Raw genomic sequence first — 46711 nt, forward strand, 5'->3', positions numbered from 1 at the left:
GATCCTGACATCACTCGTGTACATGAAGTACTTGTTCTTGTCGCTATAACTGTATATGTTCCTGCTGCTGTTTGATTCCCAAAACTAATGGCATTGTTTGTTCCATTTACTAAAGAACCTACATTTGATCCGTTTCTTCTTAATTGGTATCTTACTCCTATCTGTGAATCTGATAAAGTAACAGTAACTCCTGTTCCGCCTGAACAATAAGCGCCTCCTCCTGATACTGTGTATGCTGTTGGCAAGGCATTGACTGTGACTGTTACTGTTGATGTATCTATTTCTGATGAACATACACCAGTACCACTGACTGTATATGTGTATACATTTCCTGAATTAGAAAATGTACCTCCTGAATCCTCACCCGTTAAAGCTCCCAATAATTGAGCAATAGTTGGAGTCTCTCCAGCACATAATGTTAATGTGCCGTCTGTTCCAGCATTTGGTAAATCTGAAGAGTTTATTGCAACAGTTCTTGAACCTGACATGTTAGATGTACATGAGATATCTTTACTTGTTGCAACTACTGTATATGTTCCAGCCAACGTTTGATTTCCAAAACTAATCGCGTTATCTGTTCCTTCTAATGCTGATCCGATGTTTGAACCATTTCTTCTCAATTGGTAAATAACTCCTGTTTGTGAATCTGACAAACCAACAGTAACTCCTGATCCACCTGAACAATAAGTTCCACCTCCTGTTACTGAATATACAGCTGGATTTGGCACTACTCTTATTGATGTTTCACCTAACATTATAGTTGTACAAGATGCACCTACAACCGTTGCTTCAACTGTATAAGTGCCTACTACTGTTTGATTTCCAAAACTAATTGCACTTCCTGTTCCTGTGATTGGAGAGCCAACATTAGATCCATTTCTTTGCAACTGATAACGAACACCTGTTTGTGTTTCTAACAAACCTACTACAACTCCTGAATCTCCGGTACAATAAGCGCCTCCTCCTGTAACTTTAAAAGCTTCGGGATTTTTAGCAAAGGTTACTGTTACTGTGGATGTATCTGTTTTTTTTCCACACGATACATAATAAGTAAATATAATATTACCATCACGATCTTTACCTGTTTTATCCCATTTACCACCAGTGTCTTCACCAGTTATTGCATCAAATAAAAGACTTTCTGTTAGCTCTTCTTCTTGGCACAATATTAAAGTACCATCAGTTCCTGCGTTGGGATTATTTGTATAATTTACTATTACCTCTGATGAATCTGTATAAGATAAGTTCCCACAACTAACTTTTACAGTATAAACATATATAATATTACCTTTTTTATCTTTATAAGAACTCCATTCTCCTCCTAAATCTTCTCCTGTAATTGCGTTATATAACTGATTTTCAGTCACCTCTTCTAATCCTCTACATAAAGTTATAACTCCATCTGTACCTGCATTGGCTCCTGTTGTATAAACCACTGTAACTATAGCAGTATCTGAATACCCAGAACAAGCTCCTGAACCAGTTACTGTATAAGTATAAACATTTCCTACATTTGTCCATATTCCTCCTGTATCCTCACCTGTTAAAGTACCAAATAACAGAGCATTGCTTACTGTATCTCCAGAACATAGCGTTAATGTTCCTCCTGTACCTGCATTAGGAGTATTGGTATAATTAACAGTTACTGTTGCTGAGTCTGACCCTCCAGAACACGCACCTGAACCAGCTACTGTATAAGTATAAACATTTCCTACATTTGTCCAAGATCCTCCTGAATCTTCACCTGATAAAGCTCCTAATAACTGCGCTTCTGAAGGAATTTCTCCCTGACAAAGTGCTAAGGTCCCGTTGGTTCCTGCATTTGGTAAAGGATCTGTATTGTAAACTGTTGTTACTGTAACTGTTGATGTATCTGTAGCAGCTGAACATAAACTCGTTACAGTATAAGTGTAAATATTTCCTGAATTTGTAAATGTTCCTCCTGAATCCTCTCCTGTTAACGCTCCTAATAATTGAGCGTTTGTTGGTGTTTGACCTGCACAAACAGTTAAAGCTCCATTGGTTCCTGCATTTGGTAAAGGAGCATAACTTACGGTTACTGTTGATGTATCTGAACAAGGACCACTACCAACTGTATATGTATAAATATTTCCTGAATTTGTAAATGTTCCTCCTGAATCTTCTCCTGTTAAAGCACCTCTTAATTGAGCTGTTGTAGGTGTTTGACCTATACAAAGCAGTAAAGTTCCATTTGTACCTGCATTTGATGCAGGTGAGTAATTTACAGTAACTGTTGAAGTATCTAAACAAGAACTACCTCCCACTGTATAGGTGTATACGTTTCCTGAATTTGTAAATGTCCCTCCAGAATCCTCTCCTGTTAATGCATCTAATAATTGTGTTATTGTAGGTGTGGCACCTGCACAAAGCGACAATGTACCATTATTACCAGCTTCAGGTGCTGTAGAATAACTTACGGTTACTGTAGAGGTATCTGATTGTCCTGAACATGCTCCAGAACCATTTACAGTATAAGTATATATATCACCGACGTTTGTAAATGTTCCTCCTGAATCTTCTCCTGTTAATGCATTTAGCAACTCTGTAGTTGTAGGTGTTGTACCAGGACAAATAGTTAGGTTACCATCTATTCCTGCATTTGCTCCCTGACCAACACTAACTGATATATTTTCAGTTCCAGCTCCAAATGTTCCATCACAATAAGTATACGAACTACCATTCCATATCTTATATCTTACAGTTAAACTTACATTTTGAGAACCACTTGTATTAAAAACTACAGACGCTTGAGGATTCCCATCTAACTGCAAAGTTTGAGGCGTTGCATTTGTGCCAAAATCCCAATTATATTCAGCAACCCATCCATTCGTTCCATTATTTTGTGAAGCTCCAAATGTAACTGAAGTACCAACACAAATAGGACTGGGTATTGTTTGAATCCAAGCATAAGGGGAAATTGTTGTAGAATTTAAATTTGTTTGACCTCCACAACCCCCTTCATAACACCCTGTAAGAGTATTATATAAACGTGCTCTAATTTTACTTATTGAACCTGCTGGAAATGTATAAGTGCCAGAGGTCCCTGTTGACAAAACAGTACCTGGACTAATACAATTACTTCCAGTTGTACCACCAAACCCAGGATATGAGCCTCCATTGATCCAATGGATTTCTTCATTTGGACCTAAAACTACTGGGTTAGTTGTACCCCATTCATAAGCTGTAGCAGTAATATTACCGCCTTCACAAACAGGGGTAACTGATGTAACTTGCTGATAAATTAACCTTGGAGTATCATGAACTGTTACAATTACTGGTGGATCTGAAGGACAGTTAGTAAATTGACTTCCATATATGTAATAAGTACCAGGAGAGGAAGGGCTATAACTAGCTTCTGTACAACCACCACAACTTCCTGAACTAGTAGCAGAAAGCTGAGTACCACCACTATTTGCTGGACCATCCCAAAAGGTAATATAACTAGCGTTACCTGTTCCGTTTGTATTCGCAACGTTAATTGATTCTCCTAAACAAAAATTTAAATCTCCATTATTAACATCATTATTTAGAACTGGTGTAGTATCTCCTCTGTTCGTTAATAAATATCCTTGAAAATACTTATGAGTTATCCCATTTGGAGGGTCTGAAGAGGGATTTACACAGTTAGTTGAATTATTATAGTAAAAAGCAAATATCATAGATCCTGATCCTGGAGCAGGAACTGGTACATTTAACGTGCTACCCGTCCCTAAAAATGTAGGAGGTAAAACTGGCCATGCACTAATATTACCTGGTGTATCATCTCTAAACCAAGCCACTGTGTGACCAGAGGGTATAGCAAATGCTGTTAAATTTAAAGTTGTAGAAGTAGGTGCTTTACAAAAAGTAAAACTTGTGGTTCTTGGAAAAGGACCTCCACCAAAAATCAATCCATCAGGTGTTAATGACCATGAATGATTTACAATTGCACCAGATTGTAAAACCTGAGGCGAACATACAACTTGTGCAGAACTATAATAAAACATAAGTGAAGCTAAAACACTTAGTAAGATTTTATTGTTTGCTTTTGCAAAATTAAAATAACTTTTACCCATAATTTAATATAGTTTCTTTTCTTTTTAAAAAATTTGACCTAATTTTTTATATAATAACTTTTTATAATATCAAGGTAGGGGTAACAAGATATCAAGCAAATATTTTAACTAAATAGTTTCCTTCATCTTATGGAAACTTTATTTGATTTCAACACTTCTATTAGGGGGAGACAGATGTGCTTTTATTTAACTTCTTTTTTAAGGGGATAAAGAAGTATTTTAACTAATAATAAATATTTTTATAATTTAAAATAGAAAAAATAAACCTTAAAAAATGACAAGCAAAATTAAAGTTTTTAACTATCATTTTTAGTTTTAAAACACAACAAAATGTTGTGTATGGTTTTTTATTATTCTTTAAATCGTTTATTCTTTCAAAGTTCAAAGATAAATAATTTATTTAAGTTATTAACAATTTTATTAAAATTATTAACTTTTTAATTGTTATAAAACCTAAATCATTAGGTTTTATAGTATTTTAAGAAGCAAGTTATCATTATAAGATGTTAACAATTACCCTAAAAACTAACATATTACAACTATAAATAACTTAAAAAGTGTCTTATTTAACTCAATAATAGAAGTTGAGATAAAATAGCTGAAATCATTTGTAAACCAGCTTAGATTTAGCAATAATTATGTGAAATTAATTGGTAAAAAACTATTAAATTTTACTTTGGATAGATTACTTGATGCAAAGGGATATCAAAATTGTTGACATCTTCAATTTTATGGATGGGCTTAAAATAATTAATCCCTATAAATTTTGCTTCTTTTTTACAGTTGGCTAAAAATCGATCATAAAAACCTTTTCCATAACCAATTCTGTAGTTTAATTCATCAGAAATTAACAACGGAACAAAAATAATATCCAATTCCTTTTCATCAACTTGTTGTGCATTTATAGGTTCTAGAACTTTATATTTATTTTCTTTTAAAACTGTATTTTCTTCTAAATAATAATGAGAAAGTGTATGGTTTTTTAAATCGGACTTGCTAACAACTAAATTAATGTGTTTACTCCTAAAATAATTAATGATAGGTTGTGTATCGATTTCTTTAAACTTGGTTAGTGAGAGAAAAATATGTACATTTTCAACATTGGTAATATCTAAATTATAAATTTGTTGATAGATACTTTTCTGAAAATCAATAATTTGACTTTCAGTTAAATCTGCTCGTTTTTGTTTGTATATTTTTCTAAGTTGTTGCTTTTTCATTTTTTAAATCAAAGAATTTTATCAACTGTTATTACTCTAAAATTATTAGAATTTATGGTTACTCTAATTTTATGTTTGGTATTTGAAATATAAAAATTCTTTCCTTTTTTTTGATAGTTTTCTAGTGTTGTTTCTTCTAGTATCTTTTTGATAAAACTTCGCTTTCATCATTAGAAAAATTGGTTTTTAACTTCTTATTGATTCTTTCATACACCAACATCGTGTAGCAATGATTCTTTAAAATTCCTTCTTTATTAACCATCATAATTTACTTAATTCTTTTTTTATTTTTTTAGGTAAACCATTTATCACTAAATTATATGAATGCGTTATCAACTCTAAAACTAAGGTATCTGACACATCAGAAATATTTATTTTAACGGTATTCCAATGTTTTTTACTCATGTGATACCCAGGATAAATCCCTTCATATATTGCACGTAATTGCTCAGATTTTACTGGATCACATTTTAAATTGATAAAAGAATCTCCTCTTTCCCATTTTTCTAAAGGTGTTAATGCAAACATTTTATTCATCACTTTAAAAACCAACGTACTATTATCAAAAGGAAAATGTTCAGTAACTCCTTTTTTAGCCATACAAAAATCTCTTAATTGTTCTATATGCATTTGTTTTTGATTGTTGGGTTTTTGGTTCTTAAAAAAGATAAAAAGTAAAAAGTCTATTCAATTTTTAAATACTCTAATTAGAAATTAAAAAAGTATCTTTAGCTAATCAAATTTACAATTATAATTGAAATGGAAAACGATTTTCTTAAAAACACCAATGTAATTAAATACTCCAATAAAACTTATGCAAAAAATGGTTATTCTACCATTTCTGAAATTAAATTATCACAAGGAACAGATGTTATAGAATGGTTAAATACCTATGGAATTCATTATGAAAATGAGTACAAAAAAGTTGTTAGTCAGAATAATTTAGATGATTTTTTAATTAAATTACTGAGTGATGTAGATCACCCTAATAAAGTAATTATATTAGAAAACATCTTGTTTTTAACAACGCGTGTTTTAATTACAGACAATCTTAAACTAGAATCTGAACAAATGATTTTTATAGTTTCTCAAGATTTTTTATGGTCTATACAAGAAAAAAATGGCGATTATTTTAATTGGATTCGTGAGCGTTTAGAGGATAATAAAGGAATTGTTAGAAAAAAGAACGCCGATTATTTACTGTTTTTATTATTAGAATCTATTGTTGACAACTACCAAGATACCTATTTAGAAAATGTTGAATTAAGTTCAGACAAACTAAGCTCTGAAAACATTAAACCTACTCCAGAATTTACCTCGCTGGTTGAAAAAAGGAAACAAGAATTATTCAATTTTAAAAAAGCCACACTTAGTTTAAGAGATACTGTTATAAAATTAGAAAAAGTACAGATTGAAGGTTTTAACACAATCTATTTTAGTGAATTAAAAGAACAAACCAACAACTTGGTTTCTAACATAGATTTTGAATTACAAGAACTAGAAAGTAAAATCAATCTAATTTTCAGTATACAAGGTCATCGTTTAAATGAAGTGATGAAAACCTTAACTATTTTGTCTGTAATTTTTATTCCTTTGACTTTTTTAGCCGGAATTTATGGAATGAACTTTGAAAATATTCCTGAGTTAAAGTCTGAATATGGATATTTTATTTTACTTGGAGTTATGTTTTTTGTTACACTTATTTCTGTTTGGTATTTTAAGCGTAAAAGATGGTTTTAGAGACGAATTTTGAAGAATAAGTTAATAGTATTCTAATTTTTCTTGACACAGATTTCACAGATTTTCACGAATAAATATCAAAGATGATTTTTATTTGATTAGAATTGAAAAAAATCTGTGAAAATCCGTGAAATCTGTGTCTAAAAATTACTTAATAATCTTATATAAAACAGGCTTACTTGGTGTAGCATCGTTTTCAAAAGGGGCAATCATTAAGTTTAATAAATACTCCCCATCTTCTACATCATTTGGCACATAAATAAATTCTGTAATTGTGGCGTTCATTCTTACTTTTCCTGCTGTATTCCAAAAAGCATTATGAGCCAAAAGTGCTCCACCATCTTTTTCTTTATCAATAGAAGGCAAATCGATTAACAAGTGTTTTATTCCTTTTTCTCTCAAATAAATTGCAGCTTCTTCTAATAAATAAGGGGGATTTGTATTAAAATATTTTGTTGATTTTTTATCTGATAAATTAGGAATCGTTCTAATTACAATAGCATCTCTTTTTTTGTTTCCTAAGGCTGTTTGTAATTGTTTTTTTGAAATTACAAAATCTTCTCCTTCACTTTCTGGAGCAACAGTGACAACCTCAGCTAAAAAAATAAAATATTTTAAATGTTGATTCACAGAATGTACCTCCTTGGTAATATGCCCCACACATTCTGTATGTGTAATATGAGAATGTGGATTAAAATGAATATTGTTAAAATTAACTACAGCACCATTTGCAACACTAACTTCATAATCATCATATTTTTTTGGGGCTATTGTTGGATCTTCAATTCCCCAAGCATTAATCTTATCTTTAGACATATCAATAGGAATTGAAATATCTATAGGATTAGAAATATTTACTTCTATTTTTCTAGAGTTGTATTCTATTGTTGCTTTCATTTATGCTGAACTTGTTTCAGTATTTATAATTTTCAGTGTCAAATATAAGTTTTTTTAAATCAAGGTTTATCAATTTTACTAGAATCGAAGTTCTATATTTTTATAGAATTTAAAAATTGATTTTCATTCGTTTAACATAAACAAATCAGAAGCTATTCCGTCTGATAAAAAAGTACCTTTTTGAGTTGTTTTTAAAATATTATTTTCGATAATTAATAATTTTTGAGTAATATATTTTTTAGATTCTTCTTCTAAATGATTTATATATTGCATACCAAAATCGTTTCTAACTTTATCTAAAGATACTCCCCAAATAGTTCTTAACCCTGTCATTATATATTCATTATAAGTATCTGTTTTTGTTAAAATTTCCCTTTCTATTGGGAGTGTTTTTTCTAGAATTGCTTTTATATATTTACTATTATTTCTAACATTCCAACTTCTTTGGACTCCATTAAAAGAATGTGCAGAAGGTCCAATACCTAAATACGATTTACCCAACCAATACCCTGTATTATTTTGACTAAAAAAACCCTCTTTACCAAAGTTCGATAACTCATAATGTACAAAATTAGCTTTGGTTAATTTTTTAACTAAAATATAGAATTGCTCTTGTGCCTTTTTATCATCTACATTTTTAATTTCGCCTTTTTTTATGAGTGATGCTAAAGCTGTTTTTGGCTCAACTGTTAAAGCATAACTAGAAATATGATTAATTCCAAAACCTAATGCAGTTTGTATATTAGTTCTCCATTCATCATTTGTACAATCTGGAATTCCGTAAATTAAATCGACAGAAATATTATTGAAATGTTGTGTTGCAATTTGTAAGCATTTTTTTGCTTCGGATGAATTATGAGCACGATTCATTAACTTTAAATCTTTCTCAAAAAAAGACTGAATACCTATACTTAGCCTATTTATAGGTGTTTTAGAGAGTTCTATTATTTTTTCTTCGGATAAATCATCAGGATTTGCCTCTAAAGTAATTTCTGGTTTTTTTACAACTGTATGGTTTTTATAAACCGTGTTTATTAACAAATTTATTTCTTCAGTATTTAAAACAGAAGGTGTTCCACCGCCAAAATAAATAGTTTCTATAATTGTATTTTGCAATTCATCTTTTCTAATTTCTATTTCTTTTACAAGGCAAGAAATCATGTCTTCTTTTTTCTTCAACGAAGTTGAAAAATGAAAATCGCAATAAAAACATGCTTGTTTGCAGAATGGGATGTGAATGTAGATTCCTGACATTTTTCAATTATCATTTATCAAAGAACAATTATCAATTTGATAACCGATAATTGTTCTTTGATAATTATTTATTAATTCTTGTAGTTTTCAGTATTGAAAATAAGATTCTGCCAATTTCATCTGCTTTCTCAAACAAATTTTTAAAATTTTCTAAATCTAAATCTCCACTATCTTTTAATAAATGTAACCAATATTTTGTTTCTAAACATTCTTTATAGGCAATTGACATTTTTGCAGAAAAATCTGCTTTTGAAATTGCTCCATTAGCTTCAACAATATTTGCTCCAACAGAAGTACCACTTCTTAAAATTTGTTTCGATAAAACATACTCTTTATTTTCCTTAATTAACTTTTTACTCAAATTTACAATCAACAAAGCTAAATCGTACGATTTATTCTGTAAAGGATTATTTTTTAACTTCATAGCCTTTGATAATTGTTTATTGATAAATGATAATTAAAAAAAATTATTTTATTTTTTTAGGGTTCTGTTTCACAAAACTTGCCCAACCAGTATAATTCTTCCCTCCTACAACTCTACCTGAATTATAAAAATGACAAACTGCAGCAGCCAAACCATCTGTTGCATCTAAGTTTTTTGGTAACGTTTTTAAGTTTAAAAGAGATTTTAACATCAACGCAACTTGTTCTTTGCTAGCACTTCCACTGCCTGTAACTGCCATTTTTATTTTCTTTGGCAAGTATTCTGTAATCGGAATTTCTCGAGATAAACCTGCTGCCATAGCAACTCCTTGTGCTCTACCCAACTTTAACATCGATTGTACATTTTTACCAAAAAACGGAGCTTCAATAGCAATTTCATCAGGATTATATGTATCAATTAATTCAATAGTTCGTTCAAAAATGAGTTTTAACTTTAAGTAATGGTCGTCGTATTTTTTTAGCATTAATTCATTCATTTGAATAAATTCCATTTTTTTTCCAACAACTTTTATCAACCCAAAACCCATAATTGTGGTTCCTGGATCAATGCCTAAAATAATTTTTTCTATTGCCACAATCTCAGATTGTTTTTATGTACATCATCAAACAAACTGATGATTATTTATTACTTTGCGAAGCATGTATAATTCGCTTTCTTACAAATCTAAACAATTCTTTTGGTTGATAATAAAACTATTGATTGTAATTGGTTGTGGATACTTTATTTACATCAAACTTATTGAAAATGAAGAATTAAAATTTTCTGTTTTTTATCAAAATTTGATTATAAATGATGTTTTTTCTACCAAAAACATACTATTTATACTCATTTTTACACTTTTAAACTGGGTTTTAGAAATACACAAATGGAAAGTTCTTGCTAGTTTTACAAAAAAAAATTCTTTAGTTTCTGCAACAATTCAAAGTTTGGCCTCTTTAACTGTTTCTTTAATTACGCCTAACAGAATTGGAGAATATGGTGCAAAAGCTCTCTATTTTGAAAAAAAAGACAGAAAACAAATTGTAGGATTAAACTTGATTGGTAATTTTTACCAGATGTTTATGACAGTTTTTTTTGGAATAATTGGTTTTAGTTATTTTGTTTTTAATCATAAAATTGAACTCAATTTTTACCAATTTATTAAAGGTTTATTTTTAGGAATATTGATTGTGCTCATCTTCTTTTTAATCGCTAAATTCTACAACTTTAAAGGCTCTTATTTAGAAAGAATGATATTTTTTTTAAAGAAAATTCCATTAAATTTAAAACTAAAAGTAGGTGCTTTATCATTTTTAAGATTTGTAGTTTTCTCACATCAACTTTATTTTTTGTTGGTTATTTTTAAGGTTGATGTTTCTTATATTGATGCAATATCAGCAATTTGCTCTGTGTATTTAATTGCTTCTGTAATTCCGATGCTTTCTTTGTTTGACTTTGTCTTAAAAGGTTCTGTTGCTGTTTGGGTATTTTCGTTTTTTACTATTCATACGCTCACTATTTTATCTATTACCAGTTTAATGTGGATTTTTAATTTTGTTTTTCCCACAATTATTGGCAGTTATTTTGTACTTACTTTTAAACCTAATTTAGCAAAATGATTTGGTTTCTAGTTTTCATATTTGTGTTGTATGCAATATTGATTATCTCTTTAACTATTGGATTTAAAAGAGTTGCTGAATTTAAAGGAAATAACAACCAAAATAAAACTTCATTCTCAGTTATTATTCCGTTTAGAAATGAAGCTGAAAATTTACCCAATTTACTAGCATCAATTTTTAAATTGAATTACCCTAAAGAATTGGTAGAATTTATTTTGGTTGATGATGCTTCTACCGATAATTCTGTTACTGTTATTGATAATTTTGTCTTTTCGAACCAAAAAAAAGGAGAAACCTTACAAGAGCAACAAATTTTCGATACAATCTCGCAAAAAAACGAAATCACTCAAACTGACATTCGTATTCTTAAGAATAAAAGAACTTCTAATTCTCCAAAAAAAGACGCAATTACAACTGCAATTACTGTTTCTAAAAACAATTGGATTGTGACTACAGATGCAGATTGTTTATTGCCCAAAAACTGGCTAAAAACCTTCAATAATTTTATTCAAGAAAACAACCCAAAAATGATTGTTGCTCCTGTAAATTATAAAGTAGAAGATACTTTTTTAGAACAGTTTCAATTATTAGATTTTATGAGTTTGCAAGGAACTACAATTGGTGGTTTTGGAATCAAATTCCCCTTTTTATGTAATGGTGCAAATTTTGGGTACAAAAAAGAGGAATTCTTACAACTAAATGGTTTTGAAGGCAACAATAATATTGCAAGTGGAGATGATATTTTTCTGTTTGAAAAATTTATAAAAGCTGATAAAAAAAGTGTCCGTTATTTAAAATCTAAAGAAGCTATTGTTACTACATTTCCTGTAAAAAGTTGGTTAAGCTTGATACATCAAAGAACAAGATGGGCTGCTAAAACAAGTAGTTTCAGCTCTTTAAAAGTAAAGTTTATTGGATTGCTGATTTTACTAACAAACGTACTAGTTGTTTATTATTTATGGATTGCATCTATAGAAATAATGTTTGTTCCTTTTGTTGTAAAACTGATGGTTGATGTATTGCTATTCTTACCAACTAGCGAATTTTTTAATCACAAAAAAGTGTTTTTAAAATGGTATGTTTTGGCGAGTTTAGTCTATCCTTTTTTTAGTGTTTTTATTATTTTTAAATCGTTCTTTTTTAAGTATGATTGGAAAGGAAGACGTTTTAAAAAGTAACAGCTATTTAATTTTCTAATATCTTACTAATAGTAACCTAAAATTTTATCAATTATATTCTATTCTAATTATCATAACGAATGTTTGTCTGAGTCTGTCAAAGACTTTTTAATTAACTGAATATTAACTTCGACAAGCTTAGTGTGACATCTAGAATTTTAATTATTTTTACGCCATTATAAAATTAAATTGGTAATTTCTCTGTTTAACAAAATGCTATCAGTCAGCAAAAAGTTGTAGCCCTGATTGAAATGGCATCCTTTTTTTTGTTTTTCACAAAAAAAAGATATAATGGAAAGCAGGAAATAGCTCCAAAAAAACTTATCTAAAATAATGCACTCATAAGTTCTTCTGCCTTAAACCAAAGAATAAGGGCAAGTGCTAAAAGTAAAACTAAAAAGATACCTTTTGTGGGTTTAGATTCTTTTTTTCTTGCGTATTTTCTTTTAAATTTCATCTAAATAAAGTTCCTATTTTTAATAAAAGTGATTCACTGAAAACAACTGCAACTGCTTACTGTAAACTTATTTTTCTAGCACGTAACATTTCTCTTTTCCCTGGAGGTCCTGGCAAACGTTCTACAGTAAAACCAACTTCTTGCATGGCTCTTCTAACACTTCCTTTTGCTGAGTAAGTTACTAAAATTCCGTTTTCTTTTAAGGAGTCAAACATTTTTTGGAAGATTTCTACAGTCCATAATTGAGGTTGAACTCTAGCACCAAATGCATCAAAATAAATTAAATCGAAAGTATTTTTATCTTTAATATCTTCTATAAATTGTTTTCTTTTTGTGAGTGAAAAAGTTTCTGAAATTTGATGTTTTTTCTCCCAAGAATTGGTGTGCATTTTGTTAAAAACATCTTGTTTATCATCTGCCTGTAAAACAGCAATAAAATTCATTTTTGCTACTTCTTCTGGTGTTACAGGATAAGCTTCTACACCAAAATAATCAATCTCTTTTTTAGCCTCTAAATAGGTTATAAAACAGTTTAAACCTGTACCAAAACCAATTTCTAAAACAGCTACTTTATCTGCTTCAATTTGTCTTAATCCACTTTCTATAAAAACATGATAAGATTCTTTAATAGAGCCGTTTTTAGAGTGATATTGCTCATTTAATTCTGGCAAATTGATGGTTGTAGAACCATCTGAAGTTATTAGAATTTCTCTTTTCAAAATCTTAGATTAATTAACGGGTTAAAGGTAAGTTTTACTTCTTTGTAAAAAGTAGTATAAACAAACAAAATAAATGTATTAAATTTTATGAATTATTTTATAAAATTCAATTTAATTGTGTAATATACAAAAGTACATATTTTAAAGAGCAAAAGCAACGATTTGTTATCTTGTCAGATGATTTTTTTGTGTACATTTGTTTTTAAATTCAATTAATAAGAATGAAATCTAATATAGAAATTCAACGTATAGAAAAATCGAAGATCGATTCTGTAGATTTTAATAATTTACCTTTTGGAAGTGTTTATTCTGACCATATGTTAGAATGTGATTTTGTAAATGGCGAATGGCAAACACCTGTTATTAAGCCTTATGCACCTATTTCTTTAGATCCTGCTGCAAAGATTTTCCATTATGGACAATCTATTTTTGAAGGTATGAAAGCCTACAAAGATGCAGATGGAAATGCGATGTTATTTAGACCTTTAGACAATTGTAAACGTTTAAATAAGTCTGCAGAACGTTTAGTGATTCCACAAATTCCGGAAGAAATTTTTATGGAGGGTTTAAAAACATTATTAGAAGTAGATAGTAATTGGATTCCTACAAATGATGGAAGTTCTTTATACATAAGACCTTTTATGTTTGCTTCTGGCTTAGGTTTTCATGCTTCTCCTGCAGATGCTTACAAACTTATCATTTGTACAGCTCCTTCAGGCCCTTATTTTGCAGGAAAAATAAAAGTTTTAATTGAAGAAAAATATGCTCGTGCTGCAAATGGTGGTGTTGGTTTTGCAAAAGCTGGTGGTAATTATGCTGCTCAGTTTTACCCAACTCAATTAGCCATAGAAAAAGGATATAATCAAGTTATTTGGACAGATGATAATACGCACGAATATATTGAAGAAGCTGGTGCAATGAATGTTTTTATTAGAATTAATGACACCTTAATTACAAGTCCTACTAGTGATAGAATTTTAGATGGTGTTACACGTAAAAGTGTGATACAAATAGCCAAGGATTTAAATATTGACGTAGAAGTTAGAAAAATTAGCGTTTCTGAAGTAATTGCTGCTGCACAGAGTGGTAGTTTAAAAGAAATGTTTGGTGCAGGTACTGCTGCAGTAATTTCGCCAATAGATGCTTTTGGATATCAAGATACAGATTATGATTTACCAAAATTAGAAACTCCTTTTGCTGACACTATAAAGAAAGCAATTACAGATATACAAACTAACAAAGTTGCTGACCCTTATGGTTGGAGAGTAATGTTATAATACATATAGCGTAAGTTTAAAACAAAAAAAGCATCAATAAATTGATGCTTTTTTTTATGGGTTCTGATTTATAATATTTTTATGTTATTGATTTTGAATATAATAGAAGTAATCTTTTTTTGTATAATTAAATTAAACAGCAAAACCAAACCTTTCTAATAAGAAACACTAAAATTAGTATTATTCACAATAAAAGTAGGACTCAAACTAAATGAAGGTTCTGCAAGAAAAAAGAACGTACCTGAAATTATTTTTTTATCAATGTCATGGGTCGTAATTTCAACTCTTCCCTTATTATCTTTCACAAAATAAGTAACGTCATTTACTATGTATTCTGCTTTAGGATTGGTATTTCTTCTAAAAACAAGATTTCCTGTGGTGATATCAGCAGGAAGATACAGTATAATAGTATTTTCATTCAACGCGTCACTTGCTGTTATTTGTAATGTATTTTTGTTATCAACTTTCCCAAAAACAGTAACACCCGTAAATGCAACATTGTCTATTGCTGCTGTAAATAAATTGCTAGAAGGTGGCAATTCTGTTTTAATAATTTCTGTAAAACTACCTGTAAACGTTTTTGAGTTTCCATCTAAATCATCTCCTGTAAAAGTAAAAGTACCAGAAATACTATTGCTTTCAGCATCTATATTTGTAAACTCTATACTTCCTTTGCTAGAAGTTGCAGAATTTGTAGTCCATGTATTAATAGGAGACAAACTATTATTTACATAAGTTGCTACGTTGTCTGTTCCTTGAAAATCAAAAATACCTAGTTTATAATTAGATACTTTAAAAGTAAATACTTCGTTTGTTCCTGCTTGAATCGCTGTTATTACAATAGCTGTCCCATCAATTGAATAACTTACATTTTTAGTAGACAAATCTTCACCATCAATAGTTGCCTTAAAACCACTTATTAATCGAGGAGTATTGGTAGGATCATAGCCAAAAAGACCTGTTTCCTCACAAGATGAAAAGATAAATGAGGTAACTACAAAAAATATAAAATAAATACTGTTTTTCATTATACAATATGGTTATTGATACAAAAGTAACAAAAAAGACTTTACTGCTACTTAATCGTATTCGTTAATATTTCTTTTAAATATGATATTCAACAGGTTTTTAAACTATTTGATACTTTAATTTTACATCAGATTTTATACTAATTATTAAGTGAAACATCATGCAACAAACTAGAAAAGACATTGTTCAGTTTATTAACTTGCGTTTAGCATCTTTAGGACAACCTACTTTTAAAGATAACGTAGAAAGTGAAGAAAAATTTTTAGATCCAAAATTTGAAGAATTAGCTAGCGGACTGATAAAGAGTTTACAGCAAAAAACTAGATTATTGGCAAATCATCTTTGTCCTGCAGATGAAAGAATACAAAAATTTATAGACGATTATTTAAAAGAGATCTCTATTGATAAGTCGATTACATTACCAAACAATACTTTAATTTTATCAAAAGCAGGACAAGCTAGAGAAGTAAGTTTACCTCCAAATGGAAATTCTTTTCAAAGTGATTTGGTAACCTCTAGCAGAGTAAAACAAGGTATTTTAAACAATCCTTTGCACGATAAAAGAACCACAAAAGGAACTTTTCATATTGTTGAAGGAAATTTACCTGTGCCATTAGATAAATTTGAAGTTCCAAAAATTGTATTTGCCCATTTTTTAAACGCTGCTTTTAATCCTTCGGATGATTTAAAAATATTACCATTTACTTCTAATCAAGAAGAAAAGGCAAAAGTGATGGTTTCTATGTTGTTAAGACCCACTGTTTGTCCAGAAGTTAAAGGAGTAATTTCTGAAAAATCATTAGAAGTTCGTTTTTTTGTTCCAGGAAACTTAGTGAGTAACTTAGATTTTGTAGAATCTATTTTTGGGAACGCTGGAGATCCTAATTTGGCTCAGAATGATGCTGCTTTAGACCCAGAACATTGGACTGGGCATACAGGATGTATTGTTTTGGCTCCGCAACTTTTAAAGTTGAAAAAGAAAGAAGTAGGTTTACCTCATTTTGATGAAGCCACAGAACGTCAGAAAAAAGACGGAATGTGTTGGAAAAATGAAAACGAATTGTATAATGATGGAGGTGCATTTAAAATTACTTGTAGAGATGATAGAGGTGTTGTAGTTACTTTAATTGCAGATAATTATTATGGCTATTCTAAAAAAGAAATAAAAACTCAAATTAGTTACTCTGCCAACCTTTTTGGTTTGGTAGAAGAAGAACATGCTGGAGGTGCCATTGCATTTGCAAGACGTGTTATGGGAGATACTTTAGATGGTAAAGATTACTCTGAATTTCATAATTTTGAACATACTTTTGAAGGTGTAAAACAACTTTTAGGCGATAGAATAGATATACAGCCAGAAAATTATGCAATCGATAAAAAATACCCAAATATTGTTTACATTCCAGAGTTTGCTTATGTAAATACCAACACAAATAGCATTACTTGGATGCATAATAATATGGAGCAAAAATTAACCTTATCTCCTTACAAAACCTATGTACATCCTACAGGAAATAAATTTAAATTAGAAAAACACAAAGCTGTAAATTTATGGCGAATTGTAGATACGTTTGCAGAAGGTGTTTTCTGCCATAAACCTTGTACAGTTTCTGGTGGTGGAAAATCTGAGATTTCTAAATCCATGCAAAATGCAATTACGTATAGCAATTTCAACATTCAAAACATAGATGAAGATTTTAAAAAAGCAGACGAAATTATAGAGTATGTATATTCTAATCGTTGGAAAGTAAAAGACCCAAACAGACCCATTTCTAGATCTTTTTTAAGTGAAAAAAGAACCTTGAGCTCTGCAGTAAGATTGTTAACACCTTCAGATCAAAATTCAGATAAATATAATGAAATGTTAAACAATATTCCTGTTCATATTCGCTCTTTAGTTCTATTTGTAAAACGTTTGTACAGACAAGCTCATGGAGGTTTAAACTGGAAAGAATACATGTCTGTAGAAATCATCAACGGACAAAAAGGAACAGGTCTTTTACATAACAACACACCAGTTGTAGGTAGTTATGTTAGAATTGGTTTCAACCAAAAAGGAAATTGGATGTTAAACAAATTACGTTCAGATTTTTCTCCGAGTGAAAAAATTCAAACAGAAGATGACATTACAGCATCTATTACCATACCCAGAAATCAATTAAAACATTTAAACCCAGAATTCAAAAATAAAAGTTTAAAAATTCTTACCAATTGTGAAGCTCATTTGTTTCAAAGACCAGATGAAGCTGTTGTAAGAGGTTATGATAAAGGTGCAGAATTAGATTTGGTAACTCAAGGTAGATTTTTAACAAATTACGAGTTGCTAAAAAAAGAAGATGCCATTGCTTTGTATGAAGATACTATCAATTTTGATAAATACACACAACCTGTGCAAGATTTTATAGAAAGTATTGTTAAAAGCGATAAAGATGAAGAATATTTTGTTGTGCCTTCTCATACAAGAATTGTAGATGGAGAACCCACAAAAAACCCCCGTTATTTAGAGCCAAACAAATTTGTAAACGAAACTGAGGCTTCTTATTTAGCTGATATTGGTATTCGTTTGGTAAGAAAAATGTCTTTGAAAGATCCATTAAATCATGTTGTAAATGCTGTTTTACCTGGTAGAAGAAATAACCCTGTAGATAAGGAAGCAGGTATTAGACCATTGGCAGTTTATAGCCCAATTCATTACCAAGAAACTCCAGAATTATTTATGGACTTTATTTGTAGTTTAACAGGTAAATCTCCATCAACTACTGGTGCAGGTTCTGAAGGTGCATTAACAAAAGCACCTTTTAATATGCTAACTCCTACAACCGATTTAAACAATGCATTGTTATCCCATATTTTAACGGAATCTAATGGATTTAGTACTGCTGCAGGTTATGTTGGTGCAGAAAATAAAATAGATCATGATGTTAGTTTGCTTATTCCAGAAATTTGGGCAAGATTAGAGCCAAAAGATAGAGATCCAAATTATTTGATTAAAAAAGGAGCTTTAGAAAAAATAGAAGATTTTGAATATGAAGGCGAAACTATTTTAGCAAGTAGATTGGGCTACAGAATTACAAAAAAATTCTCTTACCAATGTATGAGCAGAATTTTTGATGAACCTACAGCTGTGTTTAGCGAACGAATGTTAAAACCAGAATTACAAGGTTTAGAAGATTTTGTAGACGGAATAAAAAATATTACAGAAGCACAACAAAAAGTAGCATTAAACTATTTTACTGATGGAAGTATTGAGGCTGCAACACCTCCTTTAAAAATTCTTTTACACATAATGGCTTATGGTACTTATGAAGGAAAACAAATTAGCGACCCAGCATTAAGAAAATTCTTTGATAGAGAAGCTGTTATAAATAGCAATTGGTATAAAGAAAGACTAGAATTAAAACAGCAAAAAGACATTGCTTTTTACAAAAAACAAATCCAATATTTAGCATCTTTTATTTCTGACACTAAAAATAATACTTTGGTTTTAGAAATGAATATAGCTAACAGATTAGATAAAGTAAAAGAACAGTACAAAACTGTAAAATCTAACGATTATTTAGAAAGTTTAAAAGGAACTATTGGTTTAGACCCTTTGTGTAGAAAATAATACTATTTGAATTAAGAAGCTGATTTTAGCAATATATGAGGGCATCTCTTACAGTTGATGCCCTTTTTTTTGTACTTATTACAGCATTTACTTTTAGGCGTTAAACAACTAGAAGAACAAACAGTATCACAGACTGAAGGCTGTGATAATTGAATTGTAGGAGTTTGCTGCGTATAAAAAACAATCATTCTAATAAATTATACTGCAAATATAAACCTTATTTAGAATAAATTAAAATAAATATTTATTTTTTTACACCTAGTTTTACTAAAATAGTTTCTAACAAACACCATTTCGTAAATGCAGACTGAATAAGGTTTACACCAATAAACACTGTAAACCACATCCAATTTTGATTTACATAAACAGTAAGAATAACACTTAATAATACCATTACACCTACTATTACTCTAAAATACTTGTTTAACATTTTTTCTTTATTTTTTAAATTATTATATAAATCTTTCTATTGGAAGCACAATTGCTCTTATAAGATTATTCGTTTCAATATTATTGTTAAAATCTTCTATAATTTGAAACAATGCATCAATATGCTCTTCATCCGTAAATGAAAAAAAGAGACTAGACTCATTGCTTCCTTTTTCTCCAGAAAACCAATTAGAAGCTTTTAACAATTCTGGTTTGTTTTTATATCCATCAATTTCAAAACTACTAAAATTTTCAATATTTGCTTTCTTAAAGATGTTTAAAACATCTTTAAGAAACTGTTCTACTGCTGTAACGATTATTAGTTTCATATTTAAGTTTTATTTATAATTTTTCTTTTCTATCATATAATACACCAAAGGCACAACCAAAAGAGTTAAAACTGTAGAAACAATTGTACCTCCCATAAATGATATTGCCAATCCTTGAAAAATTGGATCAAACAGAATAACAAATGCTCCAATAACAACTGTTCCTGCAGTTAATAAAATGGGCGTTGTTCTTACTGCTCCAGCTTCAATACACGCTTGTTTTAAAGGTATTCCTTCACCTGTTCTTAAGTTGATAAAATCAATCAATAAAACCGAATTTCTTACCATAATTCCTGCCAAAGCAATCATCCCTATAAAAGAAGTTGCTGTAAAAAACGCACCCATCAACCAATGCCCTAAAATAATCCCTATTAAAGATAAGGGTACTGCAACCATCATTACAATTGGTGCTTTAAAATTTTGAAACCAACCTACAATTAAAATATAAATCAGAATTAATGCACCTAAAAACGCGATTCCTAAATCTCTAAAAACCTCTAAAGTAATTTGCCATTCTCCATCCCATTTTACGGTATAATCGTCTTCAAAATCTGGCTGCCCTAAATACATTTCGTTTAATTTATATCCTTCAGGAAGTACAATTGAATTCAGTTTTTCTTCCATTCCTAAAATTGCATACGCAGGACTTTCTAATTCTCCAGCCATATCTGCCAATACATAAACCCCACGTTTTTGGTTTTTTCTGAAGATACTTTTAGCAGCAATGGTTTCTTTAATTTCAACCAAATCTGCAATAGGCATCATAGTTCCTTGTTTCGATGTTACTTTTAGTTGAGAAATATCAGAAATCGTAGACTTTTCGCTTTCCTCTAAACTCAAAACCAAACCAACTTGGTTTACTGCATTTTCATCATATAAAGTGGTTATTGGTCTGTTAGACAAAGCCATATTCATTGTGTAGGCAATTTGCTGTGGAGCAACTCCATACAACATTGCTTTTTCTTTATTTATTTCAAACTGATATTCTGTTTGATCTGCTTCCACCATAAAATCAACATCAACAACATCAGCTGTATTATTTAGAATATTTTGAACATCGTTTGCAATTCTTATTTGCTCTTTATAATCAGGTCCATAAACTTCTGCAACTATGGTAGATAAAACTGGAGGTCCTGGAGGAACTTCTACCAACTTTACATTTGCATTGTATTTTTTAGCAATTTTCTGTATTTCTGGTCTCAATAATTTTGCAATTCCGTGACTTTGAATTTTACGTTCTCCTTTATCAACCAAATTCACTTGAATATCTGCCATATTAGAGCCTCCACGTAAATCGTAATGACGCACCAAACCGTTAAATGTAATAGGTGCAGAAGTACCTACATAATTTTGATAATTCACAACTTCTGGTCTTGTAGCTAAATATTGTGCAATTTCTTGTGTTACAACTCCTGTTCTTTCTAAAGTGGTGCCTTCTGGCATATCAATTACAACTTGAAACTCGTTTTTATTATCAAAAGGTAACATTTTTACAGCGACAGAATTGGTAAAAAACAACAACATTGTTGCCATTAAAACAATAAATGTTCCGCCTAAAAACAACCACCTTTTTGTTCCATTTTCTAATAATGGTCTTTCTAATTTATTATAAACTCTATAAATAAACGTTTCTTCTAAAGGTTTTTCAACTTTTTCTTCTTTGGATACTGAGCTTGTCGAAGTATTTTTATCTTTTTCTTTTAAGAAAATATAGCCTAAATATGGTGTAATTGTTAAGGCAACAAATAATGATAAAATCATTGCAATTGATGCTCCAATTGGCATTGGTGCCATATAAGGCCCCATCAATCCAGATACAAATGCCATTGGTAAAACAGACGCAATTACTGTAAATGTTGCTAAAATGGTTGGGTTTCCAACTTCGTTTATGGCATACAAAGCAGCTTGTTTAAAAGGCAAGCGTTTCATCTTAAAATGTCGGTGCATATTTTCTGCAATAATTATAGAATCATCTACCACAATACCTGTTACAAAAACCAACGCAAAAAGTGTAATTCTGTTAAGTGTATAATCTAACATGTAATAACTCAACAACGTTAATGCAAACGTAATTGGAACAGATAAAAATACGACTAAACCACCTCTCCAACCCATTGCCAACATAACAACCAATGTTACAGCAATGATAGAACCAATAAGGTGTAGTAATAATTCTGACACTTTATGAGAAGCTGTTTCACCATAATTTCTGGTCACTTCTACATGCACATCATCAGGAATTAAAGTGGTTCTTAAATGATTTACTTTGTCTAAAATAACTTCTGCAATTTTCATGGCATCTGCTCCTTTTCTTTTGGCTACAGAAATTGTTACTGCAGGATATTCAGATTTGTAATCTGCAGACTTTTCACTTGCTTTTCCAAAACCTAAAGACACATAATTATGTGGAATTTCTGGTCCATCAACAATAGTGGCTATTTGTTTTAAATAAATGGGTTGATTTTGTTGCACACCAACTACTAAATTTTCTACATCTGTAACAGACGCTAAAAACTTCCCTGTTTTTACTAAAAACTCGGTGTCATTTTTATCAAAACTACCAGAACTTAATTGCGTGTTATTGGCTTTTATCATTTCAGAAACCGACAAGAAATCCAATCCACTAGAAGCTAATTTAGCTTTATCTAAAACCACTCTTAACTGACGGTTTCTTCCTCCTATTTTATGCGTAATCGAAACATCATTTACTTTCTTAATTTCAGTTTCTAATTCTTGTGCCATTTGGCTTAATTGGTAATCATTGTAGTTTTCGCTCCACAAGGTTAAACCCAACATGGGTACATCATCAATTGCACGTGTTTTAACTAACGGAAACGTAACGCCTGCAGGCATTTGATCCATGTGTTTGTTAATTTCGTTATATAATTTTACAAACGAACGCTCAATATCTTCGCCCACATAAAACTGCACAATTACCATTGCTTTTTCGCTCATTGCAGTAGCATATACATACTCTACACCTTTAATATTCGAAATTAATTTCTCTAAAGGTTTTACCACTCTATTTTCTACTTCTGTAGGACTTGCACCAGGATAACCTACAAAAATATCTGCCATTGGCACATCAATTTGTGGTTCTTCTTCTCTAGGAATTAAAAACGACGCATACACACCAACAACCATAAAAACGATCATTAGCAATATGGTTAATTTAGATCCAATAAAGACTTTTGCAATTTTTCCAGCTAAACCTTCTTTCATTTTATATATATTTTTTGGGCGTTTTAACAGGCTATCCGTTTCAATCTTTTTTTGCCATATATGGCAGCAAAAAAAGGATTTCCACTACTATCCTTAACGCGAACATTCTTATTCTTAACTAAATTTGTTATTTATAATACAACTATCACTGCCAATTGAGACTGTAAACTGACCACTGAAAACTGCCTACTGAACATTAACTTTTGCTCCATTAAACAACTTCCCTTCTGCAGAAACGATGTAAGCTTCATCAGCATTTAAACCCGATAAAACTTCAACTTTATCTCCAAACGTTTTTCCTAAACGCAACCAACGTAATAATGCTGTATTGGTCTGACTTACTGAATAAATTCCAGATAATTGTCCATTTTTAACAATGGCATCCACAGAAATTAAAACCATTTCCGATTCATTTTTTTTATCAACAGGAAACTGAACTGTAGAAAACATTCCTGATAAAACATTGATATCTGTTTTATCTATAGCAATTTTAACCAAAAATTGACCTCCAGTATTTTTAGCAGAAGTACTAACTTCAGTAACTGTTCCTTTTATCGTTTTATCTAAAGATTTTACCAAAACATCAACAGAAACACCCTTTTTAATTTGCGAAATTTCTGTTTCTGGCACCATTGCAATTACTTCAAAATTGCCTGGAGTTTCTAAACTAATTAAAGGTATTCCAGGATTTGCCATATCTCCATTTTCTATATTTTTACTGGTAATTATACCAGAAAAAGGAGCAGTAATATTAGAATATGTAAACTGAGCATTAATCTCATTCTTCATTTGATTTGCAGCTTCCAAACCTGCTTTTGCCATTTGGTAATTGGCAGTCATATCATCCATTTCTTTTTGAGAAATACTATTACTTGCCATTAGGTTTTTAAATCGATTGTAATTTTTTTCAGCATTTGTAAAAGCAGTATTCGCTTTTGTAATTCCAGCATTTACTTGCGCTCTTTTTGCCTGTAAATCTGTATTATTAATAGAAACTAACAACTGACCTTTTCTAACTTTATCACCAACATTTACATGAACTTTTTTTACAAAGCCCATCATTCTTGTACTTAAATCTGCACTATTTGCAGCTTGTATTTTTCCACTAACAGACAAAAACGGACTGTTATCATTTACAGCAACTTTGTTAACTTTTACACTAATTGCAGGTGTATTGTCTAATGCTACTTTTTTTTCTTCACTGCCACAACTCGTTAAAAATATTGATGCTGTAAAAAATGCTATGATGTGTATGTATTTTTTCATTTGTTTTGATTTTTCCAATCCCTAACTATTTCTAAAGGAAAAGGGAACTGTTGTGTTAAGGATTCGTGTTTATTTTATTTATTATTTTTTAGTTTCTAATTGAAAACTGGCACTTATTACTGTCAACTTTTTCTATTTTTTTGTCAGAAAGTTTAAATAGGTTTTTGTATAATTATATTGATAAATGGTTTGATAATATTCTAATTGCTTTTGTGCAAACTGTGTTTCTGCCATTAATAAATCGGCTGTTTTTTCTAAACCTTCTTTAAATCTATTTTTTCTTATTCTTAAAGATTCTTCAGATTGCTCAACTGCTAATTTTGTTAATTCTAAACTGTTTTTAGCATCAACTAATTGGCGTTTTACTTTATTCAATTCTAAATTACTTTTAGATACATATTGATTGTATGCTAATTTCGATTTTTCGAATTCTGCTTTACTTTTTTGTGCTTTTCCAAAACGTTTAGAACCTTGAAAAATATCCCAACTTAATTGTGCCCCAATGATATAACCATTTGCATTACCTTGAAAAACTTTGTTATCGTACATTTCATAACTTCCAAATGCATTTAAACGTGGTAAAAAAGCCATTTTATCTGCTTTATTCATTGCTTCAAAACCTTTTAAAGCCAATTCCATTGCTTTGATATCTGCTCTGTTTTCAGAAATATTTTTATCATCAACATTTAAACCTGTAACCGATAAATTTTCTGTTGGTTTGTAAACAACATCACTTTTATCATCCATTAAAAAAGACAAATAATTAGATGCATTTTGCACATTGCTTTTTGCAGTTTGTAACTGATTTTTAACTTCTGTAACATGAATTTCAACATTTAAAACATCAGCTCGTTGTAAAAAACCTTGTTTAAAACTATTGTCTGCCATAAGTTTATTTGCATTTGAGGTTTCTAAAGCTTTTTCTAAAACAGCTACTCCTTGATACGCTAATTGCAATTGCATATATGCTTTTTCTACTTCGAACACCAAATAATCTTGTGTTCTTGCTGTTTTTAAAGACGTGGCTTCCATTTTAGATTTTGCTGCTTTACGTTGATAAAAGCCATCTAAATTTATTAATGGTTGTTCTACTTTAATAATCGTTGCAAAATTCTGAGTAGTTGTTGGATCATTTAACAAAGAAGGATTAAAATCGTTTTGCGTTAAAATTCCTTGATTTAATTTAGACCCAAAAGCCATTAGTGGATTTGTGGTAGAAATACCTGTATGACTTGCAGTAATGTTTGGTAAAAAAACTGCATTTGTTTGTTTATAATCTGCTTTAGCAACATTAAAATCTTCTTTAGAAATTTTTAAGGATAAATTATTTTCAGAAATTTTAGACAAAACTTCAGATTTATCAATCGAAATTATCTCTTGTGCAGGTAATTGTTGAGAAAGCAATAACCCAATTATAAGTACGCTCTTCATTATTTTTTTCATCTGTTATATTTTAACAATGCAAAACTAAAGTGAATAAAACCTTTTTTTAGTAACATTAGTTACCAAAGAAAAAGCACCTAAATCATAAAGACTTAAGTGCTTTTTAACCAACTTAAAAATTAAAACTAATTACATTGTTCGTTACTACCATTTATAATGGCATCAAAGGCATCTTGGGTTATAAATTGTGGTGTGTATGTGCCTCCTTTTTTATCTAAACCTTTTATAAAACTTCTTAAGTGATTTCTTGAGCCACATATTAAATTTTGATATACATTTATTAAAGTATTATTTTCTGTAAGAGAAACGTAGCTTTCTAAATCTTTGATATCTAAATCTTCTATGGTTGCACCAATTTTTAAAGCTTCTACAGCACTTTTAGCACCATCTATTACAAAGCTATCATAATGGTTTTGTAATTCTTGATTGCTAAAAATGCCTTCTGGTAAAATAGTATAGGAAATCTTATGTTGTTTTAATAAGTTTTCAATGGCATCTATATGCGTTTGTTCACTTTTTTTAATGTTTGCAAACTGATTTAAACCCCAAGTTTTGTCTAAATATTCATAGGTGTCTCTTGCTAATTTTTCTTCTTCTAACATAAACAATAATGCTTCAGAATCTTCTAGTAAAATAGTTGCATTATCATCTAAATTTACAATGTCATCTTGATTGTTAAACATTTCTAGCGTATCACTAGAATCTTCTGAACACCCATATATTAGTATGGCAAAAGTTATCACTAGAAAAAGGTTTACTGTTTTTTTGATTGCTGTTTTCATAATTTCTAAAATTTAAAATTCTTTGTATAAAGATATTATGAAAAAAAGAAGTTATTAGTAACTTAGGTTACACAAAAAAAGCACCTTAAAGGTGCTTTTAGAGTTTTTTGAAAAATATATATTTTAATAACTAGTATCATCTAACTTTACCTTACCATGAAAGGTTTTGTACAAAAATAAAAAGTAACCCGCTAAAAGTGGTGCACCAATTACAACAATTGTTAGCATAATTCCTAACGATTTTTGTGAAGAAGCTGCATTGTATATGTTAACACTAAATTTAGGATCTATTGTAGATGGTAATAAAACAGGATACAATTGAAACGCAACTAACATTAATAAAAAAGCCATAGTTAAAGAAGAAAAAACCAAAGCATTTGCATATTTTTTCTTAGAAACCAACCTTGGCACATTTGCTACTGCTAAAAAAGCCAAAATTGGTAAAATAAAAAATACTGGATATTCTTTAAATTTATCAGTAACACCTGGTAAAAAAACAAGTGTATATAAAGAGGTTACAGCAAAACTAACGATAAAAAATAGCATCCCTTTTTTTAGTAAAAACGTTAATCTTGCGTATAAACGGCCTTCTGTTTTCAATAATAAAAAGATAGCTCCTTGTGTCATAAAAATTGACAAAGTTGTGAAACCAACCATAATTGCATACGGACTTAAAAACGCAAAAAATATTCCACCTTTATAGCTAAAATTTTCACCAAGTTCAAAACCCTGTAAGACGTTTCCTAAAACAACGCCTAACAAAAAGGCAATTAAAGTATTGGAAATAAAATAAATGATATCCCAAGTTTTACGCCACCAAGTCATTTTTTCTGCGCTTCTAAACTTTATGGCAGATGATCTTAAAACCAACAATACTAAAAATAGCATAAACGGAATATACATTGCAGATAACATAGTTGCATACATTACTGGAAAACCAGCAAACAAAGCTCCACCACCAATAATTAACCAAACTTGATTAGCATCCCAAAGTGGACCTATGGCATTAATAGCAATTCGTCTGCTTAAATCTTTTTTAAAGAACAAATGCCATGCACCTGCACCATAATCAAAACCTTCTAAAATGGCATATCCTGAAAATAATAAACCCACAACCAAATACCAAAGTGTTGGATAATCTATCCCTAAAAACGTTTCTAACTCTACCATCTTATATAATTTTTAAATCATTTTTAACTTCATCATAAGGGCCGCTTATTATCTTCTTGTTTAAAGAATAGATAAACAACAGAAATAATATGGTGTAAACAACTAAAAATAATATCAATGAAAAAAGAATTTGATTTGATGACACTTCTTGCGAAAAACCTTCATCGGTTCTTAAATGCCCATAAACAATCCAAGGTTGTCTGCCCATTTCTGCTGCAAACCAACCTACTTGATTAGCTATTTGTGGTAAAATAACTGAGAAAGCAAAAATCTGTAACAACCATTTTTTGTCAAATAACTTTCCTTTCCACCATAAAAAACTAGCAGATACTGTTAAAGCGATTAAGAACATTCCAATAGAAATCATGATATGATAAAACTGGAAAACAGCATTTACTTGATTGGGTCTGTCCTCTTCAGGGAATGCGTTTAAGCCTGTTATTGGTTCCTCAAAATCTTGATGTACTAAAAAAGATAATCCACCTGGTAAAGCCAAACCTGTAACTTCTTGACTTTCGTTATCAACCCAACCAAACAAGTACAAATCTGCAGGCGCAGATTTCTCATAATGCCCCTCCATAGCAGCTAATTTTGCAGGTTGATTTTTGGCAACTCCATCTGCAGAACTATGACCTGAAAGCAATTGCGTTAAAGAAAATATAGTTGCTACAGCTAAAGCAATTTTAAATGCTTTTTTAGAAATTGTAATATATCGTCCTTTTAAAAGATAATAGGCATGAACACTTAATACTAAAAATGCTCCCGCTAAAAATGCACCTTGCCAAACATGTATAATTCTGTCTACACTTGATGGATTAAAAACCATAGCCCAAAAATCGGTAACCTCTGCTCTTGCATTTACTCCTTCGCCTACAATATGATAACCAGCAGGAGTTTGCTGCCAACTATTGGCTACCACAATCCAAACTGCAGAAAACATAGAACCTAAAAAAACACCAATTGTAGAGATAAAATGTACTTTTGGAGAAACCCTGTTCCATCCAAAAATTAAAATACCCAAAAATGTACTTTCTAAACCAAATGCAAAAAGACCTTCTGCAGCCAAAGCACTCCCAAAAATATCGCCAACATATCTAGAATAAACAGCCCAATTGGTCCCAAATTCAAACTCCATAATAATACCTGTGGCAACACCAATACCAAAAGTAATGGCAAATATTTTTAACCAAAAACGGGTTAATACTTCATAGTGTTTATTTCCAGTTTTTAAATATAAACCTTCCATAATTACCATAATTAAGCCAATACCAATACTTAAAGGCGGATAGATATAATGAAAGGCAATGGTAAAGGCAAACTGAATTCGTGCTAAAATTTCGGTATCCATAATAGAAATATTTAAGTTTTGTAAAGGTAAAATCTTAGATTTAATCTATTGGTAACAAATATTACATATTGGTAATTTTAACAAATAGCTCTATACCTTTTCTATTGTGAAAAGAATTGTAACAAGATTCCATTTGAATATTTTTAAAATAAGGTTGAAAATATTCTAGATATTCAGCTTTATTTCCACCAAAAGGTGGATGATCTTCGTTAAGTTTTGCATCAAAAAGCAAACCAACTAATTTGCCATTATTATTTAACAACTCATTTATTTTTGATGCATATTTTGGTCTTAAATCTGGATTTATGGCACAGAAAAAAGTTTGTTCAATGACTAAATCAAAAGAAACATGTAAATCAAAAAAATTAGCATGTATTAATTGATTTTCAGGAAAACTTGGAACTCGCTTTTTTAAATTTTCTAAAGGAATTTTAGAAATATCAACCACAAAAACGTTTTTAAAGCCATTTTTAAAAAGATATTCTGCTTCATAAGAATTGCCTCCTCCAGGAATTAAAATTTTTGTATCTTTATTTTTTAATTGATCAAAATAAGCTTTTAAAGGCGGAGAAACTTCGCCTAAATCCCAGCCAATTTTATTTGTTTTGTATTTATTTTCCCAAAAAAAATCATTTAGCTCCATTATACTTCGCATTTCTTCATACCAAAAGTACATTTTAATAAATTTAGTACATTAAAATTGTGCCTTACCATTATCTTAAAATTTAGTTAAAAACAATTTTGTTCCATTAATTAATTAAACCTTTGTTAGGTTAATTTGTCCATAAATCAAAGTAACCATAACAAAATGCAAAAGATATTAGTACTTATTAGCTTTTTTTTAACATCATCTATATACACTCAAACGCAAGATTTTAATATTACGGGCAACATTAAATCTGCAGATGATAAAGAAATACTAGAAGCTGCAACAGTACATTTAGAGAGATTGAAAGATAGCAGTATCATTTCTTACACAATTTCTGACGCTAAAGGAAACTTTGAAATTAAAGGCAAAACATTAGATACTAAAATAAAACTAGTCGTTTCTTTTATCGGTTTTAAAGCATACACTAAAACTATTACTGTTAAAAACCAAAACACAGGTACTTTATTCTTAAAAACTGAGAATAATTTAGATGAAATTATCATTAAAACTTCTGCTCCTATTATTATTAAAAAAGATACGGTAGAGTTTAACGTAAAATCTTTTAAAACAAAAGCAGATGCTAATGTTGAGGATTTACTTAAAAAACTACCAGGTGTTGAAGTTGACTTAGAGGGAGCTATTACTGTTAATGGTAAACCAGTGAATAAAATTTTAGTAAACGGAAAACCTTTTTTTGGCAACGATCCTACTATAACTACCAGAAATTTAACTAAAGAAATTATTGAAAAAATACAAATTACAGATACAAAAACCAATGCCCAAGCTTTTTCTGGCGAAGATTCTGATGGAGAAAACAAAACCATTAACTTAACTATTAAAAAAGAAAATAACAAAGGTTATTTTGGCAAAGTTGCAGCAGGAAAAGGCTCTAATGATCGTTATGAATATGCTGGTTTAGGTACACGTTTTCAACAAAGTGAAAGAATTGGTTTGCTTGCTGGAGGTAATAATATTAATGCTCCTGGGTTTAGCTTTGGAAACCAAAGAAATCAATTTGGTGGAAATAATAGAAGTTTTGGTGGCGGACAAGGTATTGTAACTTCGAATAATTATGGGGTAAATTACATCAATACTTTTAAAAAAATATTTGAATTCTCTGGAGATTATTTTTACAAAAACAGTGAATCAGAAAATAAATCAACAAGAAATAGAGAAACTTTTTTAGCAAATGGTGACAGCTTTACCAGAAATTCTGAAAGCGATACTTTTAACGAAAGTGATAGCCATGATGCAAGCATCGATTTTGAAATAGAAATAGACAGTACTTTTAGAATTGACATAGAGAGTGATTTTAACAGAGATGTAAATAGAAATACTTACAATAGCACATCTAACAGTTTAAACAATAGTAAAACACTTACCAATACTTCTAACATAAATTCTATTGCAGATTCTCAAAGAAATCGATTTGATAATGAAATAAATATTACCAAAAAACTGGGCAATAAAGGTGCTTTTATTAGGGCAGAAATTACTGCAAATTTAAACCAAAGTGAAACTGAAGATTTTGTAAAATCTGAAGCTACTATTTTTGGAGATAATCCAAATCAAATTATTAGAAACCAATATTCTGATGGAAGTTCTAATCAAGAGCAAATTGGTAGTGAAGTAACGTATCGTTATCCACTTTTAGCAAATAAATTATTTGTTGATGTTGCTTATGAATATGGCAATACAAAAACAGAAACAAAACGTAGTACCTTTAATTTTGATGAAACTACAAATGATTTTACAGATTTTAGTGATTTATTAAGTACCGATTTTGAATATTTAGACAAAACAAAAAGACCAAGTGCAGAACTCGAATTTAGAAACGATAAATGGTCTGCTTCTGCAGAAATAGCACACATTAACAGATCCTTAGAAAACAAAGACTATTTAAGACCAGAAACAAATTTGCAAAGAACGTTTAATAACCTAGAATATGGTGCAAGTATGCGTTACAGACCAAGCAAAAGTAAACGCTTTAGACTTCGATATAATTTTAGAAACAACACTCCAAATTTATCTCAATTACAACCTTTTAGAGATGAATCTAACCCACTTAATATTGTTACAGGAAACCCTACTTTAACCCCCTCTAAAACACATAGCTTACGTTTTGGATTTTCTAACTTTAATTGGCAAAAAAGAACTGGTTTTTGGTCTTTTGCAAACCTATCTTTTACAAATGACAGAGTGGTATCTAATACAATTATTAATACCAATACTTTAATTAGAGAAACAAGCTATGCAAATGTAAATGGTTTTTATAACATTAGAGTTGGTGGTAGTTATAGTTCTTCTAAAAAATGGGAAGATTTTGGAAGCTTAAAAACAGAACTTTCTCTTTTTGGAACACATAATAAAAACATCAACTTTAACAATGGCATAAAATACTCTAGCAAAACCACAAATATATCTCCAAGAATTGGCTTTGATTTTAACTGGGACAAAGTGCTACAGATGAGACCAGAATATTCAATTTCGTATAACAATAACAGATATGATATTGAGCAATTTGAAGATAGAGACTTTGTGAGTCATGATATTAATATTGCTACAGCAACCTTTTTACCAAAGAAATTTGAATGGAGAAATGATGTAAGATATAACTACAACCCAAATATTGCAGATGGTTTTCAAAAAAGTGCATGGTTTTGGAACACCTCTTTACGTTATGCTATTTTAAAAGATAATGGTGCTATTAGCTTAAGAGTTTTTGACCTATTAAACCAAAACACCAATGCAAGAAGAACTGCTTCAGAAGATTTTATTCAAGATTCATCTAGTACTGTATTAAACCAATATGCAATGCTTGCCTTTAGTTGGAAATTTAATAGTTTGGGTAGTGCAGGTAAAAAGTTTGAACCCTCTCGTAGAAGAAGAAGATATCGTTAATCCTAAACTAAATCTAATAAACATTTTTAATACATTATTTTAAATAGCTAACAAATATTAAATTCTTTGCTTAAAATAATTATAAATAAATTGTAAAAACTTAAATGATTTTCCTGCCAAAAAAAATGACGCTATATTTGCATTATAGTTTAAAATAAACACTTTTTATGAATACTTTAGAATTAGCAAAAAAAAATATTAATGAAAAAGGATTTTTAGATATTGAAACGCCTAATATTAATTATGTTGATGAAATTCTAAAGCTTAAAAAACAGAAAAACGCTGTTATTTTAGCACATTATTATCAAATTGATGAAATTCAAGAAATTGCAGATTTTGTAGGTGATAGTTTAGCTTTGGCTCAAAAAGCTGCAAAAACAGATGCTGATATTATTGTTTTTGCAGGTGTACATTTTATGGCTGAAACTGCAAAAATATTAAACCCAACCAAAAAAGTACTTTTACCAGATTTGTTAGCAGGTTGTTCTTTAGCAGATTCTTGTCCGCCAGAAAGTTTTGCTGCTTTTAAAAAGCAACATCCAGATCATTTGGTGGTAACTTATATTAACTGCTCTGCAGAGATTAAAGCGTTAAGCGATTATGTTTGTACCTCATCTAATGCTAGAAAAATTATTGATTCCATTCCTTTAGAGCAACCCATAATTTTTGCTCCTGATAGAAATTTAGGCGATTATTTAAACAAAGAAACAGGTAGAGAAATGTTACTTTGGGATGGAGCTTGTATGGTACATGAGGCTTTTTCTATGGAAAAATTGATCGATTTATACAAAGAGCATCCAGATGCAGAATTAATTGCACATCCAGAATCTGAGGCTCACATGTTAAAGGTTGCTAAATATATTGGCTCTACCTCAGGGCTTTTAAATCATGTTAAAAACAGTACAAAGAAAAAGTTTATTGTAGCTACAGAAGCAGGAATTTTATTTCAAATGTTACAAGAAAATCCTGATAAAATAATTATACCTGCACCAGCAAAAGAAGACAATACCTGTGCTTGTAGTGAATGTGCTTACATGAAAATGAACACCATGAAAAAACTGTATCTATGTTTAAAACACGAATTACCAAACATAGAGGTAGAAGCTGAATTGTGTAAAAAAGCAATAATTCCTATCAACAGAATGTTAGAACTTTCTAAATAACACTTTAAAATGTTACCGAATAAAAAAATAATTTCTACAGATTTTTTAGTTATTGGTTCTGGAATTTCAGGGTTAACTTTTGCCTTAAAAACCGCCACTAAGTTTACAAACGCAAAAATTACTATTGTAACTAAAGATGAGCAAAGTGAGTCTAACACAAAATATGCACAAGGAGGTATTGCTACTGTTTATGATAAAAATGTAGATAGTTTTGAGCAACATATAAATGATACCATAATTGCAGGTGATGGTTTGTGTGACGTAGATGTTGTAAAAATGGTCATTGAAGATGCTCCTAAAAGACTTGATGAACTTATTGAGTGGGGCACAAAATTTGACGAAGATAAAAATGGTTATTACGATTTAGGAAGAGAAGGTGGTCATTCTCAAAACAGAATTTTACATCACACAGATATTACTGGTGCAGAAATAGAACGTGCTTTATTAGCACAAGTTAATGCATTGCCAAATATCGATTTTTTAACGCATCATTTTGTAATTGATTTAATTACAGAACACCAAGTTAAACAAAAAAGAACCAAAAGAAAGGATAAAATATCTTGTTTTGGTGCTTATGTAATCGATGAAAAAAATGCCATCGTAAAAACCTTTGTAAGTAAGTTTACACTTTTAGCTTCTGGTGGAAATGGGCAAGTATATGAAACCACTACAAACCCAACAATTGCAACTGGTGATGGAATAGGAATTGCTTACAGAGCAAAAGCAGAAATTTCTGAAATGGAATTTATTCAGTTTCATCCAACAGCGTTGTACAACCCAGGAGAGTATCCTGCATTTTTAATTTCTGAAGCTGTTAGAGGTTTTGGTGCAAAATTAAAAGATTATAATGGCAATTCTTTTATGCATAAGTATGACGAAAGAGAAGAATTGGCTTCTAGAGATATTGTTGCAAGAGCAATTGATAATGAGCTAAAATTGAGTGGAAAACCTCATGTGTATTTAGATTGTACACAGCTTGATATGGAAAAATTTAAAGAGCACTTTCCTAACATTACAGAAAAATGTGCATCGCTTAATATTGATGTAACTAAAGATTTTATTCCTGTGGTACCAGCGTCTCACTATATTTGTGGTGGTGTAAATGTCAACAAAAAAGCAAAAACATCTATTAAAAAATTATACGCTTGTGGAGAAGTGACAAGAACTGGTTTGCATGGTGGAAATAGACTTGCCTCTAACTCTTTATTAGAAGGTTTGGTATATGCTCACAAAGCTTTTTTAAATGTTTCTAAAAAGTTCGATAAAGCAAAATTACCTAAAGATATTCCTGCTTGGAATGATAGTGGCGTTGTTAAAAACATGGAAAAAGTTTTAATTACTCATGATAGAAATGAAGTAAAAACAATCATGACAAATTATGTAGGTATTGTACGTTCTAACGAGCGTTTAAGACGTGCAGAAAAAAAATTGAGCGTACTTTATGAAGAAAACAAGCGTTTATACGACCATTCTGAACTTTCAGTAGATTTATGTGAATTAAGAAACTTAATTACAACTGCTTACTTAATTACACAGTTTTCTAAAAAAAGAACTCAAAATTGTGGTGGTTTTTATAGTTTAGATTGTATTGCTAAATAAAAAAAACCTAAAATAAATCAGATGCTTTTTAATTAAACTACTTCAAAAATTAACCTAAACTATTTATAATAGTAACTAATTCTTTTTTGGGCACTGCACCTGATTGCCTCCAAACTTGTTTTCCTTTTTTATATAAAATTAGAGTTGGCACTCCCCTAACTTGATATTTTGTTGCCAAAGATTGATTTTTATCAACATCAATTTTAATAATAGAAACCTTATTGCCCAAAGCATCTTTTACCTCTTTTAAAATAGGACTCATTGTTTTACAAGGACCACACCATTCAGCAAAAAAGTCTACTAAAACAGGTTTATCTTTATTTATGATTTCCGAAAAATTGCTCATACCTAAGAAATATATAATTATTTATTAAAAGTAATACTCCAAATTCCTCTCACTTGATTTTCACTATAACCTGTAGCCAAATCTTTTGGATACAATTTATCAATTTGAGCTAAGGTATTTGATTTAATATCTGAATTTGATTTACCATGACATTGCAAACACATACTATTTGTTTTAATAGGATAATAAACTTTTACATTTTCTGCAGATGAAACAACAATAGGTTCTGATTCTTTATTTGCTTTTATATCTTCTTTAAAAATAGTAATGTATCCGTTTTCTAAAGCATTTGCTTTGTTTTTAGAATTTCTTGGTTTGTCTGAAACTCTCTTTATCACAGCTTTGTGCACAACAGACATACTATCTGTTAATGGAAATGCTTTTATATTACAAAATTTTAATGCAGCTAAGGTTCCTTCTTTTTGAATTTTACCCATTAAATTTTTTCCTAAAACTACTTTTGTAGATAAAGCATATTTTAATCCTCTTTCACTATAAGGTAAATCTTTAAAATTATTTCCTTGTTCTGGTTTTCCTTTTCTCATTCCATTTCCATTACCTCTGCCATTTCCATGTTGTTCTTTGTAATGCTCTTCAAACCATTCTGGTTTTTCAATATCAAACTCAAACATATAATCTGCAATTTGCTGAATCGTTTCCTCTGGAAAAGCTTGTTTTGGCATTACACCAAAACGTTTTACAGCACCATACATTTTAGCATTTTCTTTGGTGGGATTTTTAATAAAAGCTTGTATCTCATTTACAAAATTCTCTTTTGTTGTACTTCCTTTTAAATAACGCTTTTTAATAGCAATCATAGGAGGTGCAATTCTACTTTCTTCAGTTGTGGTAGGATTATGACAAACATAACAGTTTGTTTCTAGTAACTTTTTACCAGAATGCGTTTGAATTTCTGGTGTATTTTCTTTTTTCTTATTAGAATACGAAGGTCTTTTTGAATCTTTACAGCTAAAGATAAATGCAAGTAAAAGTAATAATGTAATTGGTTTCATCTTTTTTTTTTACAAAAGTAAGATGAGTTTAGTTCTTATACAGTAACTAATGTTACAGTTCTAACACCTTAATACTATTTCTATGGAGGTTAATTTTACCTTCATTCTCTAGTTTTTTAAGCAATCTAGAAACTACAACTCTAGAGGTATGTAAATCTTCAGATATTTGTTTGTGGGTAACATGTAATATATCATTATGAGTTACCATTGCTTTGTCTTTAAGGTATTTAAAAAGACGTTCGTCCATTTTTAAGAAAGCAATCGTATCTACAGCGTCTAAAAGCTCGTCTACTCTAGCGTGATAACTTTGTAAAATATAAGCTTGCCAAGTTTTATATTTGCCTAACCATTCTGCCATCTTTTCTTTTGGCAGCATAATCAATTCTACGTCTGTTTCTGCTACTGCTCTAATTTTACTTTTTGTTTGTCCCATACAACAAGAAAGTGTCATAGCACAAGTATCTCCTTTTTCTAAATAGTATAAAACTAATTCGTCTCCATTTTCATCTTCTCTAAGAATTTTAATAGCACCAGAAATTAACAAAGGCATCGATTTTATGTAATCGTCAACTTCTATAATTGTAGTGTTTTCTTTAAAATCTTTAGGAATCCCTAAAGTATCTATTTCAGTTATCAATTCCTTTTCAAAGAGATATCCAAAATTATCGTTTAATGTACTTGCCATTTTCTTAAAATTATAAGATTTTAAAAATACTAAAATTAAAGATAATCATAAAGTGATATAAGAATTTAATTCAACAAGAATAGCCTAGAAAATCCTAGGCTATTCTTATTCATTTAGGGGGGAAATTTTATTTTGCTTTTTTATCAGTTTTCATTAATAAGAAAATAGCTGTCACTAAGCCAATAACTACTAACACAAAAATACCAATCATAATAGTACCATTTACCCAAGAAACTAAAGGAAGGTTTAAAAAATTCATATCTATATCGTTTAGAAATTCAAAAATAAAGGTTCTTCCTATTTTGATTTATGATAAAAATCAGTTTTCTAAAAATTTACATTTAAAATATCTCCACTTAATTGTAAGAGTTGTAATTCTATCAATTTAGCATCAAATTTAGCATTGTTTAAAGCCGTTTTTGAGTTGATAAAATTAATTTGTGCTTGCCTAAATTCTATAGAGGTTACTTGCCCTAATTTATAGCGTTCTTGCGTTCTCTCAAAATTATTTTGCGTTGTTAAAACGTTGGTTTCTTGTGCTTTTAAAATAAACAATTGGTTTTTATAATTCTCCCAAGTATTCTTTAAATTATTTTCGATATTTACTTTTTGTTGTTCTAAAGCTATTTGTTGGTTTTCTAAGCCAATTTTAGCATTTGCAACTCTTGTTTTGTTGCTTCCACCATCAAAAATATTCCATGTTAAATTAAGGCCTGCATTTAGACCATCAGAAATAATTAATTTTGCACCAAAAGGGTTGATTAAATTTTCGTTTTCTGTTCTATTAAATCCATAAGAAGCATTAAAACCTAAAGCTGGTAAAAAGTTAGCTTTGTTTATTTTGATGTTGAATTCACTAATAGCAATGTTACTTTCGTTTTGTTTTAAAAGTGAATTGTTTTTTAAAGTCTTCGTTTTTAAATCATCATAATTCAATAATTTAGTATACTTAACAGCAGTTTCTACTGTATAATTTATATGTTCTTTAGCACCTAAAATTACATTTAAACCCCTTTTTGCATTGTTAAATAATTGTTTGGAACTGATAAATGCAATACTATCATTATTAACATCTACTTGTGCATTTAAAAATTCTAATTTAGTTGCCTGTCCATATTCATATTGATATTTTGCACGTTGCAATCTTCGTTTAGAAATTGTTAAAGCTTCATTTAAATTATGTGTATTTTCAGCAAACCTTGCTATTTCAAAATACACTGTAAACAATTGTAAATAGGTGTTTTCAATAGTTTCTTTGGCTTGTAATTGAGATAGATTATATGTCTCTTTTAATTGTTGATAATTATACTTTCTACCTAAACCATCAAAAACAACATAATTTAAACCTAAAGATGTATTGTATGTTTTTGAAACAACACCATTTCCTGATATTTCTGCATCATTACCAGTTTCTCTATCAGTAAAAGTAAGACTTTGATTATTTCTACTATAATTTGCCCCAGAAGTTGCTGAAACTGTTGGTAAAAAACCAGTATTATAAACACTCGCGTTGTTTTTTGCCACTTCTAAATTATTATTGGCAATTTTAATTCCGAAGTTGTTTTCTAAAGTGATTTCTAAAGCTTCTTTCTTTGTTAAAATTTCTTGCGATATGCCATCCAAAGAAATTAAAAACATCACAATTAAAATACTTGTCTTATTAAATTTCATCTGCATCAAATTTAGATTCTATAATAGCTCTTTCTACTTCTTCTTTGGTTATTTGTTCTCCTGTTTTTAACCACTTAATCATCACTTTTATCGAATTAGAAACTGATAGTAACAAAGGCAACATAATTAATGTTAAAACAGTTGCAATTGCAATTCCGTAAGAAATTGAAATTGCCATCGGAATTAAAAATTGTGCTTGTCTGCTTTTTTCTAACAAAAGTGGTGCTAAACCAGCAATTGTTGTTAGAGAAGTTAAAAAGATAGCTCTAAAACGAGATTGACCTGCTTTAATTAAAGCTTCATCATATTTTATCCCTTCTTTTAAATAACTGTTGAATTTACCTATCAATACCAAACCATCATTTACCATAATACCTATTAAGGCAATAATGCCTAAAAATGATAAAATTCCGATAGGAAAACTATGAAAATAATGCCCCCAAATAACACCAATCATGCTAAAAGGAATCATAATAATTAATAAAATGGGTTGACTGTAAGAACGAAATGTAAATGCAATTACAATATAAATCAGCAATAAAATAATTGGTCCAACAACACCCACAGAATCTGTTGTTTTTTTGGCTTCTCTATTTTGCCCTTCATACAAAGGACTTACAGAAGGATATTTAGAGGTAATTTGAGGCATTACTCTGGTTTTAATATCCTCTAAAATTTCTGTAGCACTTGCTTGCAAATCTTTTAAATCTGCTGTAATTTGTATTTCTCTTTGTCCTTTTAAGTGATTGATGGCAATGTCTCCTCTTTGAATTGTGTAGTTTGCAATTTCAGAAAACGGAATTCTATTTCCTGTTGGTGTTACAATTCTCATATCATCTAAATCGTTTATAGAAGACCTGTCTTTTCTATCATAACGCACCCAAACTTTAATTTCATCTTGTCCACGTTGAAAACGTTGTGCTTGTAACCCAAAGAAACCAGCACGCACTTGTGCCATAATAGCTTGTAAATTTAACCCTAATAAATAGGCATTGTCTTTAAGTGTAATTTGTATTTCTTTAATTCCTGCAGGATCATTATCTGCAACATCTTTTAAAAGCGGATTATTTTCTAACTCTAGTTTTAAATCCGCTTTAGCGGCTTTTAATTCATCAATATTATTACCTAATAGAGAAACTGCAACAGGGCTTCCACCAAAATTACCTCCAGATCCAAAAACTAAACTTTCTACACCATAAACCTTGCCTACTTTATCACTAATTGTGTTTGTAATTTCTGGCGATGAAAAATCTCTTGCTTCACCAGGTAATAAATTTACTGTTAAAGTTGCATTTGCACTTCCTGGACCCACACGTTTTATAATATTTTCTACAACTTCCAGATCTCCAGATTGTTTCTTTGAGTATTCCTTATTTACCAACCAAACTTTTTCTTCTACGGATGATATAATAGAATCTGTAATTTGCTCATTTGTACCTTGAGGCATTGTCAATGAAATTTGAATTTTATCACTAGCAATTCTTGGAAAAAAGGCACTTTTAATAATGCCTGCTTTTAAACTTAAAACACTAATAATAACCAATGCTACAGGTATTGCTAAAGCAAATACTTTGTTTTGTAAACAAAATTTTAAAAATGGTATATAATACCCATCTCTAAATTTTGATAGAACTTTGTCTGCACCAGCATTTACTTTATTAAAAAAAGTATCAATTGCATTGGTTTTTTTTAGGTTTCCATTTTCTAATCTTTTTCTCTCTAAAGCTTTAGAGTGGGCAATATGTGCAGGTAAAATAATTAAGGCTTCAATTAAAGAAACACTTAAAGTTAGTAGTACAATTGTGGCAACTTCACCAAAGAAACTACCTATTCTACCATCCACAAAAAAGAAGGTTGAAAAAGCGATAATAGTTGTTAAAATTGCAGAAACAATTGGTGGAATAACTTCTAGGGTTCCATCTATTGCAGCTTGAATTTTAGATTTTCCTAAATCGTAATAATGATGGTAAATATTTTCGCCAATTACAATTCCATCATCTACTAAAATACCAATCACAATGATCATCCCAAAAAGGGACAATACATTGATGGTTACATCAAATTGTGCTGCAAAAATAAACATGCCAAAAAATGCAATTGGCAAACCAAAAGCTACCCAAATAGCCAAACGTAAATTTAAAAATAAGGCTAAAAAGAATAATACTAATAGAATACCTACAATACCATTTTCAATTAACAATTTTGTTCGTCCGTTTAAAGTGATAGAAGAATCGCTAGAAACATTTAATTGAACATTTTGGTTTTCTTGATTAAATTGATGGATGTAGTCTTTAATTTTATCAGCCGAAGAAATCAAATCTTCATTATTTGTATTACTAACAGTTACATTGATAGCTAAATTTCCATTATAATAAAGTCTGTCTGGAGTTTCTGACCAAGCATCTCTAACCTCAGCAATATCTTTTAAGCGAATAATAGTTCCGTTTGTTTCTGTTCTAACAATTAAGTTTAGAAGTTCTGTACCATAATAAGATCTGTTACTTGCTCTTATTAAATAATCTTCTTCAATTGTTTTTACATTACCTCCAGTAATTAAAATATTAGAATTTTTTACAGCATTTGATACTTCTGTAAACGTTAAATTATAAGCTCTTAAATCGTTTTCTCTAACCGCTATTTCTATTTCTTCATCAGGAAAACCAGAAAGTGCTACTTGAGAAATTCCTTCTATACCTCTAATATCATTCTCTACATTTCTAGCATATTGTTTGATAGATTTTAGGGAAACATTTTCTCCACTTATTGTAAAACTTATAGTTGGTCTACTATTTTCTACTTTGGCAATTACTGCTGGTTCCATGCCTACAGGAAAAGAAGGCACTCTATCTACTGCATTTTTTACATCAGACAAAACAACATCAATATTTTTACCTTTTTCAACCTCAATATTTACAGTTGCACTATTTTCTCTAGAAACAGAAGTTACCCTTTCTACACCAACAATTCCTTTTAAATTGTCTTCAATTTTTAATACAACACCTTCTTCCATTTCTGCAGGTGAAGCTCCAGGATATGTTAAAGAAATATTGATTAATTCTGAATCTACTAAAGGAAAAAAAGAAGATTTCATGCTAAGAGCACCCACAGATCCAAAAATTAAAAATGCAATAATCATTACATTTACAGCAACTGGATATTTAATAAAATACGTAATATTTTTTTTCATTTTATGATGAATTTATTTCAGTAATTATTTGCTGTTATCAATCTTCACAATCATCCCATCAAAAGCACCAGGTAATGTTTGCTTCAAAATTTTATCATTATTTTTCAAACCTTTAATAACAACAGATTCTGTATCAAAATAAACAGGATTTACAGTTGTTAAACTTAAAACACTATCGTTTTTAACGGTATAAACAGCTGTATTATCTACCAATAATTTTCTTGGAATTTCAATGGCATCAGTTTCTGATTTTGCTACTAAATTTGCTTCTAAAAACAACCCTTCTTTTAAATCTGAATGTTTTACCTCTAAAAAGGCTTTTATGGTTTGAGATACCTGATCTACTTTGCCATTTACACGCACTACTTTACCTGTATACTTTTTAGTTTTTTCTAAATTTGATAAAGCTACAGCATTCCCTATTTTTAATAAATCTGCAAATTCTGCATTGATAGAAACTTCCATTTCATAAACACTAGGATCTATAAATTCGCCTAATTTCTGACCAACTCTAACCAAAGAACCAGAACTTACCAAAGCTTCTGTTAAAATACCAGAAAAAGGAGCTCTTAAAATATATTTAGACAAACGGACTTCTAAATTTTTAACATTGTAATAGGCCGTTAAAATTCCTCTTCCAGAAATAAAATACTTTTCTTTATCTGATGAAAACTCAGGTAATTTTGGAGTTGATTTGCTCATATCAAAACCTTTAACATAGGTTTCCCATTTAGAAAATGCCAAAGGATAATCTAAACGTAAATCTGGTAGAATTGCTGTAATTAAATTATTTAAATTACTTTTCTGAGATTGTAAACTTGCATAAAATTCATCACTATTTATGCTTAATAAAGTTTCTCCTCTATTGTACGTTGTACCAGCTTTAAATAATTTATTAGACGGTTTTAAAATACCAGAAACTTCAGAAAATAATTCAATTTTGTTTTTAGCAATTAAGTTTCCATTTGCAGATAAAATAATAGGAATATTGGTATTGGTTACATTTTCTACAAAAACAATTTTTACTTGTTTTTTAAATTTAGGTTTGGGTTTTTGATTTTTATCAACTAGATAATTCCCTAAATAAATGGCTCCTAGTATTGCTAAAATACCTAAAATGGCTAATATTAATTTTCTCATAATTTTTTTATTAAATATGTGCTGCTTTTGAGCAGAAATTAGTTTGTATTTTTTTAAATATTTTAATCATTTGTTGCTTTTCTTCTATGGATATATTTTGCTCCATAGTTGTTATTAATTGCTGAATAACAGGTTTTGTTTTTTTAAATATTTCTTTTCCAAAAGAAGTAAGATGTACAATTTTACTCCGTTTATCTTTTTTACATTGTTGTCTAAAAATATAATTTTTAGCCTCCATCTTAGTTAATAAACGTGTTAAAGAAGATTTGTTTCTAAGTGTTAAAAAAGCCAATTCATTTTGATTTAACCCATCTTTATCGTGTAATTTTTTAAGTACAATCATTTGTTCTTTTGTCAAATCAAGATGATTGAGTTCAAATGATTCTTGAATAAAGTAATCAACAATTTTAACTGTTTGGCCTAACCAAGGACCAATAGAGTTTTCAAAATCGATATGTGTTTTTTCATTTTCCACTATGTAAAAGTACTTAAAATTTCATTTAGTTGCACATGCAACTAAATGAAGTGTCTTAAAAAAATCACAATTTTATAAAACGATTTATTTTAATTTTTTGTTGATTTTACAATATTTACTGGTTTAGATTGTTTTAAACATCTAAAAGAAAAAATTAGAATAAAATGAAATTTACACACAAATTAACATTTTATTGCTTTAGAAAACGGAACTTTGTAAACGAAAGAATTTTAATAGATTTACACCACTTAAAATACCATTTTAAATAAATTTGATTTGTTGTTCTAATACAAACACCGCACTTTTTTTCTCTTCAATAGATGAAATTCCTTCCCAAATTTGGGAGGATTTAGGGTGCACAAAAAACAGTTATTTTCATCCAGATTTTTTAAAATCATTAGAAAAAAATCACCCAGAAATATCGTTTTATTATATTGTTTTGGTTGATAAAAAAAATAAACCCACTGCTTTTGCAAGTATAAAAATTGTTGATTTTTATTTAAATGCTATTAAAAACGATTTTGAGTTATTAAAAGTTATTGGTAGAAAACTACATATTTTTCCTGATAAGAAACCTTTAAAACTCTTAATTTGTGGAAATACTTTTGTAAGTGGAGAACATGGTGTTTTTATAAAGGAAAGTAAAGATAAAAAGGAAATTGTAAAAGAACTTGCAAAAAGTATCAATCATTTTGTAAATTATGATAAAAACCTTAAAAAACAAATTGATGCTTTTTTAATAAAAGACTTTGCCAAAGAATCTCTTTTTAACACAGATGAATTAAAAAATCACAAATACAATCCTTTTTCTGTTGAGCCAAATATGAAGCTTCAATTGCAAAAAAATTGGCTAAGTTTTGATGATTATTTAAGTGCAATGAAAACTAAGTTTAGAGTAAAAGCAAAAAAAGCTTTTAAACAAAGTGTACAAATTGTTATTAAAGAAGTTACTACAGAAAACATTGAGAATCAATTGCCAAAAATGACACGTTTATACAAAAAGGTAGCTACCAATGCAGGCTTTAATTTAGGCAATTTTAACTTAGAAACTTATAAAGATTTAAAAGAAAAATTTGGCGAAAACTATATTTTAAAAACATATTGGTTAGATGATAAAATTGTAGGTTTTATCTCTGGAATTATAAATAACACCTCTTTAGACGCACATTTTGTTGGTATTGATTATCAATTAAATAGAGAATATGCCATTTACCAAAGAATGTTGTATGATTATATTGAAATTGCCATCAATAAAAAATTAAAAACCATTAATTTTGGACGAACAGCAAGTGAAATAAAAAGTTCTGTTGGTGCTATTCCTCAAGAATTAACCATGTATCTTCGTCATAAAAGAACCATTAAAAACAAAATTTTAAAGTTATTTTTACAAAAGGTACAACCTACTCCATTTCAACAAAAATTTCCCTTTAAAAATTTAAAAAACTCGCATGAAAAATAGTAATGAATTAATTGCTCTTTTAGATTTAAAAGATGAAGGAAACCATAATTTTACTGGATATAGTGTAAATATTGGAAGTCCAAATGTATTTGGAGGACAAGTGGTTGCTCAATCTATTAATGCTGCATACAGAACCATTCCTAAAAATAGATTTTTACATTCTTTGCATTCTTATTTTTTAGAAGCTGGAGATTTAGAAACACCTATAAATTATCATGTAGCAGAAATGAGAGATGGAGGCAGTTTTTCTACCAGAAGAGTAACTGCAAGTCAGCATGGTAAAACCATTTTTATTTTAGCAGCATCATTTCATCAAAAAGAGCAAGGTTTTGAGCATCAAACAAAATTAGACACTGGTATAAAACAACCTGAAGATTTATTAAGTTGGGACGATATTTTAGAGCAATTTGGAGATTTTTTACCAAAATCGATGAAATATTTTTTAAGTATAGAAAGACCTATTGAATTTAAACCTCTTAGAATTCCTAATCCTTTACAACCAGAAGATTTACCACCAAATGAACAAGTTTGGTTTCGTTTAAAAGGCGATAATCATCAAAAATTAGATATTAGAACAAAGCAAGAAATTCTTGCTTATATTTCTGATTATAATGTTTTAAATGCAGCTTTTAATCCAAATGCGAGTACTCACAATTTTGGAAATACACAAACTGCTAGTTTAGATCATTCGATGTGGTTTTTTAGAGATTTTGATTTTAAAGATTGGATGCTTTTTTCTGCAGAATCTCCTAATGCTTTTGGAGCAAGGGGTTTATCAAAAGGAAATATTTTTACAAGAGATGGCAAATTAATTGCTTCTTTTGCACAAGAAGGATTGTTGAGACCGAAGAAAAAGTAGGCAGTATTCAGTATTCAGTATTCAGTATTCAGTATTCAGTATTCAGTATTCAGTATTCAGTATTCAGTATTCAGTATT

Annotated in this window: 38 protein-coding genes; 10 read left to right on the forward strand and 28 right to left on the reverse strand. The window is 29.8% G+C overall.

All coding sequences use genetic code 11. From position 1 onward, the window contains the following. The 5 genes from Q0731_RS12170 to Q0731_RS12185 form a co-directional block, all read right to left on the reverse strand. A partial coding sequence (locus tag Q0731_RS12170) for a hypothetical protein (RefSeq protein ID WP_299064484.1) occupies positions 1 to 4076 on the reverse strand: 4076 nt, incomplete at its 3' end. A gap of 671 nt (positions 4077 to 4747) precedes the next feature. Beyond that, the gene (locus Q0731_RS12175) at positions 4748 to 5296 is read right to left on the reverse strand and encodes a 5-formyltetrahydrofolate cyclo-ligase (protein WP_299064486.1); all 549 of its coding nucleotides are present in this window, start codon (positions 5294 to 5296) and stop codon (positions 4748 to 4750) included. An 8-nt stretch (positions 5297 to 5304) separates the two neighbouring features. Continuing rightward, positions 5305 to 5448: a DUF3781 domain-containing protein gene (locus tag Q0731_RS13210; RefSeq protein ID WP_366915416.1), complete on the reverse strand. Its 144-nt coding sequence runs from the start codon at positions 5446 to 5448 to the stop codon at positions 5305 to 5307. Then, entirely contained in the window at positions 5433 to 5561 is a 129-nt protein-coding gene (locus tag Q0731_RS12180) for a hypothetical protein (protein ID WP_299064488.1), read from the reverse strand. The genes Q0731_RS13210 and Q0731_RS12180 overlap by 16 nt, the downstream gene beginning before the upstream one ends. Next, positions 5558 to 5926: an MmcQ/YjbR family DNA-binding protein gene (locus Q0731_RS12185; RefSeq protein ID WP_299064489.1), complete on the reverse strand. Its 369-nt coding sequence runs from the start codon at positions 5924 to 5926 to the stop codon at positions 5558 to 5560. The genes Q0731_RS12180 and Q0731_RS12185 overlap by 4 nt, the downstream gene beginning before the upstream one ends. Positions 5927 to 6055: 129 nt before the next feature. Here Q0731_RS12185 and Q0731_RS12190 point away from each other — a divergent pair, with 129 nt between their 5' ends. Beyond that, positions 6056 to 7036, forward strand: coding sequence for a magnesium and cobalt transport protein CorA (locus Q0731_RS12190; RefSeq protein ID WP_299064491.1), 981 nt, complete (start codon positions 6056 to 6058; stop codon positions 7034 to 7036). Positions 7037 to 7183: 147 nt separating this feature from the next. Here the strand turns inward: Q0731_RS12190 and Q0731_RS12195 are convergent, their stop codons facing one another. From Q0731_RS12195 to ruvC, 4 genes are all read right to left on the reverse strand, one after another. Further along, positions 7184 to 7933, reverse strand: a complete 750-nt coding sequence (locus Q0731_RS12195; protein ID WP_299064493.1) for a cyclase family protein — start codon at positions 7931 to 7933, stop codon at positions 7184 to 7186. Positions 7934 to 8056: 123 nt separating this feature from the next. Beyond that, positions 8057 to 9187 (reverse strand): radical SAM family heme chaperone HemW, encoded by a 1131-nt coding sequence (gene hemW / locus Q0731_RS12200; RefSeq protein ID WP_299064495.1) that lies wholly within the window; start codon positions 9185 to 9187, stop codon positions 8057 to 8059. A gap of 64 nt (positions 9188 to 9251) precedes the next feature. Continuing rightward, positions 9252 to 9611: a four helix bundle protein gene (locus Q0731_RS12205; protein WP_299064496.1), complete on the reverse strand. Its 360-nt coding sequence runs from the start codon at positions 9609 to 9611 to the stop codon at positions 9252 to 9254. 43 nt (positions 9612 to 9654) lie between these two features. After that, positions 9655 to 10206: a crossover junction endodeoxyribonuclease RuvC gene (gene ruvC, locus Q0731_RS12210; RefSeq protein ID WP_299064498.1), complete on the reverse strand. Its 552-nt coding sequence runs from the start codon at positions 10204 to 10206 to the stop codon at positions 9655 to 9657. 106 nt (positions 10207 to 10312) lie between these two features. On the opposite strand from ruvC, the gene Q0731_RS12215 reads away from it, so the two are divergent. Beyond that, positions 10313 to 11230, forward strand: a complete 918-nt coding sequence (locus Q0731_RS12215) for a hypothetical protein (protein WP_299064500.1) — start codon at positions 10313 to 10315, stop codon at positions 11228 to 11230. Continuing rightward, the gene (locus tag Q0731_RS12220; protein ID WP_299064502.1) at positions 11227 to 12408 is read left to right on the forward strand and encodes a glycosyltransferase; all 1182 of its coding nucleotides are present in this window, start codon (positions 11227 to 11229) and stop codon (positions 12406 to 12408) included. The genes Q0731_RS12215 and Q0731_RS12220 overlap by 4 nt, the downstream gene beginning before the upstream one ends. A 513-nt stretch (positions 12409 to 12921) precedes the next feature. On the opposite strand, the gene mnmD is transcribed toward Q0731_RS12220, so the two are convergent. Then, the gene (gene mnmD, locus Q0731_RS12225; RefSeq protein WP_299064504.1) at positions 12922 to 13584 is read right to left on the reverse strand and encodes a tRNA (5-methylaminomethyl-2-thiouridine)(34)-methyltransferase MnmD; all 663 of its coding nucleotides are present in this window, start codon (positions 13582 to 13584) and stop codon (positions 12922 to 12924) included. Between the two features lie 221 nt (positions 13585 to 13805). Here mnmD and Q0731_RS12230 point away from each other — a divergent pair, with 221 nt between their 5' ends. Then, a complete protein-coding gene (locus Q0731_RS12230; RefSeq protein WP_299064506.1) occupies positions 13806 to 14861 on the forward strand; it encodes a branched-chain amino acid aminotransferase in 1056 nt (351 codons plus the stop codon). Positions 14862 to 15016: 155 nt separating this feature from the next. On the opposite strand, the gene Q0731_RS12235 is transcribed toward Q0731_RS12230, so the two are convergent. After that, a complete protein-coding gene (locus tag Q0731_RS12235) occupies positions 15017 to 15889 on the reverse strand; it encodes a DUF6252 family protein (protein WP_299064508.1) in 873 nt (290 codons plus the stop codon). A gap of 161 nt (positions 15890 to 16050) precedes the next feature. Between Q0731_RS12235 and Q0731_RS12240 the strand changes: the two genes are divergently transcribed. Beyond that, positions 16051 to 19497, forward strand: a complete 3447-nt coding sequence (locus Q0731_RS12240) for a hypothetical protein (RefSeq protein WP_299064510.1) — start codon at positions 16051 to 16053, stop codon at positions 19495 to 19497. 244 nt (positions 19498 to 19741) lie between these two features. Here the strand turns inward: Q0731_RS12240 and Q0731_RS12245 are convergent, their stop codons facing one another. The 9 genes from Q0731_RS12245 to Q0731_RS12285 form a co-directional block, all read right to left on the reverse strand. Then, a complete protein-coding gene (locus tag Q0731_RS12245; RefSeq protein ID WP_299064512.1) occupies positions 19742 to 19927 on the reverse strand; it encodes a DUF2892 domain-containing protein in 186 nt (61 codons plus the stop codon). 22 nt (positions 19928 to 19949) lie between these two features. Beyond that, entirely contained in the window at positions 19950 to 20255 is a 306-nt protein-coding gene (locus Q0731_RS12250; protein WP_299064514.1) for a hypothetical protein, read from the reverse strand. 9 nt (positions 20256 to 20264) lie between these two features. Then, positions 20265 to 23477: an efflux RND transporter permease subunit gene (locus Q0731_RS12255; RefSeq protein WP_299064516.1), complete on the reverse strand. Its 3213-nt coding sequence runs from the start codon at positions 23475 to 23477 to the stop codon at positions 20265 to 20267. Between the two features lie 186 nt (positions 23478 to 23663). Then, a complete protein-coding gene (locus tag Q0731_RS12260; RefSeq protein WP_299064517.1) occupies positions 23664 to 24743 on the reverse strand; it encodes an efflux RND transporter periplasmic adaptor subunit in 1080 nt (359 codons plus the stop codon). 132 nt (positions 24744 to 24875) lie between these two features. Then, complete coding sequence (locus Q0731_RS12265) at positions 24876 to 26186, reverse strand: TolC family protein (protein ID WP_299064518.1); 1311 nt, start codon at positions 26184 to 26186, stop codon at positions 24876 to 24878. A 125-nt stretch (positions 26187 to 26311) separates the two neighbouring features. Next, positions 26312 to 26968, reverse strand: a complete 657-nt coding sequence (locus Q0731_RS12270) for a DUF2202 domain-containing protein (protein WP_299064520.1) — start codon at positions 26966 to 26968, stop codon at positions 26312 to 26314. Between the two features lie 123 nt (positions 26969 to 27091). Then, the gene (gene cydB, locus Q0731_RS12275) at positions 27092 to 28138 is read right to left on the reverse strand and encodes a cytochrome d ubiquinol oxidase subunit II (protein ID WP_299064522.1); all 1047 of its coding nucleotides are present in this window, start codon (positions 28136 to 28138) and stop codon (positions 27092 to 27094) included. A gap of 1 nt (position 28139) precedes the next feature. After that, on the reverse strand, positions 28140 to 29486 hold the full coding sequence (locus Q0731_RS12280; RefSeq protein WP_299064524.1) for a cytochrome ubiquinol oxidase subunit I: 1347 nt from the start codon (positions 29484 to 29486) through the stop codon (positions 28140 to 28142). Between the two features lie 61 nt (positions 29487 to 29547). After that, complete coding sequence (locus Q0731_RS12285) at positions 29548 to 30129, reverse strand: methyltransferase domain-containing protein (RefSeq protein ID WP_299064551.1); 582 nt, start codon at positions 30127 to 30129, stop codon at positions 29548 to 29550. A 165-nt stretch (positions 30130 to 30294) separates the two neighbouring features. Between Q0731_RS12285 and Q0731_RS12290 the strand changes: the two genes are divergently transcribed. The 3 genes from Q0731_RS12290 to nadB all read left to right on the forward strand — a co-directional run bounded on the left by Q0731_RS12290 (position 30295) and on the right by nadB (position 35798). Then, a complete protein-coding gene (locus tag Q0731_RS12290; protein WP_299064526.1) occupies positions 30295 to 33036 on the forward strand; it encodes a TonB-dependent receptor in 2742 nt (913 codons plus the stop codon). A gap of 167 nt (positions 33037 to 33203) precedes the next feature. After that, positions 33204 to 34199, forward strand: coding sequence for a quinolinate synthase NadA (nadA, locus tag Q0731_RS12295; RefSeq protein WP_299064528.1), 996 nt, complete (start codon positions 33204 to 33206; stop codon positions 34197 to 34199). Between the two features lie 9 nt (positions 34200 to 34208). Then, entirely contained in the window at positions 34209 to 35798 is a 1590-nt protein-coding gene (gene nadB / locus Q0731_RS12300) for an L-aspartate oxidase (protein WP_299064530.1), read from the forward strand. Positions 35799 to 35847: 49 nt separating this feature from the next. Here the strand turns inward: nadB and trxA are convergent, their stop codons facing one another. The 8 genes from trxA to Q0731_RS12340 form a co-directional block, all read right to left on the reverse strand. After that, positions 35848 to 36144 (reverse strand): thioredoxin, encoded by a 297-nt coding sequence (gene trxA, locus Q0731_RS12305; RefSeq protein ID WP_299064532.1) that lies wholly within the window; start codon positions 36142 to 36144, stop codon positions 35848 to 35850. Between the two features lie 17 nt (positions 36145 to 36161). Beyond that, positions 36162 to 37157: a DUF3365 domain-containing protein gene (locus Q0731_RS12310; RefSeq protein WP_299064534.1), complete on the reverse strand. Its 996-nt coding sequence runs from the start codon at positions 37155 to 37157 to the stop codon at positions 36162 to 36164. Positions 37158 to 37209: 52 nt separating this feature from the next. Next, the gene (locus tag Q0731_RS12315; protein ID WP_299064536.1) at positions 37210 to 37842 is read right to left on the reverse strand and encodes a Crp/Fnr family transcriptional regulator; all 633 of its coding nucleotides are present in this window, start codon (positions 37840 to 37842) and stop codon (positions 37210 to 37212) included. A gap of 127 nt (positions 37843 to 37969) precedes the next feature. Continuing rightward, positions 37970 to 38101, reverse strand: coding sequence for a hypothetical protein (locus tag Q0731_RS12320; RefSeq protein WP_299064538.1), 132 nt, complete (start codon positions 38099 to 38101; stop codon positions 37970 to 37972). Positions 38102 to 38169: 68 nt separating this feature from the next. Beyond that, positions 38170 to 39513, reverse strand: a complete 1344-nt coding sequence (locus Q0731_RS12325; RefSeq protein ID WP_299064540.1) for a TolC family protein — start codon at positions 39511 to 39513, stop codon at positions 38170 to 38172. Further along, the gene (locus Q0731_RS12330; protein WP_299064542.1) at positions 39503 to 42700 is read right to left on the reverse strand and encodes an efflux RND transporter permease subunit; all 3198 of its coding nucleotides are present in this window, start codon (positions 42698 to 42700) and stop codon (positions 39503 to 39505) included. Before Q0731_RS12330 ends, Q0731_RS12325 begins: the two co-directional genes overlap by 11 nt. A 24-nt stretch (positions 42701 to 42724) precedes the next feature. After that, positions 42725 to 43840: an HlyD family efflux transporter periplasmic adaptor subunit gene (locus Q0731_RS12335; protein WP_299064544.1), complete on the reverse strand. Its 1116-nt coding sequence runs from the start codon at positions 43838 to 43840 to the stop codon at positions 42725 to 42727. A 10-nt stretch (positions 43841 to 43850) separates the two neighbouring features. Then, entirely contained in the window at positions 43851 to 44315 is a 465-nt protein-coding gene (locus Q0731_RS12340; protein ID WP_299064545.1) for a MarR family transcriptional regulator, read from the reverse strand. Positions 44316 to 44586: 271 nt separating this feature from the next. Here Q0731_RS12340 and Q0731_RS12345 point away from each other — a divergent pair, with 271 nt between their 5' ends. Both Q0731_RS12345 and Q0731_RS12350 read left to right on the forward strand, forming a co-directional pair. Next, entirely contained in the window at positions 44587 to 45774 is a 1188-nt protein-coding gene (locus Q0731_RS12345; RefSeq protein ID WP_299064547.1) for a GNAT family N-acetyltransferase, read from the forward strand. Continuing rightward, positions 45764 to 46633: an acyl-CoA thioesterase II gene (locus Q0731_RS12350; RefSeq protein ID WP_299064549.1), complete on the forward strand. Its 870-nt coding sequence runs from the start codon at positions 45764 to 45766 to the stop codon at positions 46631 to 46633. The genes Q0731_RS12345 and Q0731_RS12350 overlap by 11 nt, the downstream gene beginning before the upstream one ends. Positions 46634 to 46711: the final 78 nt, after the last annotated feature.

Source organism: uncultured Polaribacter sp., from assembly GCF_947497695.1.
In the GTDB taxonomy this organism is placed as follows: Bacteria; Bacteroidota; Bacteroidia; order Flavobacteriales; family Flavobacteriaceae; genus Polaribacter.

Excerpts from the sequence above, each read along its gene's own strand:
- Q0731_RS12265 (WP_299064518.1), bottom strand. The coding sequence starts at position 26,186 with ATGAAAAAAATAATGAAGAGCGTACTTATAATTGGGTTATTGCTTTCT.
- Q0731_RS12240 (WP_299064510.1), top strand. The coding sequence starts at position 16,051 with ATGCAACAAACTAGAAAAGACATTGTTCAGTTTATTAACTTGCGTTTA.
- Q0731_RS12280 (WP_299064524.1), bottom strand. The coding sequence starts at position 29,486 with ATGGATACCGAAATTTTAGCACGAATTCAGTTTGCCTTTACCATTGCC.
- trxA (WP_299064532.1), bottom strand. The coding sequence starts at position 36,144 with ATGAGCAATTTTTCGGAAATCATAAATAAAGATAAACCTGTTTTAGTA.
- Q0731_RS12285 (WP_299064551.1), bottom strand. The coding sequence starts at position 30,129 with ATGGAGCTAAATGATTTTTTTTGGGAAAATAAATACAAAACAAATAAA.
- Q0731_RS12290 (WP_299064526.1), top strand. The coding sequence starts at position 30,295 with ATGCAAAAGATATTAGTACTTATTAGCTTTTTTTTAACATCATCTATA.
- Q0731_RS12250 (WP_299064514.1), bottom strand. The coding sequence starts at position 20,255 with ATGAAACTAATAATCGTTACAGCAGTAGAACAGTTTCTTAAAGATGTT.
- Q0731_RS12230 (WP_299064506.1), top strand. The coding sequence starts at position 13,806 with ATGAAATCTAATATAGAAATTCAACGTATAGAAAAATCGAAGATCGAT.
- Q0731_RS12270 (WP_299064520.1), bottom strand. The coding sequence starts at position 26,968 with ATGAAAACAGCAATCAAAAAAACAGTAAACCTTTTTCTAGTGATAACT.
- Q0731_RS12175 (WP_299064486.1), bottom strand. The coding sequence starts at position 5,296 with ATGAAAAAGCAACAACTTAGAAAAATATACAAACAAAAACGAGCAGAT.
- Q0731_RS12310 (WP_299064534.1), bottom strand. The coding sequence starts at position 37,157 with ATGAAACCAATTACATTATTACTTTTACTTGCATTTATCTTTAGCTGT.
- nadA (WP_299064528.1), top strand. The coding sequence starts at position 33,204 with ATGAATACTTTAGAATTAGCAAAAAAAAATATTAATGAAAAAGGATTT.
- Q0731_RS12260 (WP_299064517.1), bottom strand. The coding sequence starts at position 24,743 with ATGAAAAAATACATACACATCATAGCATTTTTTACAGCATCAATATTT.
- Q0731_RS12180 (WP_299064488.1), bottom strand. The coding sequence starts at position 5,561 with ATGATGGTTAATAAAGAAGGAATTTTAAAGAATCATTGCTACACGATG.
- Q0731_RS12335 (WP_299064544.1), bottom strand. The coding sequence starts at position 43,840 with ATGAGAAAATTAATATTAGCCATTTTAGGTATTTTAGCAATACTAGGA.
- Q0731_RS12195 (WP_299064493.1), bottom strand. The coding sequence starts at position 7,933 with ATGAAAGCAACAATAGAATACAACTCTAGAAAAATAGAAGTAAATATT.
- Q0731_RS12315 (WP_299064536.1), bottom strand. The coding sequence starts at position 37,842 with ATGGCAAGTACATTAAACGATAATTTTGGATATCTCTTTGAAAAGGAA.
- hemW (WP_299064495.1), bottom strand. The coding sequence starts at position 9,187 with ATGTCAGGAATCTACATTCACATCCCATTCTGCAAACAAGCATGTTTT.
- Q0731_RS12220 (WP_299064502.1), top strand. The coding sequence starts at position 11,227 with ATGATTTGGTTTCTAGTTTTCATATTTGTGTTGTATGCAATATTGATT.
- Q0731_RS12235 (WP_299064508.1), bottom strand. The coding sequence starts at position 15,889 with ATGAAAAACAGTATTTATTTTATATTTTTTGTAGTTACCTCATTTATC.
- Q0731_RS12320 (WP_299064538.1), bottom strand. The coding sequence starts at position 38,101 with ATGAATTTTTTAAACCTTCCTTTAGTTTCTTGGGTAAATGGTACTATT.
- Q0731_RS12255 (WP_299064516.1), bottom strand. The coding sequence starts at position 23,477 with ATGAAAGAAGGTTTAGCTGGAAAAATTGCAAAAGTCTTTATTGGATCT.
- Q0731_RS12190 (WP_299064491.1), top strand. The coding sequence starts at position 6,056 with ATGGAAAACGATTTTCTTAAAAACACCAATGTAATTAAATACTCCAAT.
- Q0731_RS12245 (WP_299064512.1), bottom strand. The coding sequence starts at position 19,927 with ATGTTAAACAAGTATTTTAGAGTAATAGTAGGTGTAATGGTATTATTA.
- Q0731_RS12350 (WP_299064549.1), top strand. The coding sequence starts at position 45,764 with ATGAAAAATAGTAATGAATTAATTGCTCTTTTAGATTTAAAAGATGAA.
- Q0731_RS12325 (WP_299064540.1), bottom strand. The coding sequence starts at position 39,513 with ATGAAATTTAATAAGACAAGTATTTTAATTGTGATGTTTTTAATTTCT.
- Q0731_RS12205 (WP_299064496.1), bottom strand. The coding sequence starts at position 9,611 with ATGAAGTTAAAAAATAATCCTTTACAGAATAAATCGTACGATTTAGCT.
- cydB (WP_299064522.1), bottom strand. The coding sequence starts at position 28,138 with ATGGTAGAGTTAGAAACGTTTTTAGGGATAGATTATCCAACACTTTGG.
- nadB (WP_299064530.1), top strand. The coding sequence starts at position 34,209 with ATGTTACCGAATAAAAAAATAATTTCTACAGATTTTTTAGTTATTGGT.
- Q0731_RS12330 (WP_299064542.1), bottom strand. The coding sequence starts at position 42,700 with ATGAAAAAAAATATTACGTATTTTATTAAATATCCAGTTGCTGTAAAT.
- Q0731_RS12185 (WP_299064489.1), bottom strand. The coding sequence starts at position 5,926 with ATGCATATAGAACAATTAAGAGATTTTTGTATGGCTAAAAAAGGAGTT.